This is a genomic window from Desulfitobacterium sp., from assembly GCF_035539115.1.
Taxonomy (GTDB): Bacteria; Bacillota; Desulfitobacteriia; order Desulfitobacteriales; family Desulfitobacteriaceae; genus Desulfitobacterium_A.
In genome coordinates, this window is sequence record NZ_DATLJA010000043.1 from 1 (window position 1) to 57,671 (window position 57,671).

The 57,671-nt window shown below is 41.5% G+C and carries 57 protein-coding genes, 5 tRNA genes, 4 pseudogenes and 2 riboswitches; of the genes and pseudogenes, 31 read left to right on the forward strand and 35 right to left on the reverse strand.

Going from position 1 to position 57,671, the window contains the following annotated elements; translation table 11 throughout:
- Nucleotides 1-145: 145 nt before the first annotated feature.
- Nucleotides 146-859, forward strand: a pseudogene (locus VM640_RS08045) (transposase); the annotation flags it as partial.
- A gap of 167 nt (nucleotides 860-1,026) precedes the next feature.
- Here VM640_RS08045 and VM640_RS08050 read toward each other — a convergent pair.
- The gene (locus VM640_RS08050; RefSeq protein ID WP_325391067.1) at nucleotides 1,027-2,724 is read right to left on the reverse strand and encodes an IS1634 family transposase; all 1,698 of its coding nucleotides are present in this window, start codon (nucleotides 2,722-2,724) and stop codon (nucleotides 1,027-1,029) included.
- A gap of 648 nt (nucleotides 2,725-3,372) precedes the next feature.
- Between VM640_RS08050 and VM640_RS08055 the strand changes: the two genes are divergently transcribed.
- From VM640_RS08055 to VM640_RS08070, 4 genes are read left to right on the forward strand one after another with little or no spacing between them, the layout of a single operon-like run.
- Nucleotides 3,373-3,768 carry a DsrE/DsrF/DrsH-like family protein gene (locus tag VM640_RS08055; RefSeq protein WP_325391069.1) on the forward strand — a complete coding sequence of 132 codons (396 nt, stop codon included), beginning with the start codon at nucleotides 3,373-3,375 and terminating at the stop codon, nucleotides 3,766-3,768.
- Between the two features lie 16 nt (nucleotides 3,769-3,784).
- On the forward strand, nucleotides 3,785-4,024 hold the full coding sequence (locus VM640_RS08060) for a sulfurtransferase TusA family protein (protein ID WP_325391071.1): 240 nt from the start codon (nucleotides 3,785-3,787) through the stop codon (nucleotides 4,022-4,024).
- 31 nt (nucleotides 4,025-4,055) lie between these two features.
- Nucleotides 4,056-5,195 (forward strand): NAD(P)/FAD-dependent oxidoreductase, encoded by a 1,140-nt coding sequence (locus tag VM640_RS08065; RefSeq protein WP_325391073.1) that lies wholly within the window; start codon nucleotides 4,056-4,058, stop codon nucleotides 5,193-5,195.
- 15 nt (nucleotides 5,196-5,210) lie between these two features.
- Complete coding sequence (locus VM640_RS08070) at nucleotides 5,211-5,807, forward strand: helical membrane plugin domain-containing protein (protein WP_325391076.1); 597 nt, start codon at nucleotides 5,211-5,213, stop codon at nucleotides 5,805-5,807.
- A 269-nt stretch (nucleotides 5,808-6,076) separates the two neighbouring features.
- Here the strand turns inward: VM640_RS08070 and VM640_RS08075 are convergent.
- The 19 genes and pseudogenes from VM640_RS08075 to VM640_RS08160 all read right to left on the reverse strand — a co-directional run.
- A pseudogene (locus tag VM640_RS08075) lies at nucleotides 6,077-6,598 on the reverse strand (alanine dehydrogenase); the annotation flags it as partial.
- 33 nt (nucleotides 6,599-6,631) lie between these two features.
- A pseudogene (locus VM640_RS08080) lies at nucleotides 6,632-7,704 on the reverse strand (transposase).
- A gap of 130 nt (nucleotides 7,705-7,834) precedes the next feature.
- Nucleotides 7,835-8,422 carry a hypothetical protein gene (locus VM640_RS08085; protein WP_325391077.1) on the reverse strand — a complete coding sequence of 196 codons (588 nt, stop codon included), beginning with the start codon at nucleotides 8,420-8,422 and terminating at the stop codon, nucleotides 7,835-7,837.
- 240 nt (nucleotides 8,423-8,662) lie between these two features.
- A complete protein-coding gene (locus tag VM640_RS08090; protein ID WP_325391079.1) occupies nucleotides 8,663-9,901 on the reverse strand; it encodes a WD40/YVTN/BNR-like repeat-containing protein in 1,239 nt (412 codons plus the stop codon).
- Entirely contained in the window at nucleotides 9,886-10,290 is a 405-nt protein-coding gene (locus tag VM640_RS08095) for a hypothetical protein (protein WP_325391081.1), read from the reverse strand. The genes VM640_RS08090 and VM640_RS08095 overlap by 16 nt, the downstream gene beginning before the upstream one ends.
- A gap of 335 nt (nucleotides 10,291-10,625) precedes the next feature.
- Complete coding sequence (locus VM640_RS08100; RefSeq protein WP_325391082.1) at nucleotides 10,626-11,651, reverse strand: WD40/YVTN/BNR-like repeat-containing protein; 1,026 nt, start codon at nucleotides 11,649-11,651, stop codon at nucleotides 10,626-10,628.
- Nucleotides 11,648-11,833 (reverse strand): hypothetical protein, encoded by a 186-nt coding sequence (locus VM640_RS08105; RefSeq protein WP_325391084.1) that lies wholly within the window; start codon nucleotides 11,831-11,833, stop codon nucleotides 11,648-11,650. Before VM640_RS08105 ends, VM640_RS08100 begins: the two co-directional genes overlap by 4 nt.
- A 98-nt stretch (nucleotides 11,834-11,931) precedes the next feature.
- The gene (locus tag VM640_RS08110) at nucleotides 11,932-12,180 is read right to left on the reverse strand and encodes a hypothetical protein (protein ID WP_325391086.1); all 249 of its coding nucleotides are present in this window, start codon (nucleotides 12,178-12,180) and stop codon (nucleotides 11,932-11,934) included.
- 35 nt (nucleotides 12,181-12,215) lie between these two features.
- Nucleotides 12,216-12,686 carry a hypothetical protein gene (locus VM640_RS08115; protein ID WP_325391088.1) on the reverse strand — a complete coding sequence of 157 codons (471 nt, stop codon included), beginning with the start codon at nucleotides 12,684-12,686 and terminating at the stop codon, nucleotides 12,216-12,218.
- A gap of 56 nt (nucleotides 12,687-12,742) precedes the next feature.
- Nucleotides 12,743-13,612, reverse strand: coding sequence for a WD40/YVTN/BNR-like repeat-containing protein (locus VM640_RS08120; RefSeq protein WP_325391090.1), 870 nt, complete (start codon nucleotides 13,610-13,612; stop codon nucleotides 12,743-12,745).
- Complete coding sequence (locus tag VM640_RS08125) at nucleotides 13,584-14,606, reverse strand: hypothetical protein (RefSeq protein ID WP_325391091.1); 1,023 nt, start codon at nucleotides 14,604-14,606, stop codon at nucleotides 13,584-13,586. Before VM640_RS08125 ends, VM640_RS08120 begins: the two co-directional genes overlap by 29 nt.
- A 229-nt stretch (nucleotides 14,607-14,835) precedes the next feature.
- A complete protein-coding gene (locus VM640_RS17165) occupies nucleotides 14,836-15,069 on the reverse strand; it encodes a G5 domain-containing protein (protein WP_414647941.1) in 234 nt (77 codons plus the stop codon).
- Nucleotides 15,070-15,233: 164 nt separating this feature from the next.
- A complete protein-coding gene (locus VM640_RS08130; protein ID WP_325391093.1) occupies nucleotides 15,234-15,830 on the reverse strand; it encodes a DUF3231 family protein in 597 nt (198 codons plus the stop codon).
- Nucleotides 15,778-16,083, reverse strand: coding sequence for a hypothetical protein (locus VM640_RS08135; RefSeq protein ID WP_325391095.1), 306 nt, complete (start codon nucleotides 16,081-16,083; stop codon nucleotides 15,778-15,780). The genes VM640_RS08130 and VM640_RS08135 overlap by 53 nt, the downstream gene beginning before the upstream one ends.
- 14 nt (nucleotides 16,084-16,097) lie before the next feature.
- Nucleotides 16,098-16,283, reverse strand: a pseudogene (locus tag VM640_RS08140) (DUF1731 domain-containing protein); the annotation flags it as partial.
- Between the two features lie 17 nt (nucleotides 16,284-16,300).
- Nucleotides 16,301-16,843, reverse strand: a complete 543-nt coding sequence (locus tag VM640_RS08145; RefSeq protein ID WP_325391097.1) for a glycoside hydrolase family 113 — start codon at nucleotides 16,841-16,843, stop codon at nucleotides 16,301-16,303.
- Between the two features lie 242 nt (nucleotides 16,844-17,085).
- Entirely contained in the window at nucleotides 17,086-17,526 is a 441-nt protein-coding gene (locus VM640_RS08150) for a hypothetical protein (protein ID WP_325391099.1), read from the reverse strand.
- A 29-nt stretch (nucleotides 17,527-17,555) separates the two neighbouring features.
- Nucleotides 17,556-18,785, reverse strand: a complete 1,230-nt coding sequence (locus VM640_RS08155) for a DUF4362 domain-containing protein (RefSeq protein ID WP_325391101.1) — start codon at nucleotides 18,783-18,785, stop codon at nucleotides 17,556-17,558.
- 270 nt (nucleotides 18,786-19,055) lie between these two features.
- Nucleotides 19,056-19,304 carry a helix-turn-helix domain-containing protein gene (locus VM640_RS08160; protein ID WP_325391103.1) on the reverse strand — a complete coding sequence of 83 codons (249 nt, stop codon included), beginning with the start codon at nucleotides 19,302-19,304 and terminating at the stop codon, nucleotides 19,056-19,058.
- A 67-nt stretch (nucleotides 19,305-19,371) separates the two neighbouring features.
- Nucleotides 19,372-19,461: riboswitch (cyclic di-GMP riboswitch) on the reverse strand.
- 846 nt (nucleotides 19,462-20,307) lie between these two features.
- Nucleotides 20,308-20,401, forward strand: a riboswitch (cyclic di-GMP riboswitch).
- A gap of 474 nt (nucleotides 20,402-20,875) precedes the next feature.
- Here VM640_RS08160 and VM640_RS08165 point away from each other — a divergent pair.
- From VM640_RS08165 to VM640_RS08180, 4 genes are all read left to right on the forward strand, one after another.
- On the forward strand, nucleotides 20,876-21,304 hold the full coding sequence (locus VM640_RS08165; protein WP_325391105.1) for a sigma-70 family RNA polymerase sigma factor: 429 nt from the start codon (nucleotides 20,876-20,878) through the stop codon (nucleotides 21,302-21,304).
- A complete protein-coding gene (locus VM640_RS08170) occupies nucleotides 21,297-21,539 on the forward strand; it encodes a helix-turn-helix domain-containing protein (protein WP_325391106.1) in 243 nt (80 codons plus the stop codon). The genes VM640_RS08165 and VM640_RS08170 overlap by 8 nt, the downstream gene beginning before the upstream one ends.
- A gap of 543 nt (nucleotides 21,540-22,082) precedes the next feature.
- A complete protein-coding gene (locus VM640_RS08175; RefSeq protein ID WP_325391107.1) occupies nucleotides 22,083-22,304 on the forward strand; it encodes a helix-turn-helix domain-containing protein in 222 nt (73 codons plus the stop codon).
- A gap of 109 nt (nucleotides 22,305-22,413) precedes the next feature.
- Complete coding sequence (locus tag VM640_RS08180; RefSeq protein ID WP_325391109.1) at nucleotides 22,414-23,724, forward strand: site-specific integrase; 1,311 nt, start codon at nucleotides 22,414-22,416, stop codon at nucleotides 23,722-23,724.
- 51 nt (nucleotides 23,725-23,775) lie between these two features.
- Here the strand turns inward: VM640_RS08180 and VM640_RS08185 are convergent.
- The 14 genes from VM640_RS08185 to dnaA form a co-directional block, all read right to left on the reverse strand.
- Nucleotides 23,776-23,869: transfer RNA gene (locus VM640_RS08185), tRNA-Ser, on the reverse strand.
- A 490-nt stretch (nucleotides 23,870-24,359) separates the two neighbouring features.
- Nucleotides 24,360-24,806 (reverse strand): tRNA adenosine(34) deaminase TadA, encoded by a 447-nt coding sequence (gene tadA / locus VM640_RS08190; RefSeq protein WP_325391111.1) that lies wholly within the window; start codon nucleotides 24,804-24,806, stop codon nucleotides 24,360-24,362.
- A 14-nt stretch (nucleotides 24,807-24,820) separates the two neighbouring features.
- Nucleotides 24,821-24,899: transfer RNA gene (locus tag VM640_RS08195), tRNA-Arg, on the reverse strand.
- Nucleotides 24,900-24,921: 22 nt separating this feature from the next.
- A tRNA-Arg gene (locus VM640_RS08200) sits at nucleotides 24,922-24,998 on the reverse strand.
- Nucleotides 24,999-25,004: 6 nt separating this feature from the next.
- Nucleotides 25,005-25,093 (reverse strand) — tRNA-Ser (locus tag VM640_RS08205).
- A gap of 151 nt (nucleotides 25,094-25,244) precedes the next feature.
- A complete protein-coding gene (gene serS / locus VM640_RS08210; RefSeq protein ID WP_325391113.1) occupies nucleotides 25,245-26,510 on the reverse strand; it encodes a serine--tRNA ligase in 1,266 nt (421 codons plus the stop codon).
- A 24-nt stretch (nucleotides 26,511-26,534) separates the two neighbouring features.
- Nucleotides 26,535-27,122 (reverse strand): pyridoxal 5'-phosphate synthase glutaminase subunit PdxT, encoded by a 588-nt coding sequence (pdxT, locus tag VM640_RS08215; protein ID WP_325391115.1) that lies wholly within the window; start codon nucleotides 27,120-27,122, stop codon nucleotides 26,535-26,537.
- Between the two features lie 4 nt (nucleotides 27,123-27,126).
- Nucleotides 27,127-28,011 (reverse strand): pyridoxal 5'-phosphate synthase lyase subunit PdxS, encoded by an 885-nt coding sequence (gene pdxS / locus VM640_RS08220; protein ID WP_325391117.1) that lies wholly within the window; start codon nucleotides 28,009-28,011, stop codon nucleotides 27,127-27,129.
- Nucleotides 28,012-28,126: 115 nt separating this feature from the next.
- Nucleotides 28,127-30,604: a DNA gyrase subunit A gene (gene gyrA, locus VM640_RS08225; protein WP_325391119.1), complete on the reverse strand. Its 2,478-nt coding sequence runs from the start codon at nucleotides 30,602-30,604 to the stop codon at nucleotides 28,127-28,129.
- A 14-nt stretch (nucleotides 30,605-30,618) separates the two neighbouring features.
- Nucleotides 30,619-32,550 carry a DNA topoisomerase (ATP-hydrolyzing) subunit B gene (gene gyrB, locus VM640_RS08230; RefSeq protein WP_325391121.1) on the reverse strand — a complete coding sequence of 644 codons (1,932 nt, stop codon included), beginning with the start codon at nucleotides 32,548-32,550 and terminating at the stop codon, nucleotides 30,619-30,621.
- 165 nt (nucleotides 32,551-32,715) lie between these two features.
- Nucleotides 32,716-32,973, reverse strand: a complete 258-nt coding sequence (gene remB, locus VM640_RS08235; RefSeq protein ID WP_325391123.1) for an extracellular matrix regulator RemB — start codon at nucleotides 32,971-32,973, stop codon at nucleotides 32,716-32,718.
- Nucleotides 32,973-34,067: a DNA replication/repair protein RecF gene (recF, locus tag VM640_RS08240; RefSeq protein ID WP_325391125.1), complete on the reverse strand. Its 1,095-nt coding sequence runs from the start codon at nucleotides 34,065-34,067 to the stop codon at nucleotides 32,973-32,975. Before recF ends, remB begins: the two co-directional genes overlap by 1 nt.
- 5 nt (nucleotides 34,068-34,072) lie before the next feature.
- Nucleotides 34,073-35,176, reverse strand: coding sequence for a DNA polymerase III subunit beta (dnaN, locus tag VM640_RS08245; protein WP_325391127.1), 1,104 nt, complete (start codon nucleotides 35,174-35,176; stop codon nucleotides 34,073-34,075).
- Between the two features lie 235 nt (nucleotides 35,177-35,411).
- Complete coding sequence (gene dnaA, locus VM640_RS08250; protein ID WP_325391331.1) at nucleotides 35,412-36,761, reverse strand: chromosomal replication initiator protein DnaA; 1,350 nt, start codon at nucleotides 36,759-36,761, stop codon at nucleotides 35,412-35,414.
- 339 nt (nucleotides 36,762-37,100) lie between these two features.
- Here dnaA and rpmH point away from each other — a divergent pair, with 339 nt between their 5' ends.
- The 12 genes from rpmH (at nucleotide 37,101) to VM640_RS08310 (ending at nucleotide 47,345) form a co-directional block, all read left to right on the forward strand.
- Nucleotides 37,101-37,235 (forward strand): 50S ribosomal protein L34, encoded by a 135-nt coding sequence (rpmH, locus tag VM640_RS08255; RefSeq protein ID WP_325391129.1) that lies wholly within the window; start codon nucleotides 37,101-37,103, stop codon nucleotides 37,233-37,235.
- A 122-nt stretch (nucleotides 37,236-37,357) separates the two neighbouring features.
- On the forward strand, nucleotides 37,358-37,687 hold the full coding sequence (gene rnpA, locus VM640_RS08260; protein ID WP_325391131.1) for a ribonuclease P protein component: 330 nt from the start codon (nucleotides 37,358-37,360) through the stop codon (nucleotides 37,685-37,687).
- Nucleotides 37,688-37,713: 26 nt separating this feature from the next.
- On the forward strand, nucleotides 37,714-37,923 hold the full coding sequence (gene yidD / locus VM640_RS08265) for a membrane protein insertion efficiency factor YidD (RefSeq protein ID WP_325391333.1): 210 nt from the start codon (nucleotides 37,714-37,716) through the stop codon (nucleotides 37,921-37,923).
- Nucleotides 37,924-37,934: 11 nt separating this feature from the next.
- Nucleotides 37,935-38,615 carry a YidC/Oxa1 family membrane protein insertase gene (locus VM640_RS08270; RefSeq protein WP_325391133.1) on the forward strand — a complete coding sequence of 227 codons (681 nt, stop codon included), beginning with the start codon at nucleotides 37,935-37,937 and terminating at the stop codon, nucleotides 38,613-38,615.
- 27 nt (nucleotides 38,616-38,642) lie between these two features.
- Nucleotides 38,643-39,281, forward strand: coding sequence for an RNA-binding cell elongation regulator Jag/EloR (gene jag / locus VM640_RS08275; protein WP_325391135.1), 639 nt, complete (start codon nucleotides 38,643-38,645; stop codon nucleotides 39,279-39,281).
- A gap of 386 nt (nucleotides 39,282-39,667) precedes the next feature.
- Nucleotides 39,668-41,029, forward strand: coding sequence for a tRNA uridine-5-carboxymethylaminomethyl(34) synthesis GTPase MnmE (gene mnmE / locus VM640_RS08280; protein WP_325391137.1), 1,362 nt, complete (start codon nucleotides 39,668-39,670; stop codon nucleotides 41,027-41,029).
- 8 nt (nucleotides 41,030-41,037) lie between these two features.
- Complete coding sequence (mnmG, locus tag VM640_RS08285; protein WP_325391139.1) at nucleotides 41,038-42,951, forward strand: tRNA uridine-5-carboxymethylaminomethyl(34) synthesis enzyme MnmG; 1,914 nt, start codon at nucleotides 41,038-41,040, stop codon at nucleotides 42,949-42,951.
- Nucleotides 42,941-43,657 (forward strand): 16S rRNA (guanine(527)-N(7))-methyltransferase RsmG, encoded by a 717-nt coding sequence (gene rsmG, locus VM640_RS08290; protein WP_325391335.1) that lies wholly within the window; start codon nucleotides 42,941-42,943, stop codon nucleotides 43,655-43,657. The genes mnmG and rsmG overlap by 11 nt, the downstream gene beginning before the upstream one ends.
- 177 nt (nucleotides 43,658-43,834) lie before the next feature.
- Nucleotides 43,835-44,596 (forward strand): ParA family protein, encoded by a 762-nt coding sequence (locus VM640_RS08295; protein WP_325391337.1) that lies wholly within the window; start codon nucleotides 43,835-43,837, stop codon nucleotides 44,594-44,596.
- Nucleotides 44,589-45,437 carry a ParB/RepB/Spo0J family partition protein gene (locus VM640_RS08300; RefSeq protein ID WP_325391141.1) on the forward strand — a complete coding sequence of 283 codons (849 nt, stop codon included), beginning with the start codon at nucleotides 44,589-44,591 and terminating at the stop codon, nucleotides 45,435-45,437. Before VM640_RS08295 ends, VM640_RS08300 begins: the two co-directional genes overlap by 8 nt.
- Nucleotides 45,438-46,099: 662 nt before the next feature.
- Nucleotides 46,100-46,804 carry a DUF554 domain-containing protein gene (locus VM640_RS08305; RefSeq protein WP_325391143.1) on the forward strand — a complete coding sequence of 235 codons (705 nt, stop codon included), beginning with the start codon at nucleotides 46,100-46,102 and terminating at the stop codon, nucleotides 46,802-46,804.
- Between the two features lie 37 nt (nucleotides 46,805-46,841).
- Nucleotides 46,842-47,345: a DUF4446 family protein gene (locus VM640_RS08310; RefSeq protein ID WP_325391145.1), complete on the forward strand. Its 504-nt coding sequence runs from the start codon at nucleotides 46,842-46,844 to the stop codon at nucleotides 47,343-47,345.
- 52 nt (nucleotides 47,346-47,397) lie between these two features.
- On the opposite strand, the gene yyaC is transcribed toward VM640_RS08310, so the two are convergent.
- On the reverse strand, nucleotides 47,398-47,967 hold the full coding sequence (gene yyaC, locus VM640_RS08315; protein ID WP_325391147.1) for a spore protease YyaC: 570 nt from the start codon (nucleotides 47,965-47,967) through the stop codon (nucleotides 47,398-47,400).
- Between the two features lie 108 nt (nucleotides 47,968-48,075).
- Here yyaC and VM640_RS08320 point away from each other — a divergent pair, with 108 nt between their 5' ends.
- The 10 genes from VM640_RS08320 (at nucleotide 48,076) to VM640_RS08365 (ending at nucleotide 57,385) form a co-directional block, all read left to right on the forward strand.
- Complete coding sequence (locus VM640_RS08320) at nucleotides 48,076-49,107, forward strand: YkvI family membrane protein (RefSeq protein ID WP_325391149.1); 1,032 nt, start codon at nucleotides 48,076-48,078, stop codon at nucleotides 49,105-49,107.
- 43 nt (nucleotides 49,108-49,150) lie between these two features.
- Nucleotides 49,151-49,279, forward strand: coding sequence for a hypothetical protein (locus VM640_RS08325; RefSeq protein WP_325391151.1), 129 nt, complete (start codon nucleotides 49,151-49,153; stop codon nucleotides 49,277-49,279).
- A gap of 261 nt (nucleotides 49,280-49,540) precedes the next feature.
- A complete protein-coding gene (gene selB, locus VM640_RS08330) occupies nucleotides 49,541-51,439 on the forward strand; it encodes a selenocysteine-specific translation elongation factor (protein ID WP_325391153.1) in 1,899 nt (632 codons plus the stop codon).
- Nucleotides 51,440-51,579: 140 nt separating this feature from the next.
- A complete protein-coding gene (locus VM640_RS08335; RefSeq protein WP_325391155.1) occupies nucleotides 51,580-52,758 on the forward strand; it encodes an ABC transporter substrate-binding protein in 1,179 nt (392 codons plus the stop codon).
- 137 nt (nucleotides 52,759-52,895) lie between these two features.
- A complete protein-coding gene (locus VM640_RS08340; RefSeq protein WP_325391157.1) occupies nucleotides 52,896-53,783 on the forward strand; it encodes a branched-chain amino acid ABC transporter permease in 888 nt (295 codons plus the stop codon).
- 9 nt (nucleotides 53,784-53,792) lie between these two features.
- On the forward strand, nucleotides 53,793-54,749 hold the full coding sequence (locus VM640_RS08345) for a branched-chain amino acid ABC transporter permease (RefSeq protein WP_325391339.1): 957 nt from the start codon (nucleotides 53,793-53,795) through the stop codon (nucleotides 54,747-54,749).
- Entirely contained in the window at nucleotides 54,727-55,494 is a 768-nt protein-coding gene (locus VM640_RS08350; RefSeq protein WP_325391159.1) for an ABC transporter ATP-binding protein, read from the forward strand. The genes VM640_RS08345 and VM640_RS08350 overlap by 23 nt, the downstream gene beginning before the upstream one ends.
- Complete coding sequence (locus tag VM640_RS08355; protein WP_325391160.1) at nucleotides 55,494-56,198, forward strand: ABC transporter ATP-binding protein; 705 nt, start codon at nucleotides 55,494-55,496, stop codon at nucleotides 56,196-56,198. The genes VM640_RS08350 and VM640_RS08355 overlap by 1 nt, the downstream gene beginning before the upstream one ends.
- 377 nt (nucleotides 56,199-56,575) lie before the next feature.
- Complete coding sequence (locus VM640_RS08360; protein ID WP_325391162.1) at nucleotides 56,576-57,202, forward strand: CBS domain-containing protein; 627 nt, start codon at nucleotides 56,576-56,578, stop codon at nucleotides 57,200-57,202.
- Nucleotides 57,203-57,287: 85 nt separating this feature from the next.
- A tRNA-Sec gene (locus VM640_RS08365) sits at nucleotides 57,288-57,385 on the forward strand.
- Nucleotides 57,386-57,671 lie beyond the last annotated feature (286 nt).

Below are 57,671 nucleotides of genomic sequence, written 5' to 3' on the forward strand. Positions count from 1 at the left end.
ATTAAACTGGCAAACAGACGTACTTAAATTCTGACGTTTTAGTTGGCTTTAAAACCCTCGTGGGATGTGACTTAGATAAGAACTAGAGATATTGACAAAAACCTCCTCAAAAAAGGATATAAACGTCCCATGGTCCAAAAATGTTCAAGCGGTAATGAACTATGCAGAAGAGAAGGGCTGGTACTACATTTTTAAATTGCCGAAAAAGGCGACGGTGAAAAAAGCGATTGCCTATCTCCAGCAGCATTCCGGCTTTTGGGAAACCCTTGCGGAAAAAGAAGAGGAAATACGTTTTGCTACCGAAGATGACCGCTGGGCAGCTGCAGACATTCCTATTCTGCTGAACAACTGGACAAAGGCCAGGCGTTGTGTTATTTACCGGGAATCGCATGAAACAGAGCATTCACCGGATGGACAACTGGCTATGATGCTCACCACCTACTCATATCAGGCTATCGTCACCAACACGGAAGAGAAGCCATTACCGCTTTTTCGCTCTTACAACCAACGTGCCAATATTGAAAATCGTATTGATGAAATTAAGGAAGGGTATGCCATCGAACAGAACAGCCTACATTCGATGATGACGAACCTGCTATTTAGCTGGATTAAGGTAATAGCTTATAACGTGGTGGTCTGGTTTAAACAAGCATTCCTTCCGGAATCACTACAACGATGCGAGGTGAAAACCATCCGTCGGGTGGTACTAAAAGTTCCCGGAAATGTTGTTGGTTCAGGCCGCTACCAGCATATTCGGTTGGCCCCTTCTCCATTGCTGGAAGCTATTGTTACGGTGATACAGCAACGAGCTAGAGAATTTGCTAAGCGAATAACCCCGAAAATTCCAGAGGCTGCTTAATCACGATCAACCAATTTGAGGGTTCAATTATCCTCTAATACAGAGGCTTATTAAAGTTACCCAAAAAGAAGGAGGTCGGAATGGTATTTTGAAACATAGTGCAGTTTGAGAGGAAGGTTCAGGTACATAAACCCATTTATTGGCATTAATCAAGTTATCCACAGGCACTAAGTTATCCACATTCCGAATTCATGTTTAATAATCTCGTAATCTGTTCGAAAACCAAAAGTCTCATGCAGCGCATCTGTAAAATTAGTTCTTGTGTAAGTCGGTATATATCCCTCGTTCTTGATCTCATAGAAATTCATTTCTCTCAATCCATTGATGACTTCATTGCATGTAAACTTATTTCCTAGTTTCTTTTCCAATAATCGATAAATGATGAGGGAGATAAAGCAGGTAGTAAAATGTGCTTTAATTCTATCTTCGCGACTTAAGTACACAGGGCGGGCTTTAAACTCGCTTTTCATGATCCGGAAACATTCTTCAATCTCCCAGCGCCGCTGGTTAATTCGGATGATTTCCTGAGCACTACCTTCGAGGTTCGTGCAAACGGCATAAAATCCGTCATAGGCTTCTTCGGCAACGATGGTTTCGTTATTTAAGGCATAGAGTTCATTGTCGGCTATTTCGCCATCAGACGTACAGCTGGTTTTCTTGATAAAACGTTTATAGTCGTTCTGATTGCTTTTTGAAATTTTAGTCGGATTCGAATCAAGTAATTTCTGAGCACGTTCGATTTGTGAATTGCGAATTTGACGTTGATAGTTTTTATACTTGATGGAGTAAGTGACAATAAGTTTTTGTTCTAGGCCGTTTTCTTTAATCCAGCGTTCTTTGAAGAAGCATTTGTCTTTATAGGTTTCCTCGTCAAGCTGGGCGATATCATAAGTTTTATCATGATCTGCAAGATGCCAGTCTTTTGAATCAAGAGACCATTCTTTTAAATGCTTTTTTAGTTTTTTAATCGATTGGGTCGTGATAAATGCGCGTTCGCCTTCGTTGTTGAACCTTCTGTTCTTTTCAGAAGCCAGTCCGGCATCTGTACAGACAACAAATTTGGAAAGTTTGAAATCGGAAAGTATTTTTTGCTCTAAGGGTTTAAGCGTAATCTGTTCATTCGTGTTGCCGCTGTTGAGATTAAAAGCAAGAGGAATACCGTCTCCATCCATGAACAGACCCATTTGGATGATAGGGTTCGGCCGGTGTTCTTTTGAAGCGCCATACTGTTTAAGGCCTTCTTCTTGCTCGATTTCAAAGAAATAATTGGTACAGTCATAATAGAGAATACCCGTGTTTCTCTTTGAAATTTTGAGGCTGTTGCTATAAAGAGAAGACTGAATGAAGTCCATTTCTTTGGAAATGACTTCAAGTGCTCTGTAGACATGCTGCAATTCAAAGCCAGTTTGTTCAATGAACTTTGAGGAATGCTGGTAGGTAGCAAGTTTAGAAGAAGGAAAAAGGATCCGTCCGTAAAGGAGCCGTGACAGTATAGCATTCAGATCAAAAGAGAACTTATACTTTTTTGATATCTCAGCGGAAACCTTATGAAGATTGAGTTCGTGATAGATCTGCTGGAGAAAAAGATAACCACCGTTGAAGAAGTGTTGTTGATCTTTGGAGATTAATTTAGATGGCGAGTATTTAACAATGACTTCTCGCGATTGCTCTTTCTCTTTTTTGTTAAGGTCTTCTATGTATGATTTAGCCCATTCAATAGGGTCTTGCCCATTTAGTTTTTGCTGTAATTCAGCAAGCGTCCCTAACTTTTCAACAACTTTTGTGGAACGCTTACCGTTCTCGTAAACAGATTGTATGACATAAAGCGAAGTAGCATTTTTAGACTTGGATATACTAAGTCTCATAGCAGCAAACTCCTCCAATCCCTTATATTATAACACATTACGCAATATTACGCACTAATTATTGGAGAGAATTTGACATTTTTCCAATAAAAAAAGCCCTGTTTTCAAGGCTTGTAGAGGTTTCTATATTAAAGCAAGTGTCAAAGACCCGTGCTTTAACTGTTTTTCGTTGCATTGTTGCACCTCCAAATTGTTGGTTGTACGTACGTACGAACTTTAACATAATATTTTGCCTTTGTCAAGAATTGCATAGAATGTATGGCGCTGATCGGAAAATTGCAATGAATGATTGACAAACAGCAATTAGCGAATTATAATAAAAAAAAATACTGATACGGGGTATATGTAGTAATTTAATGCAACAGTAAGCATATGATATATTTTCATTTCAAATGCGATTGTAAGCATTTGCGAAAAACAAAACTTTTATAATAAATAAAAAATCACTGGAAAATTAATGATAAATTTTACTGTAAAAATCGAAAATATTTTCTATAAAAACAGAAAAACAACCGATTAGTTTTTATCTATTATATTTAATATGCTTATTTCAAAATCTGATGCGAAAGGTGGTGAGAAGTCTCCAAAAACCAAGAAAAACATGTTGAAAAGATTCACAAAACCAAACTAAAAAGGAGAGAAGATAAAATGGAACAACCAAAATTAACTGTTATCCTTGTTTCCGGAGAAATGGAAAAATTACATGCAGGTTGCTTGGTGAGTTCGGTAGCTGCCGTGTCCGGCATGGAAGTGAACATTTTTGTAACAATGGATGCACTTAAAGCTTTCCGCAAAGATGTAATTGAATCCAAAAACTTTAAAACCGGCGAAATTGGACAAGAGATGCTCAACAAGAACATTGAACTTTATTATCAGTTGTTAGAAAATGCAAAAGATATGGGCACCTGTAATGTATACGGTTGTGCTATGGCAATGGACTTAATGGAATGGAAGAAAGAAGATTTAGTAGATCTGTTTGATGATATTATCGGTGTTACTGCTTTCCTTGGCAAAGCTGCAGGCAGTCAAATCGTTGTAATGTAAAAAGGAGGGTAATAATATGTCTGAAGTACAAATTACAAAAACTATTGATGCTCGTGGTGCATTTTGCCCAGGACCATTGATGGAGTTAGTAAAAACAATTAAAAGAGGTAATGTCGGCGAAGTATACGAATTGTTATCCAGTGACAGTGGTTCGGCTAAAGATGTTCCGGAATGGGTTAACAAGATGGGGCATGCGCTTGTTGACAGTAAGCAAGACGGGGATTTTTGGCGTATAACTGTTAAAAAAATGAAGTAATTTATTTTCGTACAGGGGGGAAACCTGATTGATGGCCAAACGAATTATCGTTTTAGGGAGTGGCGTGGCTGGTAGCATGGTGGCCAATCGCTTGGCAAAATCCATGCAAAAGGAAATATATAGTGGCGAAGTAGAAGTATTGGTTATTGGTAACAAAAAACAACACGTTTATCAACCTGGTTTTTTGTTTATGTCCTTTAATGAAGGCACATTAGAACAATTTTCCAGGGAACAAAAACATCTTTTACATCCAAAGGTTAAGTTCATACTTGAAGAAGCAACAAAAATTGATACAGCCAACAACACTGTTACTACCACTAAGCAGTCCTATAATTATGATTTTCTGGTGATTGCAACGGGGTCGTTTCCGGACTTTAATTCAGTTCCCGGGCTGGCTGAGGGTTCACATAATTTCTATACGCCTGAAGGTGCTGCGAAGTTACGTGATGAACTCTTCAAATTTAAAGGTGGTACAATCTTAATGACCATTGACGTTCCGCACAAGTGCCCTGTTGCTCCGCTTGAATGGATTTTTATGGCAGATGAACTGTTCAGAGATTTAGGAATTCGCGATAAGGTAACACTTAAATATACTTATCCTATTGGTCGTATTCATTCTCTGGAACCTGTGGCCGAATGGGCAGAGGCTGAATTTGAAAAACGCGGCATCGAGTCTGAAGTTTTCTTTAATCTTGAAGAAGTTGATCCAAACAAAAATTTGGCATACAACATGGATGGAACCGGGCATCCTTATGATTTGCTTATTTCCATACCGGCGCATGTCGGAGCAAAAGTGGTTAGGGATTCCGGTGTTGGAGATGAAGACGGATTTATTCCCACTGATCGTTACAGCTTAAAAATGGTTGGTCAAGACAATGTTTATGTTCTGGGTGATGCAACTAATCTTCCAGTAAGCAAAGCGGGTTCTACTGCACATTATCAGGTGGATGTCGTTGTTAGAAATATTATTAGCCAGATGAAAGGATTCCCTGCTTCTCATCGTTACAGCGGTAAAGCGTTTTGCTTTATTGAATCAGGTTTGAATGAGGCAACCTACATTTGGTTTGATTATAAGACACCGCCCCAACCTATGCCATCTTCTGAAATGTTGCACTGGTTTAAGCTTTCTTACAATGAACTGTACTGGTTATCCGCTCGGGGGATATTGTAAAGGGGGTGGTGAACCATGTCTCAACCCGCACAAAATGTTGCATACTCCGTTCAAAATGAATCTGAAGCAGCGGGAAAAACCGGTCAGCTGTTAGGCCTTATCAATGCCGGCATTGATTCAATGGATGCTTCGGTAGTGCAAAACCTGGTCAGTACCCTGGTTCAAATCGGTGAAGTTGCCGATGAATTAAATACGCCGGAAATGATTGATCTTTTGCGAGAGGTTCAAAAGGGCGGTAAAAACCTCCAGTCTTTGATTGCTGAAGTAAATAAACTGCAGGAATCAGGCGCTTTTGATGTTTTATTTGAATTAGTAGGAATGGTGAAATCTGTAAAAGATTCTTCTACCGCAGGTGTTGTTACTGATATTCTGAAACAGGTCGTGGAATTGGTTTCGATGCTGGATCAAGTACTGGCTTTAGGTGGCGGCGAGCTTTTACTGGGTATGATGAATTCTTTGAATGAAGCCATAGAAGAAAACAAAGACAAACAACCCAAAAGTATGTTTGCTATCATACGGCAGTTGAATTCAGATCCTGATATCAAGAAGAGTATGAATGTGCTGGTTTCATTCCTGAAAAAGTTTTCAAATCATTTGAGTCTGGAAAAGTAATGGATGCGCTTAGCGGAACGGGATCCGGGTTGTCAATAGGTTATTAATATTGCGCTCAGTTAGAGTGTACCACCTTTAAGTCTTATGGTGTGCGGGTTGGTAGTGAGCTCAGGGGGAAAACCGTTGCACGATTCTTTCCCCTGAACAATCCGATGGAAAAAGAACCGAATTTCCTGGGTATTTATCATTGTTTGAAGAAGAATACGGTAGGAATGAACAAACCGGTGCAGGTAGAGCGATCTTCTGCACCGGTTTGTTGTTATAAATCCTTAAACGGAATGGTGCGGAACCTCTGTGACTTCTTCTAATGGAGTGTAACCAAGGTTGAGCGCTTCGGCAACGGCTTTATAGGTCAGTTTACCGTGAATAACATTAACCCCGCGCGCGAGCCCAAGATCCGTTCTGATTGCTTCAGCGTAGCCCAAGTTGGCAATCTTAAGTCCATACGGCAACGTGGCATTCGTCAAGGCAAACGTTGATGTACGGGCTACGGCCCCGGGTATATTGGCCACACTATAGTGTACCACGCCATACTTCTCATAGGTTGGTTCAGCATGAGTGGTTACACGATCAACAGTTTCGATGCTGCCCCCTTGGTCAATCGCAACGTCAACGATCACAGAGCCCGGTTTCATCGCCTTAACCATTTCATCAGTAACAAGCTTGGGAGCTTTAGCACCGGGAATTAGAACTGCTCCCACCAGCAAATCGGCTTCAACCACAGCCTGCTTAATGTTGTAACTATTGGACATTAATGTTTTAATCCGGGAGCCAAAAATGTCGTCTAAATAGGGCTTGCTAACCGAATCCCTTTTTTCATTCGATCAAGCAAATAACCCAATATCTGTAACGAGAAAATACCTCTTCAAAAATTGGACAAAAAGAACCCTGAGCTTACGCTCCAAGTTCATGACAAAGAATTGCATGCTAATCATGCACTCTGCCGTTTCCTTTAATTTAGCGTAAATGCGATCAAGCCCATATTTCCTTTTACCTTCGCCGAACTTGCCTTCAACGGCATTGCGCATCCTGGCATCCATTCGTTCAAGGGTTTTCTCTACTTTTTTCAGGATATCTCCCGAAGGCCTTCCCAGTTTGGGACCGCTGAGCCGGATGTTGTGTTTTTTGCAATATGCCAGATTATCGCGGTTACGGTATATCCGGTCGGCCAGTACGGCCTCGGGATAGCATCCATTGCGGGCCTTGTAGCGCTCTACGCTATCTATCAGCGTTTCTGCTTCATTAAACGCGTCCCAAGACAATTTTTCTATGCGGCAGAATCCTTTCTCGATGCTTATGGCTACTTTGGCTCCGAATTCTACTTTGGCACTGGCTTTGCCGCGTACAATCGGCCGGACATGATCCTGATAGAGATTGACTATTCGATCCGGGATCTGATGTCGTTTCGTCTTGTACATCATTTCCTGCTACTCAATCACGGTTCGAATCGTTTCCAATAACTTGACTTGTCTACGGCTTAAGGCTCCAAGTCCTGAGGGATTTTCAACAAGGCAATGCGCTCGTTAATTTGAGCCATGCGTTCTTTTTTAAAGCGTTTTCGGAATTTCACCAAGGCGACCGGAGTAAAAGGCCGAGTCAATTGAAACTCTTTGAGGCCGATGAACCATTGGAGGTAAGGATTTTCCGTGATCTGCTGTACCGTTTCACGGTCAGTATAGCCACAGCGGGTTTGGATGATTAACGTACCGAGCGCCATGCGGACAGGTTTGGCGATATTGCCACGGTCACTCGGAAACATGTGGGCATATTCCTTTTCATATTCATCCCAGGGGATTGTATTAGCTAGTTGAACCCAACGATTTTCAGGATCCAGTTTTCCCGAAAAAGGCAGGATAAAATCATCGATGGTTAGCTGTGGGCTCGGTTTACGGTACATCGTTTAACCTCCAAGTGCACGGTTTTTTAACCTAAATTCATATTTCCATGCACTAAAGATTCGACGAAAATGCTCGAAAACCCTTGTAGAATCAGGTTTTCCCCGGATTTTTAGCCCCCTTTAGCAAACCCTAATTAAGAGCGTCAATTACCTCGCTCAATAGCTTAAGTTGACCGTTACTTAACGTCCACACTGATTCGGCATTGGCTACAGAGTTCGCATTAGCACCGACGGAAATCCTCTGCATGCCATATAACTCGTAGATTCCGTCCTTGTTAACATCCTCTGGTTCTAAAATTCCGAAGCCATCAACTAGTACCATTGGATCCTTTAATAATTCACCTTTTTCATTGTAAATACCAAGCCTTTCGTAGTCCGCCAATCCTTTATGAATGTCAATTGTCGCTATGTACCCGGTGTTTTTATCCGTAACTTTCAAAACTAACCCCGGAAGGCATTGGGTCTCAAGCAACAGTCCCTGATTTAACTCTTTCTGGGGGATGATGGACCTCACTTGGTCATTTTCATCGGTCAGAAGACCGTACTGATACACGCCACCACTCCCTCCGGTGGCAAATGAAACCAAGATGTCATTTCCATCACCGTTAATGTCAACCCGTCTGCTGTCGCAAACAAACGTGTTATCTTCCACAGGCAGACCTTCCGGGGCAAACTTCATCCCTGGCAGAAAGGCTGGCGACGGTTGTTTATCCGTCACTGTAGAAATTTGTGTCTTTCCGGCGGGTTCCGCATTATCAACCTGCCCTGGTTTGTCTATATTATTCCGGACAATATCCGTTTGAGCAGAATCACTCTCTCTTACAGCGGTAACTATACCGGCAGTTCCTAGGAAGATAGCGGCAACTCCCCCGATTATAACCGCCCATGTTCAACGTTTGTTCATCTGCCATCCCTCCATTTCTGCATCAGTAAACGCTATCGTTCCGGATGATCTACGTTAATGTGCCAGCAAATCCACCTGAGTCCAGGTTTGACCGCCATCGCCGGTATGGTAATAGTTCTCGTGATCATCCACCAACCACCCGTGTTCGGCGTCCGCAAAGACAACGCCTGCCGGGTTGATATTCTCCAGGTCATGCAGTGTCCACGCTTGACCGCCGTTGGAAGTAGACAACAATACCGGCGGCGAGTCTAACGTCCTTTTTGCGATCGCCCACACCGTATCTCCGGAAACCATGTCAAAACCCACGGCCAAATAGTCCAGGGGAACCATGCGCCAGGTCTGCCCAGCGTCAGTGGTGGCGTAGAAATGATGGTCCATCGTCTTCCAGCCAACATTAGAATTGATAAACTGGAAATTCGCGGAGTCTGAGTCCTTGTCATCAACCACTTGGAGCGTTCTTCCCCCGTCATGGGTCACAAAAAGATGGCCCCAACCGCTGCCAACGAATCCGGTGTTATCATCCACAAAGGATAGCCAGGCGTAAAGGTTTTTCTGTTCTTTACTCCTATTGACTGTCTGCCAGGTGAGCCCGCCGTCCGTTGTCCGGTAGATAGTCCGTTGAATGTCCGTACCACTAAAACTCTCCGTTATGACCCAGCCGTGTTGCTGGTCTGGAAAGCTGAGATCAATAATACGTCCGCCACCTGGAACGGACCCTATATGAAGCCACATATGCCCCCCATCTGTTGTTCGAAGAATAGCCCCCGGTTCGACAAGCGTGCCTGCGGAAACCCCATCATAAGAGTTGAAAAACCGGGTTAGAGTGAACAAAGACGGCCACACTCCGGGATAGATTTGTTTCCAGGTGCTGCCTCCGTCCTGAGTAGTCAGTAAGGCATTGCGGTAAACAGCATAACCGCGTTTGGAATCCAGAAAATGCAGTTCTCTCAGGGGAGCGTCCCTATAATCTCCTAAGCCTTTCCACGTATGACCACCGTCCATCGTGATATAGGTGAACCCCCTAGTTTCCGCTAACCAGCCCACTTTAGCATTCAAAAAGTCCAAGCCCGCAATATACCCACTTCCGGGCAGTCCGTTTTTGGGCTCGGAAGCATAAAATCCGATCGTGGTAACTTCTGTCCAATGTCGTCCCCCATCCATAGTCCGGTACAGGGATTTTCCCTGGGCACCTGTTCCGGGTTGAGTACCCATAAGCAGAAAGCCCTGTGCGGGCGAAATGAAACTGAAGTAACAGGAACCTTCAAATTCATTTTTCGCTATCTGTGCGGGCACGTCCAGGCGTGACCAAGTCCTGCCACCATCCGTAGTGGACCAGAAAACCACGACTGAGGGAATTGTGCCGCTCCCTGGATTGTTTGGATCAGGAATAAAAGCCCCTTCTCCCGTCCCCATAAGCCATCCGTGTTCTTCATCCACAAACTGCGCCTGCTCCAACCTGATTCCGGAAACGGCGGGAATACTTGCATCGCGCCAGGTGCTTCCCCCGTCTTCTGTGATCTTGAGACTGTTTCCGGTAAAAAGGCTCCCGCTTTCCGAGTTGGTAAACAGCCAACCGTAGTTTGTTGAAACGAAACCAATATCCCAGACCGTACTGTCCACGGATGACACTTTGCTCCAAGTATTGCCCCCATCGTTGGTTGCCAAAATCGTGTGACCGGCAACAACCCAGCCGTGTGCAGGATCTACAAAGGTCTCGGAACCAATAGAATCAGTTGCCTGCGGATCGAGTTTAACGATAGCTCTCACTGTATTCACATTGCCAGTTGTACCAGTCGCCGAAAAACGGGCAGTGGAAGGTGGAGAAGCAGGGGGTTTGTTCTGAAGTCCGTGCCCCGAGAAGAAGCCAAACACCAGTAGTCCCATTACTACTAGCGCCAATTTGATTCTTTTTCCGGCCATAAATATTCATACTCCTCATTTACAGATACCCAAAGTAATAATGCCATACTTGAAACGCATTACGGTTTCTCCTTTCCGATAGACTATACCTTTGCGGCTATGATGTTAGATTTACTTCAACCCAATTATGACCGCTATCAATAGTCTTATATAATTTCCAAGTATCTTTAGACGATTTATCGCTTGCAGGAACAAATATCGTTACAAAACCGACACTTGGGCTGATTAAGGTCAAATTATCAATTCCTGAAAACTCTATATTAGGAGTGATCTTACTCCAATGCTTTCCACTATCTATTGTTGCTTGGATTCCATTTCCATCAATGACCCAACCATCTTCTAAACTCGCAAAGTCCGAAGCGAATGGGCCTGAAACAGTTAAGGGCATAGATGGGTTCCAACTCTTCCCTCCATCTAGCGTACTATAAAAGGCCACTTTCGTTTGATTGTCACCCTCCCCGTGATAAGTCACACTAAAAATACCTTCGCTGTTTGAGAAAAACTTGGGCGGAGATGTGTTGGGATAAGCATTAAGCTTTTTTATCTTTGGGGGTTGAGGAATATTTTGTGGTTTCCAGGTCTGACCCTCATCATTTGTTTCATAAAACCATATAGCATCAGACCAGCCGATTCCTCCAGTTGACCAACCATTTTGGGAATCAATAAAACTAATTCCGGATTTGTGACCGGCAAACGGCAGTGATCCTGGAGTTTGGTGATTGGATTCAGTTTTGCTGATTTCCGACCAATTTTTCCCGCCATCTTCTGTAACATATAATTCAACATCAGAGCTTCCCAAGGAACCACCTTGCGTATTGGCAAACAGCCAGCCATGTTTTTCGTTAATGAAGTCTAATGAAATAATCCCTGATACATTGCTTAAACGAGTGACATCCCAGTTGCATCCCCCATCGTCTGTATGAAGTACAATTGTATAAGGTTCGTCAAGTGAGCCAACAGCGATCCAACCAGTGTTGGGAGTGATGAAATCTATAACCACGCCATTTAGAAATCCTCCAAACGATAATTTAAGAGTAGTTATTTGGCTCCAAGTTTTTCCACCGTCAAAAGTACGTAGAAGCCCATTTGAAAAAATCTCAAAACCCAAATTCTCATTTATCATTTTGACGTATTTGATACCGTTTTCATTTTTATAATCCTTATTGGACTCCTGTAAGGCTTAGTTTGTGCTGCTGCGGGAGTTTTTTGAATTGAATTACTTGACTTAGTAAACATAAGGGCAAAAGCAAAAAAAATTATAGCTATAGTTGAAAATCCTAAACCAACCACAAATTTTTTTCTCACAGCTTATCTCCTTACTTTCGCCCCAAATAGGTTCACATCGTTAGTCAGGTTGATATCGACGTGTATGGATTTTTGGTACATGAGAATTACAACTATAGCTACCGTAAATACTCCATGCTCCGAAGGATTTTTATGGCATCATTTGGGTTATCCCGCCAGTCTAGCTGATACCACTCAGAATCATTCACCTTCCAAAAGATTTCTGTTGTTGGGTGGTTTGCGCCAAGATAAAGGAAATATAATTTCCCGGGGGAATCCGAAAGAGCCAGTCCGTTTACTCCAATGGTTTTGATGATCTCGGAGGCATAATTTCTGGCACTATCCTCTTTATTGTCCATTCGAGCCACAACAAAGTAACTCCACTGGCCTTTTTCCCATGAGATTAACCTTTCAAAATCACGGTCCTCAATGTATTCCTTACTTTCAATTCCATTAGGAAGGTTTTGCTTTCATTGATAATCTGCTCTACTATCGGTGGTCCTTGATGGTTCTCAATGTTACCGGAAAGTGTACCGGCATATATACCACCTTTAGCTCCTGGTTGCCCCTCGTCGATTTCTATCCCAAACTTATTTTTACTTACGTCGAGATTATCAAGATTAAGAAGCCACTCCATTCTCTGGTCAGGAGTTGGAGGAAGATAAGCGGGCAGATAAACTGGGAAATTACTGGTTTCTAACAACGTTTTAGCAATAGGTCTAAATGGTGCGGCAATTTTGGCAAGTGATAAAATTGTTAGTTTTGCTGAGCTATTTTTGACTTGGTCCGATTTATTACCTGAACAACCAGCAGCGCCAATGACCGAAAATATGATTATTGGAAATAACCATTTCCATTTATTGAATTTACCCATGGCGATCGGAAAACCTCTTTCACACTTGTTAAATATGTATTTAAATGACGTCCGCTTTACTTCCAACTCTGACCGCCATCGTTTGTCCTCAGTAGGAGATTATCCGAGTTGCCGTTCCGGCTAAATAGCAACAGCCAGCCTTGCTGCGAGTTGATGAAATCTACCTGGCCGACGAAACGGCCGGACAGCGCCGTTTGCAGCGTAGAATCAATGTGTAGAGGCTGCCAGGTGCGACCGCCGTCTTTCGTAAAGTAGACCTGGTCATTGGTGATTTGCCAACCAAACATGGCATCTTCGAACACTGGGAAAAATCCTTCTTTGATGGGCGTGGTGCCTCGAACAGACCATGTCTGGCCGCCATCCTGGCTGGCATAGAGGACCGCATTGTTCTGGAAAATTACGGTGACAAGGCCGTTTTCGCCGAAAAACTCAGGCTTCGAGACGGAATCCGTCTCTTTCTCATTGGCTGCTGACAGGGGCAGCTTAACCTGGGACCAGGTTTTGCCGCTATCCGTACTTTTATAGAGCCAGACGAAACCGGGACCACCCAGACTTCCCGCCGCCCTTTGCCCGCCGCTAAGCCAGAGAGTGCCATCCTTTTGGGCCGTTAACTGACCGCCAAACGGGAGGCTTCCATTTTGATCAGTAGCAGCCATACGCTGCCACGTTTTCCCACCGTCATCGGTAGCGAACATTTCACCGCCAAGCTGGCCCATGCCAGCGGTCATGTCTTCGAACCAACCGTGCCAAGCATCGGCGAAAGCGATTAAAATGTTGCCGTCGCCGTATTTGACGGGGACAATTGCCAATTGGGACCATGTTTGACCGCCATCTTTGGTGCCGTAAATAGTTACGCTTTTTTCCGTCTGCAACTCAAAAGCCCAGCCGTTTTGCACATCAACAAAATAACCCGTGTCGATTGGCACAGGATTGTCTCCATGTATCCGGGGAGTCACGCCGATCAGCAATTGTCAAACTTTTCTGCGCCCAGACCATACGCCCCCCGCCGCTAACCATGAGCAGCTGACCTTGGGGTGAAACAGAAAGCCAGTCCCGATACGCCAACCCTGTGGTTAGGAGTTTGGCCTGCGCATCACCAAACCGGAGACTCATCAGGCCCAACCCGTCAGCCGCTAGGGAAGCAGAATGAAGTGGATCTACCCAATATAATAGTCCTTTGCCATTTGGCCACCAGGCGGCAATCTCAATTCCGGCCCCAGGGGCCGTTGTCTCCTTAACCGCCTGACCGGTACTTAAAGTCAGTGTGTATAGAGCTTCACTACGGCTTTCCGGTTTATTTTTATCATAAGGGAGCATAACGCTGTAAGCGATGGATTTGCCGTCCGGCGACCAATAAGGGGAGGAAACTGAACCCTTCACCTCAAGCTGCGGTGTCCCATCCACCGGTACCAGCCATAAACCATCCGTTCCACTTGCCGCTAAAACATCAGACGTAGGCGACCAGGAAAAACTTTGTCCCTGAACTTGGTGGGCTTGTTCTCCGTCCCGGCGGACAAGCCAATTTTGGCCGCTATTGCCAGTCGGACTGTTCGTGGAAATAAACGCAATCCATTCGCCATCATGTGACCAGGCCGGATGTTGGGCCTTGCCTGAGTTCGTAAGTTGCCTCACTTCGCCGGTTTTCCCGTCGAGGACGTATAACAAACCCTGCCAAACAAAAGCCAAGTCACCCCTATTCTTAAATGCTGCCGTATTTAGGTCCATAGAACTCAGCAAAGCAGATTTTTCTTGAGATTCATTAGTATTAGTTGTCGAACTGCTGTTGGGAGGGTCTGTTGACGTTCGAGACTCACTTACATTTTGTGATGGTTGGACAACAGAAACCGAACCGGCGGCGAAATTACCTGTGGATATTTGAGCGATATTTTTAGTTGAACCGCATCCACTCAAAACTAACAATAAGCTGGTTGTTACCAAACAAGTCAAGAACTTTCTCAATCTTTTCACTTCCTTGTTCTCTGCACCAAGTCTTTGCGCCATCCTGGATTTAATAATCAGTGGTCTGATGAGACAAACCAAACTGAGAATCCTTTTCGCTGAATACCATTCACTATTCCCCATGTTTTTACAATATACCTTTTTTCAAAATACATATTTACAAAATACCGAAGAAATAGTTACAAAATGCTTAATTCTTAGTAGCAATCCTTACATCACATAAACTTAAGGACCCTGACACTGCCGTCTCCCCCAAATTGGCAGGGTCTATTTCAATTTTGGGAGTGAGCGCATAATAGCTGGAGCTAAGAACTTCGGTTTTAATCAACTTGCCGTTTAAGAGAACTGTCCTGGTCGTGGTGACCTTATACCCTTGCACTCCCTCCTGTTTCACCCATTCCTGGCCAGGGGGAAAGGGAATTATCCGTAACCCTCTGTTCGTATTATAGGTGGAGGAACTGAGTTCATTTTACCTTCCCCCCTGATAGAGTGTTCGAATCACGAACCCGCTTCAACCAAAGAGTACACTTTATCAACAGAAAAACGTCCTCCTATGTCAAATTTACTTGGAGGACGTATTGTTAACCTCTATTGAATTAATTTGCGGTCAGCAGTTTCAGGTGGCCTTTCTAGCCAGTTATGTTCAATCATTATGTCAGTCCCATCTTTGGCGAATCCTAGAAGCTCAGCTATAAGACGACTAAATGTTGCTATAACATCTTTTCTCGCACTATTTGTTAAAGCAAAACCGTAACCTAAAATTGTATAGGCTAATACTACTGTATAGTGAAAGAGGATTAACCTATCACTAAATGGGGATTGTTTTGAAGTAGTTACTTCATAGTCAAAAGTTTTCGGTGTGGGTAAATCCTCTCCTTCGAGAATGTCGCCAAGAACTTCAATTTGCAATAAACCTTTTGCTAACAGTACATCGCTAGCTCTTTGGTGGATATCCCGTGACGTATTTATGCATTCAGAGAAAAAATCACGGATGTCTGTACGGGTTGCTAAGCTATAAGCTTGACAATAATGCTGCAAAACGTATTCATTCATAAGTCTTGTATAAGTTAATTGAAAAGAGTCAGCGTATAATTCTTCGGCATTAATATCCACATCTTTCTCGCCGAAAGCCTCAGGAATGGGATAATTTACCTTCTTTCCAATGAGTGATTCTATAGGATTCATCGGGCAAAAGCCTTAGCTTATAAATGCTACTCTGGGTATGTATTTCTAAATAGTTCGATACTTGAATAATGTTCGTAATTCGGCTGAGGTTAGTCCTCTTACCTAGTCCATCTTCAAAATACAAAAGTTTCCCCTTGGAGCCAACTTCAATGTCTTGAAGCCAAACTATTCTTCCCCATCTATGAAGAGACGCAGGTACTTCAGGCAAAACGATGTCGTAAACACCCTCAATAATAGCAACATCGTTGTTCATATATACCCATCTCCTTAAGGTTTTTTAAAAACATCCGTTAGTGCAGACTCTAAGCTGGGAAAGCGGAACTTAAAATCAGCATTAAGAGCTTTTTTCGGCACCACCCGTTGACCATGTAATAACATTTCCGCCATTTGTCCTAATGCCATTTTCAATAAGAATTCGGGAACCGGTAACCATGACGGCCTCTTTATCACTTTCCATTGATTACCTGTCCCTAACGGGTATCTTTGTCTGTTAACTCAAAATAGGCCGCAACTGAGATAAAGTCAACCTTGCCAAGTACAGGATTGTTAAGCTTTTTAGCATATGTATCATTCTGGTTATCTTTCTGAGTGTCCCACTCGGCGGTATACCACCAGTTTGTTTTATAAGTTATTTGGCCTTTAAAATTTGCTCTAACAAAATCAGCGACGTTAATCCAATTATCATATTGGTTCTCAAACTGATCGAAGTTTGAACCAATACATAAAGCGTAGACTTTGTATGGCTTGGCAACATCATGGATCATCGGAGTAAGTACTGTTTGCTTCCAATTCCAGAACCACTCGTTTAAATCAGTCGGTTTTAATTGTGTCTCATACTGCTCACCATTATGGATAAAGGGATATGGCTCTACAATGACATTGATTCCCTTGTATCTCAATTTCTTTATAAGCTCAATTGCTTTCTTTTCGCTGGCCGGATTAATAGCCATAGTATTTGACGATAAGGTAGGAATGTCAATTTCAACAGGGACATTTACCGTGTTTAACCCCAACCAGCTGACATCAGATAATGTTGTTCAATAGAATAATCTACTGAGAGGTTACCGGATTTTATCTTCTCACCCCATGGAGTAATGATCCGGTTTTTGGCGTACTGATGTTCAACATCGACTATATTAATTAACACTAATTTCACAAAGAGCGTCATCAATATTAAAGAACACAGCAATATAAGCTTTTTCTTATTACGTTTAAAGAAAGTAAGAAACATTATAGCGTCCTCTTAAATTAAGTTTTATGCCGTTTCTTCTTTTTGAACTATATACCACCCGTTATCTTTGATTTGGGCAATGAAAATTATCTGTACGTCTTTTGCTCCACCGATGAGTTTATGATCTGCATCGTAAATGAAAGCAGAATAAGTCATATAGACGCTAACCTTATCTCCCTGCTTCTTTTGCGAAATTTCCTTTAGGCTGAAATCAATATTAAGGGGTTTCTTAATCCCCCGCTGCTCTATCCGGTATGCTTTGTAAATGTTTGTTCTATTAAATACGTCTTGAGCCATGTATTTGGCCATTTCATCTGTATAGCCCTGATCGGTGAGAAACGCATCTTTGACTATGTAATAGATGTCGACATATTTGACATCTTTAGAAGCGCCAGTGCTACAGGCCGTTCGAGTCATTAGCAAAACCACGGTCAGCCCTATCCGCCAAATTCTTATTTTCTTCATCTTAATTTTGACCCCTCAACCCGGAATAGTTATTTCAAAGCTAATTCCTGTACTATATTCTTCATTGCCGTCATATCGCCGTTCAGAGAAGATTCATCCGTATCAATTGATATTCCGAATGCTAAATTGCTATTACTTATTGGCAACACAACATATATCTCGGTCCATCTCCTTTGTTCAGCGGAAGCCGCCGGTGTATCCCTATCCAGGATATACATTTTACCTTTACCCAGTCCGGATGTTATATCCTCTGTCTGGACTATGGAACTGTGATTTGGAAGGCTACTGTTGTTACCATAGTAGCCAATCATTTCGATTTGGCCAACAACTTTGCCTTTCTTTAGAATTTGACCGTCTTTATCTCCATTAAGATTTATGTCCCAGCCGGTTGGTAAGCCGTTTATCCTTAATCCAATTTGGTTTGTAATAGTGCTTATTTTGAACCAATAAAAGATTTGGTGATTTCCGTTGTAACCCCAGTTTACTTCTAGTTGAAATAAAAACTCACCGTCTTCTTTGGGCACGTATATAGAGCTGTTATCAACCGGATAGCCTATAAGCTCTTTATTTTTACCTACTAACTGTACCTTATAGGATGGTTTATCTAGACCAGGTACATCTGCGGCCTTGAAATCGATGCGTGACCCCATCATTACAACGTGAGCCGGTAATGACAAGGCATCGTCCATTTCCACACCAAAATTCGAGTTGCCAATCAGGACATCAGGTTTTGAAGTGTAATTAGCAGTACTTCTAACCCAATTGATTTTTATGGAGCCGCTGGTGATGTCCAACTTTGGATATTTCGAGATATAGCCCGGTTGATCAGCGGTTATATCATCCATCGGCATTGGAGGGAGTATCTTTGTTGCCGTCAATAGTAATTGTCTGCCGCTTGAATCGACTAAGTAATAACTTGGAGGGCTCTGGGTATCATCTTTAGTAATCTTCGTATAGCTACTATAAGTAATCCCTTTTATTGGGCCAGCAAATTTATCCAGAGAATTGTCTGTGCTCATAGTTATTGTTTTGCCGTCATAGTCTAAAACCTTGATAATTGGATCACCCTCGGTAGTGTAGGTGGTTATTTTCAGTTTGGATGCAGTACCTTTATCAACAGCTATCATGAAATTCTCTAACTTCTCCAGATTTGTCACTTGGCCGTGAACGTCTACCACATCGCCATTAGCAATGGCTTGTTGTGGGGTATATAATTTTAAAGCTTGTTTACTGGAGCAGCCCGTAAGGAAAAACACCATAATTATAACTGTAGCGGTTCATTCAATATGAGTAATTCATGTTCCATTAGCCGTTTATGTTTTTTCGATAACCTGACAGCCTCGTGAAATAACCCCACCTTAAACCAATTAATTAATTTTGCTTCTTCGAGGTTTACATTACAGGTGTCAAGTGTCAAGTGTCAGGTACCATTTTATTTCATCTCCTATCCTCACTAATTTCGCCCTCAATTATTAAAAAGAAATAGGGAGTTAATTTGATAACCCCCTATCGCAGAAAAATAGCCTTATTTACTCTTTGTCCAAATGCTCTTTTATCAGCCTATCCAAATCATTTGTTTCCCATATAACATTTGGCTTATACCGCCGGATAGCTTCTAATATCCATAAAGACAAATCTGAGCAGGCATCATCATAACCTAATTTATAGCTATATTTCTTTAATAAGGGCGACAAACGATTAATAAGTTTCTCGGGGGCTTCTGAGTCTCCATTTTGCGCTTCAATAATGAGTTCCTTTAAACTTTTGTTTTCGTTCAATTTTTTCACCTCTTTTCTGTTATCAAATAATAAAACTGCCAACTATCATTTAGGCAGTTCACATAAATGTAGCGGTCAGGCTGTCATAATGCCATTCGGCACCTTAGACCCTATAACTTTGCGCCCCTACCTTTAGGTAAGTTAGCCCATGTATTTAGTTTTTGCATTATTTATCCTCTCAATAGAAAAAGACAACCCTATGTCCCTTTTGCAACAAAATAAGTATGAATAAATTGTAAATATTGGAACTTTGTATAATCACATCACAATTGCCTCAACAAATGCCTCTCAAATTCCAAGGAGAAAAATAGCCCCATTTTGTAAACATAAGCGCTAATAAAATTTTCTAAATTACCGTTCACTTAGCATAATAGAAATCATAACCACCGGCCGTGCCGGTGGTTTGCACAGGCCCCCTTAGGGCCTACTACCAGCTGAGCCTATAGGCTCAGCGAAAATATCCTTCCAGCCATGCCAGTAGGTTCATCAAAATCTTTCGCTCGCATGACTCACCCTACTGCTATTGAAATAGCAATATCTTTTCATCTATGTTAAGTGCTAATTCGTTGGTTGGTATTTTCGGGGGTTCCTCGCTTCGCTCGGATAAGGAAACTGGGCAAAGCTAAAGCTTTTTAGGACCACTGGCACAGCCGGTGGTATTCTTAGACAAAGAAAGCCGCGAATACAACAATTGCTGTATTCGCGGCTTTTTATGTATGTATAGAAATATCTATTTAAGCATTTTGCAGCAATAACGGAAACCAATGAAAATATTATTGTTGCAGTTTGTCCATTTAAGTTGTCTTTAATATCGGGATGGAAATTTATGGTTAAATATTTGTTGCTGTTTACCGACAAGGTACGACACATGTAAATAATTAATTAGCGTATAATGGTATTAATTGGAATTTTAAACAAAATGACTTCTTATGTACGACTTCCTTCAAAGGAGTGATGAATCAAATTTCTAATATCACCATAACAAAAGATAGGAAATTGAATAACGCGATAAGGGCAAAGCTGTTAAAAGACAGCGACGCAAAGCCGAGGGTCTAAGGTACTATTTGTAGTAGTGCTATGACAGCCTGGTTACCGAACGGATCTCAGATGCGATATAACCCTGCCCTTTTAGGCAGGGTTATATATTTTTCGCGATTCATAACTTTAAAAGCTATGATTGGGGCTTTTTCGGCAACATGTATTTTGCACTTTGCCCACAGAAGAAGGAGTGCAAAAGAGGATTATGATAAAGATTGCTCTAAGAGGCCCGAAATAAAGACATTCTTCATGGCATTCGTAATATTCAATACATAGAACAGTTCATTGGAAATTCGGACATAAAAAAGCCCGCAATTTGCTATTGCCAAATTGCGGGCTTTTTTGGCTGTTTAAATAAATCTTCACTTACCTCTTTTCAATTGGGGTTGATATGGACAAGCCTCCACAAAGGGTTATTAAAAAATAAATTTCAAATTTTTGTCTGGAAGTTTGCCAAAATCCGTTTTTCAAACGGGATAGTTATTGAAAGGGAAAAGAACACCGCCTTGCGGGTACGGAAGGAGGTGAACTCTATGGAGCTATCTTCTTCCCAAAGGAAAACCATCAGGCACCAGTTTGACAGCTTCTGCAAAAAGGTTTTGCGTGAAGAATACCGTGATTGTGTGCGTGAAACCCAGCGGCGCTTGCAACATGAAATATCTTTTTCAGAACTGTCCCCACAGGAAATGGATCAGCTATACGTTATGGACGAATATTCCACCGACAGCCACCATTTCAGCGTGTTGGGACACGACATTGCGGTAAAGGACGATCTGATCAACGCAGCCTTGGCCGCTCTGCCGGAGAAAAAACGTGACATTATCCTGCTGTCCTATTTTCTCAACATGACAGATCAGGAAATTGGAGAAACGCTGAACATAATACGTCGCACAATCCAATACCAACGGACCATCTCACTCAAACAACTCAAAAAACTATTGGAGGGAAAAGCTGATGCATAAGCATAAATTTCGGAATACAGGCTTGCTTCCTTTCCCCGTCATCAGGTTAGCGGCTGACGGCAATGTTGACGCTATCAATGCCGTGCTGAAGCATTATGAGGGTTATATAGCTGCCTTGTCTACCAAGCGGTTCTATGATGAATACGGCAATCCTCATTTGTGCGTAGACGAGGGACTCAAGCGCAGACTGGAAACCAAGCTCATTACCAAGATCCTTACCTTCAAGATAGCATAACCCATAGCCTGTGCGGGAGCGTGTCCCTTTCCACGCCCCCGTTTACGGGCTGTTCGTGTTGCCGATCTGTAAAAGTCCATCGACTGACGATGAGCTTTTACAGGCCGACAAACATGGTCGGCCCCTGGTCCTTGAAAATTGAATATACGGTATTTCAGGTACATTCCCCATGCTGCTCCAAAAGAGTAAGCGACAAAAGGTTCGGCGCCACGACAGCCTATGCAAGAGCGATAAACGATGCCTTAAATCTGGCTGTGGCAGGCCGGTACGCGACAACAGGCATGGGTATAATGATCCTTCCTCACGGCCCCCTAAAGACTTGGGGGGAGTTTCTGCGGTATGCGCTACTCTGGCAAAGGGCGGTACAGGCGGAGCTATGATGCCGGAGCCACCGGCAGCCTGGAGTATTCCCGCACCGGGGACGCGTGGCAAATACGGTGGAATTAACATTAGAAACCATAGGCTGGCTTTTGCTTTTTTAAGCTGGAGCCAGCCTATTCTTGTGATGTTAATGCAAATAATGAATTTCTGGAGGTGAATCAAGTGGAAGTCAACACTAATGAAGTCTACCGTTTGATATTCAAGGAATACCCCGATGTCCTTGATGTAAAGCAGGTCAGCAAGCTGTTAGGAATAAGCACAAAGACTGTCTATAAGCTCATAAACAATGGAACCCTCCCATGCCTAAAGGTGGGGCGTGAATTTCGAATACTAAAGGTTGCAGTTATGAAATACATGAGGGCTTTTGGAATCCCTGAAATATAAAAAAACGATCAATAAAAGTGCAACACATATAGACGTGATAGATTTTTCTTACTAAACTGTAAGTGTCAATGGTAGGTGAAATCTATCTGTATGAATGGAGGATTATATTATGATCGCAGATCGCCTACAAACCGATGATGTTATTGAAGTTGCAGGCCACCTTGAAGAAAAGCGCGGCATCTATCAAATGGCGCTGAGCTGGGTAGACAACGATGGTAATCGCAATCGTAAGAGCATTTCGACTCACTTACCAGTAAAAGGCAACAAAAAACGGGCTGAAACAATGCTCCAGAAAACTCGGCAGGAGTATGAAGAAATGCTCATGCAAGCTCAACAGCAAGAGGCTCTCTTGCAGCAAGAAAAAGACGAACAGCCAGAAAATCAAGAGGAAGATTCAAAAATATTGTTTGCCGACTTTATGGAACAGTGGCTCGACGTGATTAGGCCCGAAATCAAGCTTACCACCTATGGCGGCTATTGCATGAATGTAAAATCCGCGATTGCTCCTTATTTCCGTGAAAAGGGTATTTACCTGCAAGACTTGACGGCTTCGGATATCAATGACTTTTATGCTGAACAGCTCAAGCGCGTAAAGGCAACTTCGGTTCACAAGTATCATGCCAATATCAGCAAGGCACTCAAATATGCGGTCGAAAAAGATTTTATACCCTATTCTGTTATGGGTAAAGTCAAAAGGCCCAAAAAGGAACGCTTTGTTGGAAAATTCCTCAAGCAATCCGAAGTTGTTGCACTTTTTAAAGCAGTACAGGGCCACAAACTGGAATTAGGAGTCATCTTAGGTGCATTTTATGGGTTGCGACGTGGTGAGATTGTAGGGTTGAAGTGGGAGGCTATTGACTTTGAAGCCAATACGATCACCGTCGAGCATACCGTAACGATGGCAACAATTGACGGGAAAAGAATTGTAGTGGCAGCCGACACAACGAAGTCAAAGTCCAGTTATCGTACCTTGCCACTTGTGCCACAATTCCGAGCAAAGTTACTGGCTGTGTGGGAGGAACAGCAGTATTATAAAAAGCTCTGCGGAAAATCCTACAACAAAGTCGAAGGTGTTTATATCTACGTGGATCAGCTTGGCAATCGTATAAAGCCCGATTACCTGACGCGCGAGTTTCCTGATTTTATGGTTGAAAATGAATTTCGCAAGATGCGCTTCCACGACCTTCGACATTCGTGCGCCAGCTTGCTGTTAGCCTGCAGAGTCCCGCTAAAGCAAATTCAAGAATGGCTTGGACATAGTGATTTTGCAATTACGGCCAATACATACGCCCATTTGGAGTTTAACTCAAAATTGGCGTCGGCCAGTGCCATGACATGGATTGACAAGACTTCCCTCGCTCAGTTACCGCCTGAACCAATAGCGCCGCAACTACAGTTGCCTGAGCCAATACTAACGTAAAATTAAATAAGCTGTCAGCTCATAACCTAATGAGCTGACAGCCTTAAAGACTGGCGGAGGCGGTGAGATTCGAACTCACGAGCCGGTTTTAAGCCGACCGAACGATTTCGAGTCGTTTCCGTTATGACCGCTTCGGTACGCCTCCGTATAACAAAGTATATGATCTTCCTCTAAAGGCTACTCGGAAAAATGTCAGACCTTTAGAGCAGACATAGCAAGCATTAAGTTGTTCCTTCTCCGCACGAACACCCATTTTACAAGGGTTTGCGGGTCTTACCTATCCAATTATATCACCGCATTTCGAGACCGGCTCCTTAAGCCTCTCGGACAACCCTCCGAATTATTAATTATTTTAACACCCCGGATAGAACTCGGATAGAACAGCTCAAAAATCCATGTTTATTTGAACTCCGGGGGCAGTAAAAACCGCATAAATACAAGGTTTTCGACTACATGTCTTCCACGTTACTCACTCGATTTCGAGTCGTTCTCGTTATGACCACTTCGATACTCCTCCGTAGGAAAAAACACTATTTCTCAAGAAAATATTATTTGAAGAATCTGCTAAATCAAGTCTTTTCAATAAAGCAGAAGAAATGACTACTTGATTCCGAGTAAACCAATTAGAATCTATACTACCGCCGCTTATGAAAGAAATCCTTTAATATTACAGAACATTCTTCTTCAAGAACACCTGCAACAACTTCAACACGGTGATTCCAACGATTAACGTCGAGAACATTCATGACCGATCCCACTGCACCACCTTTAAGATCAGCAGCCCCATAGACCAGGGTCTTCAGACGTGCTTGAACTAAAGCACCTGCGCACATCGGACAAGGTTCTAACGTCACATAAAGTGTTGCTTCAGATAAACGCCAAGCACCTAATTTCTCAGTAGCCCTCTGCACGGCCAAAACCTCAGCGTGGGCTGTCGGATCATGCTTTAATTCCTTCTCATTATGAGTAAGAGCAAGGATTTTATTATCTTGAACTATAACCGCGCCAATCGGAACTTCGCCTAAATCATAAGCAATTTTGGCCTGTTCCAGTGCTAAGCGCATCCAATCTTGATGACTCATATTACCTCAATTAGTGGTGGCCCCGGGAGGACTCGAACCCCCGCAAGACAGGGTTTAGGAAACCCCCGCTCTATCCACCTGAGCTACGAGGCCAAAATGCTATTTCCTTATAAAATGGTGCGCTCGGAGGGATTCGAACCCCCGGCCTTCTGATTCGTAGTCAGACGCTCTATCCAGCTGAGCCACGAGCGCATGAAATGGCGGAGGGGGTGGGATTCGAACCCACGGCCCCTTTCGGAGTCACTGGTTTTCAAGACCAGCTCCTTAAACCGCTCGGACACCCCTCCAAATCGATACGTTTGATAGTATATCACATTTCTTGTGAACTGTAAATGTCAAGCCTTAACTAAATAAGAAAGAGCTGCAAAATGTATTTTGTATTTTGGCAGCTCTTTCCAAGAAATATTTAATTGTTAAAAATCTCTAAATACCTTGCACTTAGCCGATAATCTCTACACCCATATATGGTTGCAAAGCCTTTGGTACACGAACACGTCCATCTTTTTTCTGATAATTTTCTAGAATTGCTGCGACGGTACGCCCAATAGCTAAGCCACTCCCATTTAATGTATGTACATATTCTGGCTTCGCCTTAAGTTCCCGTCGAAAACGAATATTTGCCCGTCGCGCTTGGAAATCTTCAAAATTACTGCAGGAAGATATTTCCCGATACATGTTAAAACTTGGAAGCCAAACTTCTAAATCATACGTCTTAGCAGAGCTAAAGCCCAAGTCTCCAGTCGAAAGGGCCATAACGCGATAAGGAAGTTCCAGCTCTTGAAGAATAGCTTCAGCATCCCGCGTTAACTTTTCCAGTTCCTCATAGGAATTCTCGGGGAAAGCAAACTTCACTAGCTCGACCTTATTAAATTGATGCTGGCGAATCAGACCACGCGTATCCCGGCCAGCTGAACCAGCTTCAGAGCGAAAACAAGCACTATATGCGCAATGATAAATGGGAAGCTTTTCAGCCTCGAGAATCTCATCACGATATAAGTTGGTCACCGGCACTTCGGCAGTAGGAATCAAGAAATAGTCTGTACCGGAAACCTTGAACGCATCCTCTTCAAATTTAGGAAGTTGTCCTGTCGCGATCATCGAGTTCCGATTCACCATATAGGGTGGAAGAATCTCGGTATAACCCTTGGCCGTATGTCGATCAAGCATAAAGCTGATTAAGGATCGCTCGAGTTTAGCCCCTAACCCTTTATAAAAAGTGAAACGTGCTCCCGTAACCTTAGCCGCCCGGGAAAAATCCAAAATATCTAGACTTTCCCCAATATCATAGTGAGCCAATGGCTGAAAATCAAACTTTCGAGGGTTCCCCCAAGAACGCACTTGAATATTTGCATTTTCGTCCGGACCGACAGGAACGGACTCATGCGGAATGTTCGGAATTTCATACATAACCGCTTGCATTTTTTGCTCAAGATCGGTCAGTTGTTGTTCTAACCCCTTTATTTTTTGCCCAACTTCACGCATCTCAAGAATCAGAGATTCAGCATCTTCCCCGCTTTTTTTACGACGCCCGACCTCTTCAGAGACAGTATTGCGCTGTGCCTTCAAATTTTCAACTTCGAAAAGCAACTTTCGGTATTTTTCCTCGTGTTCGAGGAAATCATCTAATTTTAAGGATGAATTACGATTTTTGAGAGCTTCCTTTACAATCTCAGGATTAGTTCGTACAAACTTAAGATCTAACAACTGAAACCCTCCCTCGTCCAGCCATTACTTGGCCATTTGCTCATCAACAATCGAGAGAAAATAGTGATGAACTCTTCGGTCTTCCGTTAATTCGGGATGAAAAGCGCTCGCAAGCATATTCCCTTGCCGAGCAAAAACAATTTTACCCTCGTATTCTGCTAAGATTCCAACATTCGGAGCCACTTCTTTAAGGTACGGAGCTCGAATAAAAACGGCTCTTACCGGATCCTGGCCTAGTGCGGGCACCTCTAAATCGGTCTCAAAGCTTGCAACCTGACGTCCAAAAGCATTTCGTTGAACCGTGACATCCATTAAACCTAAGCGATATTGGTCACTGTCTTCAATATTTTTACTTAACACAATCATTCCTGCACAGGTGCCAAAGATCGGTAAGTTTTTCGCCGCTAATTCCTTGATTCGTTCTCCGAGTCCATCCACTTGGAGAAGCTTTCCCATTGTCGTACTTTCCCCGCCTGGAATAATAAGTCCGTTAATATCTTCTAAATCGCTTGATTTGCGAACTTCCGTGACCTCACAACCCAAGCTCTCTAAAGCCTGCCGATGCTCACGAAAAGCACCTTGCAAGGCTAATACACCAATCTTTCTCGCCATTGAATTACCAGCCTCGCTCCTGCATGCGTTCACTGTCTTTGAGTGTAGAAATTTCAATTCCCGACATCGCTTCTCCCAGATCTTTAGAAATTTCTGCCAGCATTTTAGGGTCGTTATAATTTGTTGTCGCTAAAACGATTGCCCTAGCCCTTTTTACTGGATCACCCGATTTAAAGATTCCCGAACCAACAAAAATACCATCCACACCCAGTTGCATCATCAACGCAGCATCAGCTGGTGTAGCAATTCCACCGGCAGCAAAATTAACGACTGGTAGTTTGCCATGTTCAGCTACATAGACAACTAAGTCATAAGGAGCACCCATATTTTTGGCAGCAGTCATTAACTCTTCTTTAGGCATCGTTGATAAAGTCCGAATTTCACTCATCACAGTACGCATATGACGAACTGCTTCAACAACGTTACCGGTTCCAGGTTCACCTTTAGTACGAATCATAGCAGCCCCCTCGCCAATGCGGCGAAGCGCTTCACCCAGATTTCTAGCTCCACAGACGAATGGAACTTTAAAGTCATTCTTATTAATATGATACATATCATCGGCTGGTGTCAGGACTTCACTCTCATCGATGTAATCAGCACCCATCGCCTCAAGGATTTGGGCCTCGACGAAATGACCAATCCGGGCTTTCGCCATAACTGGGATCGTTACCGAATCCATAATCCGTTGAATAATTGTCGGATCTGCCATTCTAGCAACTCCACCTGCAGCTCTGATATCTGAAGGCACTCTTTCAAGAGCCATGACGGCGCAAGCTCCGGCTTCTTCCGCTATTTTTGCTTGTTCGGGTGTAGTTACATCCATAATAACTCCACCTTTAAGCATTTCTGCTAATCCTGTCTTAACTTTCCACGAGGCAATTTCTTCCATGATAATTCTCCTCCAGACCATTTACGCGTCTTTAATTGTTTGTTTGAAATACTAGCACTTTAATCATTTCTTGTCAATTTTACTCATATCTATGAATAAAATCAAGAATTTTCGTTTATTCTTCCTCTTCGCCATCAATTAAGTCATCATTATCTTCATCTTCTTTATAGAGCACTTTAGCGATAGCGACAACTCTACTTTCACCTGTTCGCATGGCCATTACACCTTGGGCTGAACGACCTTGCTTGGAAATTCCGGATACTTCTTGGCGGATAACAATCCCATCCTCGGTAATAATCATCAACTGATCTTCTGGCTTAACTATTTTGATGCCAATAAGGGGTCCTGTTTTCTGATTCAATTTCATTGCGATTATTCCCTTACCACCACGTCCTTGAACCCTGTATTCTGAGAGATTCGTTCTTTTCGAAAAACCATTTTCCGTCATCGTCAGAAGTTCTGCATCCTCATAAATGACATCCATGCCAACGACTTCATCATTTTCCTCAAGATTAATTCCCTTAACACCGCGAGCTGTACGCCCCATTTTCCGTACATCCGAGCATTTAAAACGTATCGATTGTCCATTCTTCGTAGCCATGAGCATATGCTCGTGTTCCTTGTTAAGACGAACCCCAATGAGTTCATCTCCTTCATTCAAGGTCAAAGCAATTAAACCATCCTTGCGGGAAGAATCATATTCTTTGAGAGCGGACTTTTTAACTATACCGTTTTTGGTAGCTGTGATTAGACAGAAATCCTCTGAGTATGTTTTAATCGATAGGACAGCCGTAATTTCTTCCTCTTGAGAATTAATATTTAAGATATTTACAATCGCGATACCTTTAGCCGTGCGACTCGCTTCTGGAATCTCATAAGCCTTAAGACGATATACCTTTCCCTTAGAGGTAAAGAAGAGAATATAATGATGGGTTGTGGTTGTGAAGAGATGTTCTACAAAATCCTCTTCCCGAGTTGCCATACCATGGACTCCTTTGCCTCCACGTCTCTGGCTCTTATACGTGTTTAAGGGTAGACGTTTGATATACCCTCGGTGAGTTACAGTGATGACAACATCTTCTTCGGCAATTAAGTCCTCAATTTGCATATTACTTAAATCAACTGAAATCTGAGTCCGCCGTTCATCACCAAATTTATCTTTAATTTCGGTCATTTCCGTCTTAATAATTTCATCAACCATTTTTTCTGAGGCCAAAACGGCACGCAAATAAGCAATCGTTTGCAAGAGTTCTTGTAATTGATTTTCAATTTTTTCGCGCTCTAATCCAGTTAAGCGTTTCAAACGCATATCGACAATGGCTTGTGACTGCTTTTCACTTAACCCAAACCGCGCCATCAAATTATTTTTAGCATCTGCTTCATCCGCAGAAGTCCTGATAATTTGAATTACTTCATCGATATGATCTAAAGCGATTCTTAAGCCTTCGAGAATATGTGCTTCTGCTTCTGCTTTATTTAATTCGAATCTCGTTCTCCGCGTGATAACATTTCTTTGATGCTCAATAAAATAATGGATCATTTTTTTAAGCGTTAAAAGTTTTGGCCGACCATCCACTAAGGCTAACATGTTCATCCCAAATGATTCTTCAAGTTGAGTATGTTTGTAGAGTTGATTAAGAATGACTTGCGGATTAACATCCCTCCGGAGTTCAATCACAATCCGCATACCTGTACGATCTGATTCATCCCTTAAATCAGTAATTCCTTCGATTTTCTTCTCCCTAACAAGCTCCGCAATTTTCTCAACAAGTCTCGATTTATTGACCATAAATGGAATTTCCGTGACTAAAATTCGCATCTTCCCGGACTTTTCCATATGTTCGATATGCGCTTTTGCTCGGGTCTTAAATATTCCTCTCCCCGTTGTATAGGCCGCATAAATTCCTTCCGTACCCATAATCGTTGCACCCGTTGGGAGATCCGGACCTTTAATAAATTCCATTAATCCTTCAATCGTAATATCGGGATTATCGATTTGGGCAATGGTCCCATCAATGACTTCCGTCAAATTATGGGGAGGAATATTCGTCGCCATTCCGACGGCGATTCCTGAAGAACCATTGACCAGGAGGTTAGGAAACTTCGCAGGCAGTACTGAGGGTTCATCCTGTTTTTCATCATAATTTGGAGTAAAGTCTACAGTATCTTTATCAATATCGGCAAGCATATAGGTCGCCATTTTGGCCATTCTACACTCGGTATAACGCATCGCAGCCGCAGAATCACCATCAATGGATCCGAAATTTCCATGTCCATCAACTAAAGGATAACGACTGGAGAAATCTTGAGCTAATCGAACAACCGCATCATAAATTGAGGCATCACCATGGGGGTGAAACTTACCCATGCAGTCCCCGACGAGTCTGGCTGATTTACTATACGGTTTATTTGGGGTCATTCCCAATTCATGAAGCGTATAAAGAATTCTCCGATGAACCGGCTTGAGGCCATCCCTAACATCAGGTAAGGCCCGACTGGCAATAACACTCATGGAATAGTCAATAAATGACTTTTTAAGCTCATCCGAAATCTCAACTGGAAGAACTCTTCCCCCTTGCATTTCCATTGACATTAACAGGCACTCCTTTAAATATCTAAATTACGTACGTCTTTGGCATACTTTATAATAAACTCACGACGAGGTTCTACTTTATCCCCCATTAAAATCGTAAAAAGTTCATCAGCTAGCATGGCATCGTCCATCGTGACCTGTAAAATCGTTCGTTTTGCGGGATCCATTGTGGTTTCCCAAAGTTGCTCTGGATTCATTTCTCCTAAACCTTTATATCTCTGAATAACAGCTTTTTCCCGGCCCACCCGATCTAAGGTTTTACTCAATTCATCATCGGTATATTGATAAGAGACATCTCTTCCTTTTTTAACTTGAAAAAGGGGAGGTTGAGCAATATAGACATAATTATTATCAAGCAGGGGCTTCATATAACGATAGAAGAAGGTTAGCAGGAGTATCCTAATATGAGCTCCATCGACATCGGCATCGGTCATAATAATCAGTTTATGATAGCGTGCCTTGGTAATATCAAAGTCATCCGAAATTCCCGTTCCCATCGCTGTAATCATCGCACGAATTTCTGTATTGCCTAAAATCCGATCGAGACGAGCCTTTTCAACATTAAGAATCTTTCCCCGCAATGGAAGAATAGCTTGGAAACGCCGATCACGTCCTTGCTTTGCCGAACCACCTGCACTATCACCCTCAACCAGGTACATTTCGCAGAGATCAGGCTCTTTCCAGGAACAGTCAGCTAGTTTTCCTGGTAAGGCGCTGACTTCCAAAACACTCTTTCTTCGGGTGAGTTCCCGCGCCTTACGGGCAGCTTCACGCGCGCGCGAAGCTTGAAGTGATTTCTCTATTAATTTTTTACCGATTGCGGGGTTTTCCCCCAGAAAAGTATTGAGCCCCTCACCAGTTGCTGAATCTACAATTGAACGAATTTCCGAATTTCCCAATTTTGTCTTAGTTTGACCTTCAAACTGAGGATCAGGAACTTTAACAGAAATAATTGCCGTCAACCCTTCACGGATATCATCCCCAGTTAAATTCGACTCGTTGCTTTTAATAATATTATTTTTTCGGGCATAATCGTTGATCACTCGGGTTAAAGCTGCCTTAAATCCAGCTTCATGAGTTCCACCTTCTTGGGTATTAATATTATTCGCATAAGAAAAAAGATTTTCTGAGTATCCGTCATTATATTGCAAGCCAATTTCAAGTTCTACATTATCCTTGTACACTTCAAAATAGATCGGTTCCGGAAACAAAACGTCTTTGTTCTTGTTTAAATATCTGACAAAATCAACAATACCACCCGTATGATAAAAAACTTCTTGTTCTTCCGTTCTCTCATCGAGTAAAGTTATCGAAACTTTTTTATTCAAAAAAGAAAGTTCGCGTAACCGATGAGCCAAAATATCAAATTGAAACGTAGTTTCTTCAAATATCTCCGGATCAGGAGCAAAAGTAATCTGTGTCCCCCTCTCCTCCGTTTTTCCGGTAATCGTCAATTCTGTCATGGTTTTTCCACGCATATATTCTTGGTGATAAATACTTCCATCTTTTTTTACGTCAACATATAACCACTCAGACAGGGCATTAACAACACTTAGACCGACCCCATGCAATCCCCCGGAGACCTTATAGGCACTATTATTAAATTTTCCGCCAGCATGAAGCACTGTCAAAGCAACTTCAACAGCAGGCTTTCCCGTTTTGGGATGAATATCAACAGGAATACCCCGTCCATTATCTTGAACACAAATACTATTATCTTTACGAATAAACACATTAATCGTATCGCAATATCCAGCTAAGGCCTCATCAATACTATTATCAACAATCTCATAAACTAAATGATGAAGTCCCCGACTACTCGTTGAACCAATATACATACCAGGACGCTTTCGAACAGCTTCTAAGCCTTCTAGAACTACAATTTGTTCAGCGTTATAATCAAGACTCTCTGGCACTTTTTCTTGAAAATCGGAATCTTCTTGCAAAGCCGTTCCCTCCCAAATAATACCTTACCTGTTAAGCTTTAACCTTTTCATTATACGATGAAATAACGTTTCCTTCAATTCGAAATGACAATAATCTTAACTGCTCATAAAAAGGGAAAAACCTCGCTTGCAAAAAAGGAGGTTCTATCTCATTATTTTCATCATCTATTCTTCCTGCTCGACAACGGTTATAGAACGTTTTAGAAGAGTTGTTGAAGAAATAGGAGAAAGATAATTTCCCTCAGTTGTGATGATTAAAGACTTTTCTTTACCCTTATCAGAAATGTAATAAATCTTTTCATTTTGCTTCATGCTATTTAAAAAACTTTCAGAAGCTGTATTTTTCATTGCTGTTTCCAAATCTAAAATAGCAATAACTTTTTGCTGATTAACTAAAACATCTCCACCTAAATGTAAAAACATCAGTATATCCTCCCTATATGTCCTTTTTCTACTCGGAATAGTGACACTATTTCAGTAGTTGATAGCTTTTCAGCACTGGTCATCGTAATTAAAGCTTGCCGGATCGGTTTAATAAATTCTAATAAATATTCTCTCCGAAAAATATCCAGTTCAGACAGGACATCATCTAAAAGTAGAAGTGGATATTCTCCTTTTTCCTGAAAGATCACTTCAAGCTCCGCCAATTTTAAACTTAAAACAATGGAACGCTGCTGTCCTTGTGAGGCATAAATTCTCGCCGATTTTCCATTAAGCTGAAAATCAAGGTCATCTCGGTGAGGACCGACTAAAATCATTTGCCTTTCTATTTCCAGCTTCATTTTTTCTTCCAGCATTTGAGGAAATTCACGTAAGGCCTTTTCTGTATCTTGGTATCCCAAGGCTAAATAGTTTAAACCTAACTCTTCCTCACCGGATGAGAGTTGAGTATAGATTTCTTGGCTCTTTTTTGCAAGTATTTGTGTAAAATTCCAACGATTGCGAATGATTTTAGAACCTAGATCAAGCACTTGTTCATTCCATAATTCAATATTTGAAACTTTTGAAGCTTGATATGGGCTTTTTAATAAGGCGGCCTTCTGATGAATTACTTTATTATAATCATTGAGTAGATGTACATGCCGCACATATAACTGAGTAATGTGGAGATCCAAAAATCTACGTCGTTCGGCAGGGCCACCTTTAACCATTATCAAATCATCGGGGGAAAAGAACACAACATTAACAGTTCCTACATAATCTGATAATTTTTTACACGAAACATTATTTATTTTTACAATTTTATGTTTGTCTAAGTAATGACTTTCCAAGCTTAATTGTCGTTGATAGGCTAAAAAATCTCCAAATATGTGAAATGCATTCTCTCCCCAGCAAATCATTTCCTGTTCTCTATGAGCCCGATAGGATTTTCCGGTTAAAAGATAATAAATTCCTTCTAAGACATTTGTTTTTCCTTGTCCGTTTTGTCCCTGTAAAACATTTACGCCTGGGGAAAATTGGATTTTTTCATTTTTGTAATTTCTAAAATTATGCAAGTTTAAGTTTTGAATTTCCATTTTATTTATGAAGTACGTACAGGAAGCACAAGATTGATATAATTTGGATCATCAACGGGCCGGATAACACCTGGCCCATAGGGTCCGGATAGTTCAATGAGGATTTGTTCACTATCAATGACTTTTAAAACATCCAGTAAAAACTTGGCATTAAAAGCAACCTTAACTTCTGTTCCCTCCATCTGAATATCCATTTGCTCAGATATCTTTCCAATTTCAGACGCCTGATCAATCCATAATTTTTCTTTTTCTATGGTAAGACGAACAATATTTGCATGGTTACTATCCCGTGCCAGTAAGGATGCTCTTTCGACGGCATCCGTAAATGCCCTTGATGAGAGGTAAACTTTGGATTGACAACTTTGAGGAATAACTTGTTTATAATTGGGAAATTGACCATCAATGAGACGTGACAATAAATGGACCGAACCAAATTGGAAGGATACTTGAGATTGATTAAACCGGATCGTTAGAACTTCGTCATCATCCTTAAGAAGACGATAAATTTCTGACAACGTTTTGGCAGGTATTACACCGTAGAATTTTAGACTTTCGGGATTTTCTATTTCCGCAATTCGATAGGCAAGCCGGTGTGTATCGGTCGCGACTAAACGAATAATGGAATCTTCAATCTGTAATAGAGTTCCAGTAAATACAGGACGATTTTCTTCCAGTGCACAAGCATAAACAGTTTGACGAATCATTGTTTTAAAGAGTGATATTGGTAAATTAAAAGAAACTGCATCATAAAGGTCAGGAAGTAAAGGGAATTCTTCTGGATCGAAGCCTTTTAATACTATATCTGATTCATAATAGTGAATATTAATAGCGTCATCTTGCTGTTCCATCTCAATGGTTGCATCGGGAAGTTTGCGAACAATTTCTGAAAATAGACGGGCAGGGAGAACGACCGTTCCTTCTCTTTCGATTTGAGCAGCTACGACACAACGAATTCCAATTTCCATATCAGTTGCTTCAAAAACTAAGACATTATTTTCGGCTTTAATTAAAATACCCTGTAATATGGGAAGGGTGCTTTTACTGGATACTGCTTTTTGAACCGTATTTACACCAGTAAGTAAGGCATCTTTTGAGCAGAAAATTTTCATAATAACCTCCTTATGATTAAACCAGGAATAAGTTAACCGAAACAATAATAAGATATTAATCTAGTCGTTATAGTATTATGCCTTGTCTCTTTGTGGATATATAGTTGAAACCCTAAAGAACTAAGGGAAAAGAAATGGTTAAAAACATGTGAATAACTATTGATAACTTATCCACATGTCCACAAAATGAAATTTATGACGCTTTATTTCAAATAAAAAATACTCTATCCGCAAGTTATAAGGATTGTATTTTTTGAATGATTTCATTAATCCTTTTATCTAAAAGAGGATCTGTATGACGAGCCTTAGTTATTTTATCATGGGCATGGATAACAGTAGTATGATCTCGACCTCCGAATTCATCTCCAATTTTGGGGAGGGAACAATCTGTCAATTCTCGGGAAAGATACATAGCTATTTGACGGGGAAAGGCGATAGCACGCGTTCTCTTTTTAGCTTTAAATTCTCCTAAAGATAGGTGAAAATATTCAGCAGCAGCGTGCTGAATCATCTCGATCGTGATCTGCTTAGGAGTATTTACGGGAATGATATCTTTTAAAGCCTCGGCAGCTATCTCGATTGTAATTGGTCTCTCAGACAAGGAGGCATAGGCCATGACTCGAATGAGAGCCCCTTCAAGTTCTCTAATATTGGATTGGATTTTATCGGCTATATAAACCATAACATCGTTGCCTACTTGAAGATTTTCTAACTTGGCTTTTTTTCGTAAAATAGCAATCCGTGTTTCTAAATTTGGTGCTTGGATATCTGTAATCAGGCCCCATTCAAAACGTGAACGGAGGCGGTCTTCTAACGTGGGAATTTCTTTAGGTGGACGGTCAGATGAGATAATGATCTGTTTATCTGCTTCATAGAGAGCATTGAACGTATGGAAGAATTCCTCTTGAGTCCCTTCTTTACCCGCTAAAAACTGAATATCATCAATTAAAAGAATATCAACCTTGCGATAATGATTGCGAAATTCAACTGGATTTTTATCTCGTATAGACTCGATTAACTCATTGGTAAATTTTTCACTGGATACATAAAGGACACGTGTATTGGGGGAGCGTTCTAAAACATAATTTCCGATGGCATGCATCAGATGAGTTTTTCCTAGACCAACGCCTCCATAAATAAAAAGTGGATTATACGATTGAGCAGGAGATTCAGCAACAGCAAGAGCAGCTGCATGTGCGAAACGGTTACTATTCCCAATAACAAACGTATCAAAGGTGTATTTGGAGATTAGAAAATTGGGGGTGGCTTCTTTGTTTGCAGGAAGAGAGGATTGAGCAGGAATATTTGATTTGCTAAAAGTCTCCTTTTTTGAGCCAATAACAAAACGTAAATTCATTGACTGATTAAATATAGTCTGAACTGTTGAACGAATTAAAGGGGTATAGCGACTTTCCAGCCAATCTTTCGCAAATTCATTAGGAACACCTATGATTAAGGTATCTCCTTCAATGGCGAGCAAGCAGGTTGAACTAAGCCAAGTATCAAAGCTTGGCTTAGAAAGTTCATTTTCAAGTTTAGCAAGTGTATCTTGCCACATTTTTTGAAGCGGTGGGCGGGGTGGCATGGATGGACCTCCTTTTAAAAGAAAATAATAATTACGGCAAAAAAAAGTTATACACAAACTTATGCACATTTGTGGATAACTTAACATAATTGCATCTATTGATATAGAAAACCTTGGAAAATTATCAAAATATGAAGTTGTAAAATTATCATACCAAGTTTTGCATAGGTTATCAACAGGAAGTTCACCAAGAAATGAGAATTATACACAGTGAATAACTTTGTATTCTATTTTGTTATCCACAATCTTTTCTTATGTTCACCTTGACATGATAAAAATAACTAGAGTATAATCTTTAAGATATCTGTAAATGTCCTTTGGCATAAAGGAGGTGCTTCAGTGAAAAGAACATATCAACCGAAAAATCGCCGTCATAAGAGAGTGCACGGTTTTTTAAGTCGGATGAGCACTACTACCGGAAGAAATGTTATTAAAAGACGTCGCTTAAAAGGGCGGAAAAAATTATCTGCTTAAGGCCGCATTATGTGGCCTTTTTCTTCATTTCTTGAAGTTCTATTAAACTCAGGTAAGGCTTTCAGTTTAAATTATTGGTTAAAAGGGTAAAATATTAATTACCGTTCAATAATGGAGGAACTATGCTCGCGAGAAATTTGCGGTTAAGACATAAGAAAGATTATAAGACGGTTTTTGCTCAGGGTAAGAGTTTCTCCAACCGCTACGTCGTATTCTATATTATGGAGGGGACGTCAAAATACGGGTTTATTGCTTCTAAAAAAGTGGGAAATGCTGTCCAGAGAAATCGAGCGAAAAGATTGATGCGTGAAGTGATTCGAAGAAATTTGTCTCAATTAAAACCTAATCTCGAAATTATTTGTATTGCACGGGCGAACCTAAAAGGAGTTTCTTATGGGGAAGTCGAAAACAGTTGTTTAAATACGCTAAAAAAAGCAAGGGTAATAAATTAGATTTTTGGGATAAAGAGTAAGTGTGTATTATGAAGAAAATATTGATTGGAACAATTCGTTTTTACCAAAAATTTATTTCTCCATTGAAACCACCATCATGCCGTTTCTATCCAACATGTTCGGAATATGCGATTCAAGCATTAAAAAAATATGGGGTAGTTAAAGGGGGATGGAAATCCATTGTCCGGATTTCTAAGTGTCATCCTTTCCACCCTGGGGGCCATGATCCAGTGTAAGGAGGGTTTTTGTGAATATTTTTGTTCAGTGGATGACTGATTTGTTGAAGTGGTTATATAGTTTGACCATTCTCGCCGGTATACCTAGTTATGGAATCGCGATTATCCTCCTAACTATTATTATTAAGATGTTGATCTATCCTTTAACTTGGAAACAGATGGCTTCAATGCGCAAAACTGTTGATATACAGCCTAAACTTCAAGCTGTTCAGAAGAAGTATAAAAATGATCCCCAAACTATGAATGCAAAAATTATGGAGCTCTATAAAGAAAATAATGTAAATCCAGCGGGTGGGTGTTTACCCATGGTGATCCAACTGCCTATTTTTTGGGCTCTTTATAGTGCATTATTCAATTTTAATAATTATATTGCCGATCCTAGCCAAGCACATTTTCTATGGTTAGACTTAACTTTGAAAGATCCCTTTTATATTCTAGCAGTCTTGGCAGCAGCCACAACTTTTCTCCAAACTAAGGTTACTAGTCCTAGTTCTGCTTCCGCGGGTGCTAATGATGCGGCGGCTTCCACACAAAAAACGATGTTATATATTATGCCGTTATTTATGGGGTATATCACATCGACAGTGCCATCTGGACTCGGTGTATATTGGGTTGTCATGAATATTGTTTCTATACTCCAACAGCTGTACATTAATCATAAATTAGATATGGGAAAACAAAAAGCTGCATAAGGTGGAGGAACGTTAGGGAGGATTTTTATGATAATAGCTGAGAAAACAGGGAAAACTGTGGAAGACGCTATTGAAGCTTGTCTTACGGAATTAGGCGTTAAGCGTGAAAATGTGACAATCAATGTTTTAGAAGAACCCACAAAAAAAAGACTTTTTGGTTTATTAGGGACCCGTTCAGCAAAAGTTAAAGTATCTTATGAAGATAATCCAGGTATTCTGGCGTGTCAATTCTTAGAAAAGATCTGTTCAACAATAGGCGTTCAAGCAGAACTTAGTCCTGTTGAAAAAGATAATCAATGGTTTGTAAATATTGCAGGTTCAGAACTGGGAATTCTGATCGGGCGTCGCGGTGATACGTTAGAGGCTTTACAGTTTCTCACGAACTTAGCAATTTCGAAAAAATTATCACAAAAGATTAGGATCATCGTTGACGTTGAGGGATATCGGCAAAGACGTGAAGAAACCTTAGTTCGTTTAGCCAAGCGGTTAGCTGAAAAAGTTAAAACGACGGGCAATCGGGTTGTATTGGAACCAATGAATCCCCATGAACGCAGGATTATACATACCGCGCTTCAAGATGATACACTAATTTCCACTTTTAGCGAAGGAGATGAACCCAATCGTCGGGTTACCATCTCTCTTAAAAGGACAAAAGAAATTTCTTGAGGGGCTTAGCCCCTTTTTTTTATCCTACGATGCAAGTATTTTTGTTAGGCAGGATAAGGCGACTAGAGCCATCGCTTTGGCGCTGGCTAAGTCTTCTTTATCCTACGATGCATGTGTTATGTTCGGCAGGATAAGGCAACTAGAGCCATCGCTTTGGCGCTGGCTAAGTCTTCTTTATCCTACGATGCATGTGTTATGTTCGGCAGGATAAGGCAACTAGAGCCATCGCTTTGGCGCTGGCTAAGTCTTCTTTATCCTACGATGCATGTGTTTATGTTCGGCAGGATAAGGCAACTAAGACCATTTCCGGCGTTGACACTTGAAACTGGTCAAGTTTTCTTTATCCTACGATGAATGACTTAATTTATTTATTAGGAGCGATTTGAGTGGATGACACAATTGTTGCCTTGGCGACTGCTTTGGGTGAAGCGAGTATTCATGTTATAAGAATAAGTGGACCTCAGGCTTCAAAAATTATAAATATGTGTTTTTCACCTAAAAATAAGGAGCGTTGGGATCGTCAAGAAAACTATACCTTATACTTGGGGAAATTCCGAGATGAAGATACGATTATCGATGAGGTCTTGATTAGCAGAATGCTTGCTCCGAGTTCCTTCACGGGCGAAGATGTGATCGAGATTAGTTGTCATGGCGGTTTGTTTGTTGCTCGGAGAGTTTTAGAAACTTGTTTAAAAAAAGGAGCTCGTTTAGCTGAGGCTGGAGAATTCACCAAGAGGGCTTTTTTTAATGGTAAATTAGATCTTGTTCAAGCAGAGGCCATTATTGATTTGATATCAGCGAAAAACGAAAGTTCTGCTGATTTAGCGCTTGCTCAATTGGAAGGCGGTTTGTCGTCAAAAGTTATAGAATTGCGTGAAAATGTATTGGAAACTTTAGCCTTTATTGAAGCGGGAATAGATTTTCCGGAGGACGATGTTGAGGAATTAGATCGAGAGGCTTTAAGTTTGCGTTTAGAACGAGGAATTAAACTAGCTGAGGATTTACTTCAAGGGAGCAAGACGGGGAAAATCTTGCACGATGGGCTGTTAACGGTGATTGTTGGTCAACCCAATGTCGGAAAATCCAGTTTGTTAAATGCTTTAATGCGAGAAGAGCGCGCTATTGTTACAGATATACCGGGCACCACACGAGATGAGATACGTGAGTTTGTCAATATTGGTGGCATTCTTTTGCAACTTGTCGATACCGCAGGAATTAGGGAAAGCCGAGATTTGGTTGAAAGAATGGGGATTGAGCGGACCTGGAAGGCAATAGAAAAGGCTGAGCTCATTCTTCTCATTATTCAGGCGGGAGAAAATTTATCTTCTGAAGAGCAGAAAATTATTGATCTTTATTCTGATCGGGTTATTGTTTTAATGAATAAAGTTGATATTTTAACCGATATACCACACATAACTCGTCTTAGAAATGAGGTCTGGCTGCCGTTCTCTGTTCAGAGAGAGGTCGGATTTGATCGCTTAGAAGAAGAAATTAGGAAACGCGTTTATCAAGGATCTAGTAAACAATTGAAGGAACCGTTGTTATCAAATATTCGTCAAATCTCTGCCCTAAGAAGTGGCTTAGGGAGTCTGAAAAATGCACGTGCCAGTTTGGAAGCGGGAATACCCTGGGATATACTTTCAATTGATGTGCGTGAGGCTTTAGCGGATTTGTCAGAAATTTCGGGACAAAATGTTCAGGAGTCTCTTCTTGAGGAAATTTTCACAAGATTTTGTATTGGAAAGTAGGTTAAGTCGTGGAATATCAGGCAGGAAGCTATGATGTGATAGTTGTGGGTGCGGGTCATGCCGGGTGTGAAGCAGCTTTAGCAGCTGCGCGCTTGGAGTGTGAGACCTTACTTATTACCTTAAATTTAGATTCAATTGCTCATATGCCTTGTAACCCGTCTTTGGGTGGTCCGGCCAAGGGGCACTTGGTGCGCGAAATAGACGCATTGGGTGGGCAAATGGGTATTGTAGGAGATGAGACATCTCTGCAAGTCCGGATGCTCAATACAGGAAAAGGGCCAGCGGTTCATGCTTTAAGAGTTCAATCGGATAAGCAAGCCTATGCCCATCGAATGAGAGATGTTCTTTTGGCTCATCCTCGGCTGACTATTATCCAGGCTCTTGTTGAAAATATCAAGGTAGAAGCGGGTCAACTCAAGGGGGTGGTGACTCGGACGGGAGCCTATTTTAAAGCAAAGAATGTCGTACTCACGAGTGGGACTTATCTTCGGGGTAGAATTATTATCGGTCCAGCAATGTATGAAGGTGGACCTAATGGTCAGCAAACGGCTGTGAATTTGCCCCAAAGTCTGAAAGATCTAGGATTAGAACTCGGGCGTTTTAAAACGGGTACCCCACCAAGAATTCATCGTCGTTCTGTTGATTTCACGAAGTTTAAAATCCAGCCCGGGGATGAGATTCCATGGAGATATTCTTTTATGCCAACCGAAAGTGTTTTTTGGGGAAGAGATACGAAAAAACAAGTACCGTGTTGGCTAGGATATACCACAACTCATACTCATGAAATTATTAGAGAAAACTTATATCGCGCTCCTCTTTACTCTGGGGAAATCGAGGGCATTGGACCGCGATATTGCCCTTCAATCGAAGACAAAGTCGTGCGATTTGCTGATCGTCCTGCTCATCAGATCTTTTTAGAGCCCGAAGGTTGGGAAAGTGACGAAATTTATATCGCGGGCCTTTCCACAAGTATGCCAGAGGATGTTCAGTATGAAATTTTACGAAGTATTCCAGGACTGGAGAAAGTAAAGCTTTTGCGACCGGGGTATGCTATTGAGTATGATTATGTTAAACCTCATCAGCTCTCTTTAAGTTTGGAGGTTCGGAAAATTCCCGGTCTTTTTACAGCCGGACAACTTAATGGAACCTCTGGCTATGAAGAGGCAGCAGCCCAAGGGCTATTAGCGGGTATTAATGCTGCCTTAAGGGCAAAGGAAAAGGATCCTTTTATCGTTCGTCGGTCTGAAGGTTATTTAGGAGTACTTGTGGATGATCTTGTTAATAAAGGTGTCAAAGAACCCTATCGTTTAATGACATCTCGAGCGGAATATCGTTTGATTCTGAGACAGGATAATGCGGACTTGCGCTTAACTGAGCGGGGTAGGCAAATTGGATTAGTGAATGATGAGCGTTGGCAGCGATTTACCCAAAAACGCGAGGATCTTGATAAAGTGAAAGAGCTATGGCATGAAACTGTTTTCTCACCGCTGAATCAAGAATTTCAAGAAGTTTTAAGTTCAGTACATTCAACTCCTGTTAAAGGGGGACTTAGCGCCCAAGAATTAATTCGGCGGCCAGAAATATCGGTTCATGAGCTTAAGAAATTGATCAGTGGACTAGCAGATTATGAAGAAGAAGTTCTCCAAGAAGCAGAGATAGAAACTAAATATGCTGGCTATATTGACAAACAGTGGGCAGAGATTGAACGGTTTGCCAAGATGGAAGAGCGTCTCCTCCCTCGGAATATCCAATATGAAGAGATTATGGGATTATCTACCGAAGGAAGACAACGTTTGCAAGAAGTCTATCCTATTAATCTCGGTCAAGCTTCGCGAATTAGCGGTGTAACACCAGCTGATATTTCAGTTTTGATGGTTTTCTTAGAGCAGAAACGGCGGGGAATGAAAAATGATGCTTCCTGAACACATATCCCTTTTGAGTGAACTTGTTATTTCGAAAATCGGCATAAATCTTACTGAAAACCAACTAAATCAGTTTTCTTTGTTTGGTGATCTATTAGTTGAGTGGAACGAAAAAGTTAATTTAACGAGCATTACCGAGCCGGAAGAGATTATAGTTAAGCATTTTCTGGATTCTTTAACTCTTACTCAATGGGTGCAGGGAGATAAAGTAGCTGATATCGGGACGGGGGCCGGTTTTCCGGGTGTACCTCTCAAAATATTTCATGAACATAAATCTTTTTATCTCGTAGACTCGTTGGCAAAGCGGTTAGATTTTTTAAAGGAAGCTATTCTGAAACTCGGTTTAGAGCAGGTTGAGACTCTTCATTTCCGAGCGGAAGACTTTGGAAGAGACAATCACTATCGAGGGCGCTTTGATACGGTCGTCTCCCGTGCTCTGGCACGTTTACCCGTTTTACTAGAATACGCTATTCCTTTATTGAGCGTAGGTGGGGTTTTCTTAGCGGCTAAAGGGAGTCAGGCCGAGGAAGAAGTGAAGGAATCAACTAACGCTCTCGCTGTGCTCGGTGCACAGGTTAAGGACGTGAAAAAGTTCAATCTTGGTTTAGGAGCAGACCATCGTTCCATTATTATCATCGAAAAGACGAAGGAAACACCTAGCCAATATCCTCGGAAAGCGGGTACTCCGGCTAAAAAGCCACTTTAGAAAAGTTAAGCTTAACTCGGAATTTAAAAATGATTTTTATAAGCACGATCAGTCAAGGCTTGACCAATCGTGCTTTTGTTGCGAAAAAACTAGTTTTATGAGTTGTGATTTGATACTATAGAAGTTAAGGTATTTCCGTAGATGAAATCTATGGATACGGTGAGAGGGGGGATATTTTTGACCCGAATAATTACTATAGCTAATCAAAAGGGTGGGGTTGCGAAGACCACTACTGCTGTTAATCTAAGTGCATGTTTAGCTGAACAGGGCAAAAAGGTTTTGCTTCTTGATCTAGACCCTCAAGGGAATGCGACTAGCGGTTATGGCATTAATAAGGATAAATTAAAATATTGTATTTATGATGTTTTAATTAATGATGTGCCCTTACAGAAGGTTATATTGAAAACTGAGGTTAATAATTTATGGATTGCTCCAGCCAGAATCGAGTTGGCAGGTGCCGAAATTGAGCTCGTCAATTTGGATGAGCGTGATAAAAGGTTAGCTCATGCACTTAATGATGTCCGCGAAGATTATGAATTTGTGATTATTGATTGTCCACCGTCTTTAGGATTGCTGACTTTGAATGCACTCGGTGCTGCAAGTGATATTTTGATTCCTATTCAGTGTGAATATTATGCGCTTGAGGGTTTGACTCTTTTAATGAGCACACTCGAACGCGTTAAGAAAGGCTTGAATCCCACCCTAAATACCTTAGGAGTTCTGCTAACGATGTTTGATGCGCGCACTAATCTTTCAATCCAAGTTGTTGATGAGGTCAAAAAGTATTTCCGAAATAAAGTTTTCCGAACGATTGTGCCAAGAAATGTACGATTAAGTGAGGCCCCAAGTCATGGCAAACCTATTGTCCTTTATGATCCTAAATCTCGAGGCGCGGAAGTTTATCGAGATTTAGCAGAGGAGGTACTAGAACGTGTCTAAGAAGGCCTTAGGTAGAGGACTGAGTGCACTGATTTCGGAAGATCCGATACTTGCTGATTCTGGGATTCGTAGAATTAGTATGTCTAGTATTTCTCCGAACCCAGATCAGCCACGCAAAGATTTTGACCCTGAAACTTTACAAGAACTCTCTGCTTCTATAAAGACGCATGGTTTATTGCAACCCATTCTCGTCAAACCGGTCGGTGATAACTATATTATTGTGGCTGGTGAACGGCGTTTCCGGGCAGCACAGCTTCTTGAGATGGAGCAAATCCCTTGTTTAGTTCATGAATGTAGTGATCAAGAAATGGCGGAACGTGCTCTAGTTGAAAACATCCAAAGATCAGATTTGTCGCCTGTCGAAGAAGGTCTGGCTTATGCTCGGTTAATCCAAGAATATGGATTGACTCAAGAACAAATTGCTGAACGTGTGGGTAAAGGGAGAACAACGATAGCCAATCTTTTGAGAGTCATTCAACTACCAGAACGGATCTTACAGCTAATTAGAGAAGAAAAATTATCTTTAGGTCATGCCAAGGTATTGCTGGGAATTAAAGATAGTTCTCTTCAAGTATTACTCGCAGAAAAAGCTGCACGTGAAAATATATCAGTTCGTGAGTTGGAAGCGCTGCTCATTAAGATGACAGATTCACCCAAGATTGCACCTGTTAAAAATAAACATACTAATCTTTTGGCACCTGTTGAGGATAAATTGAGAACTTCCTTTCAAACTAAAGTAAGACTCAAAGGTGATTCACACCGTGGCAAGATTGAAATTGAGTTTTATTCAGAAGAGGAACTCAATCGCCTCCTTGAATTATGGAATATCCAAATCGAATAGTTCTCTGAGCATTTTATCTTAGCATTTGAATGTTCCATCTGGATTAGTTATAGATGTTCCACGTGGAACATCTATTGTTTTTGACCCTCTCCTCTTTACAGGCTAGATGTGTATCAGGCTTTTCAATGAATAATATTATCCATAATGCTGATGATTAAAGAACTTTATTCGAATTAGCTTATTTCAGAATTTTAATTAGCAAGGATATTTTCGATGATAAAGCGGAATCAGGCAGCGAAATCATTTGTATAATAAACTAATATCAAAAAGGATTAAATTACTAAATATAAATTTTTATGATTTTTAGAGCTGTTTCTAATAAACTTAAGAGCTAAGTTCATTAACAATAAATATTGCTATAATGAATGAACAATTAAGATGTTCTTTAAGATGTTCCACGTGGAACAGTGTTCTTGCATCATGTATATATTTCCAATAACTATATTTGAAGACAAATAGATTAAAATAACCTATAATTTTATTCAAGAATTTAATTGATTTCAACTAACCTACTACTTTCGGAATTTAGTTGAAATTATTATACTGCTAGCTATCAATGCTTCCTGCCCTTTAAAAAGGACTCGATAATCAAATACAATCTAGGGTTATATACGCTGAAATGTTCCACGTGGAACTTCAAACCAGAGAAGGTAGGTAGAGATGTGTTAGGGACCATAGTAAATTCGATGGCCATTTTGGTTGGAGGATTGTTGGGGATTTTATTTGGAAAAGCCCTTCCTGAAAAGATGAAAATGACTGTAATACAAGGACTGGGCCTAGCGATTATGCTTATTGGGGTAAGTATGGCACTCCAAACAAAGAATACCTTAGTTGTTATTGCTAGCTTAGTGATCGGAGGTGTGATTGGAGAATGGATCGATATTGAGCTGAGACTCAACCAATTCGGGCAATGGCTAGAGAAAACTTTAGCAAAGGGAAACCAAAAAGAAGGTAACTTTACCAAGGCCTTCGTATCTTCAAGTCTTATCTTTTGTGTCGGGGCAATGGCGATCATGGGTTCTTTAGAAAGTGGATTAAAGGGTGTTCATGATATCTTATATGCTAAAGCCATGCTAGACGGTATTTCATCGATCGTGTTTGCTTCTTCGATGGGGATTGGAGTAATTGCGTCAGTTATCCCAGTCTTTCTTTATCAGGGAGGGATTACCTTATCGGCCGGACTTCTTCAAGGCGTATTATCTGCTCCTGTTATCACTGAAATGAGTGCTACTGGCGGTTTACTCATTATCGGAATCGGATTAACAATTCTCGAAATTAAAGAGATTAAAGTGGGAAATCTATTACCGAGTATTTTTGTTGCTATACCTTTAACATTAATTTTTAACTATTATCATTTAGGTGGCTGATTTAGGGTAGATATGAACTTGACGTAGGAGGATAAAAATGATTGATTTTATGAATGGTATGCCAATTTATGGGTGGGCTATTCTGGGTATCGCCATATTAGCGATTATTCCCTATTTCTTTATTTATTCGTTACGAAGACGCTTACAAAGGTTTGAAAAAGCACATATCGCTATGCAAACGTTTATGAGTGGTAAAACATTAGACCAACTCCTCGAAAAATATCTGCAAGAAGTTGAGAATACAGGCAATCAACTGAAAAAACAAGATATGCGTCTCGTGAAAGTTGAAGAAAAAGTTCGCAAATCTGTTGACCGTGCGGAGTTAATTCGGTTCAATGCGTTTGATAATATGGGAAGTGACCTGAGTTTTGCCCTTGCTCTCATAAATCAAGAGGGTGATGGAGTTGTTCTTTCTTCGATCAATAGCCGGGAAGAGTCACGTGTGTATGCGAAACCAGTTGCGGCAGGAAAATCCACATATCATTTATCGGATGAGGAGAAACAAGCGCTTGAGAAGGCCCAAGATACTTTACACATATAAATAAGGACTTTGCAGTGAATATGGCTTAAAAAAGTTTAAAAGATAAATAAAATCAAGAAATGTAAGAACGTATATATGCTTTTGACAATAAATCACTCATTGCTTCGGCCATCTTCCAAACTAAATGCAGACGCGTATTTTGAAGGACCATGTATTCCATAAAACCGCCAACATTAACGATACCTGTTAAATGGGCCTCCCCTACCGAGGGGAGGTCTTTATGTACACCTGCACCGGGTTTCAAAGGGCCCTTAGCTAAAGTAATATGTCCGACAGAATCCATTTTACCGAGACACGCATCGATAGCCAGAATATAAGGATTATGATAAGAATGTTGGATATACTCTAGGTTTTCAGTGAGGTTAGTTGCATGCACAGGTTGTTCAAGTGTACCTAGAACAGTCAATTGAGGGAGACCAAGTCGGTTGAGATACGTGCCGGTTAATGGTCCAAGCGAATCTCCTGTTGAGCGGTCTGTGCCAATACATAAAATAATAGGAGGTCGTTGATGGGAAGCAGAAAAGAGATCAGCCAATTTATCTACGAGATGACTCGTTGCTAATTTATCATCAAAATGAGCTTTGATTTTCTGCTGTTCTGTAAACGCTGAAAGAAGGCTCATTGCCTACCTCCTACTAAAATTTTATATTTAATTAAATTATTGCCATTTGACCCCTTGTTTATGCATCATAAATAAGGAAAAGCCATATTCATGAGCAGGGGGGATTTGATGAAGTGGAAAGTAGCGTTTCAGGTCGCTGCAACCTATGTGGGAGCAATTATGGGTGCAGGGTTCGCCTCAGGCCAAGAAATTCAGCAGTTCTTTGCCAACTTTGGGTATAGGGGGTTAGCAGGGATAATTTTGAGTGCCTGTCTCTTTTCAGCCTTTGGCTGGATTATGCTTGATCTTCAGGAAAGGTGGAAAGTATCCACGTATACCGACTTTTTCAGCTTATTAATGGGCGAAAAATGGAGCCCCTGGATTGATATGTTGATAAGTATCTTACTCTTCGTAGGAATGATAGCAATGATGTCAGGCGCGGGTGCTTTATTTAATCAATACTTCGGTTTAAGTGCTTGGACGGGGATTCTCCTGACGGCGTGTGTTATATTTTTATCTGTATGGTTCAAGGGAGAGGGTGTACTTTGGATCAATACAGTCCTAATCCCCCTTAAGTTCCTCTTCTGCCTAGGGATAGCTATACTTGCTATATTATTAGGCACTCAAGGGGATGGGGAAGGGGTCGTATATTCCTCTAATCCACTGATTCAGAACTGGATTTTCTCAGCAATTCTCTATGTTTCCTTTAACTTAACGCTGGCTTTGGTGGTTTTCGCATCTCTTGGAAAGGAAGTTCAAAAACCAGGGGCAAGACTCGGAGCGCTATTAGGTGGGGGAGCATTAGGGCTATTCGCTGGGGTTATCGGAGCAGCATTACTTCGTTTTCCAGAAGTTAAAGCCTTAGAAATTCCGATGGTCGCTGTCGCAGGTAAACTTGGGAGATGGCCTGCTTTTCTCTATGTATTTGTTTTATGGCTGGCGATGATAACGGCAGCTATTGGAAATGCCTTCAGCTTAGTGACCCGAATCGTTGCTGCAGGAAAAATTAATTATCGCCTAACCTCTTTGGGTTTGCTCCTTTTAGCCTTTCCTTTAGCCGGAGTTAGGTTCTCGATTATCGTTAAATTTGTATATCCCTTGTTTGGCTATATTGGTCTACTCCTTTTGCCACTCCTGTTTATAAGGTGGCGAAAACATTAATAGGGAGGGGGCAAAAGGAGCACCCTGCTGTTTTACCTGACGCGTGCCTTTTTTATATGGTCTGGAGCGGATAAATAGCATGGTCGGGACAAGGCCAATTCTCAAAGACGAACGTTTGCTTGTAAATATAAAGATATATGACCAAACGGTCATCAGTAAAGATCGAATCTAAAGGGATAAGCTCTTGCTGGTTCGCAAGATTTTGGATAAGATATCCACAGGAGAGTGATTCAACGCATGAATTGTTATTAGATACCCGGAATTTAGGCAATATAACGCAGCTAAAGGATAGAACGAGCTCAATATTGCTATACTTATGCCTTATTACCTTGACTGATACGGTTACGAAGCAACGAGATTGCACATTAAAAAGTTAACAGAAGCCCAGTTTTCTTCGTAAAATCTGGCAAAATAAAGGACAAGGGGAACACTTATGGATGATAGACATTATTTATTAGGAACGGCAGGGCATGTCGATCATGGCAAAACAGAACTTATCCGTGTATTGACAGGAATTGAGACTGATCGACTTAAAGAGGAAAAGCAAAGAGGAATTTCCATTGAATTGGGGTTTGCTTCTTTAACCCTACCTAGTGGAAGGCAAGTAGGAATCATTGATGTTCCCGGCCATGAACGCTTTATTAGGCAGATGCTGGCTGGAGCGACCGGAATGGATGGAGTACTCCTTGTTATTGCGGCGGATGAGGGGATTATGCCCCAAACTCGTGAACATTTGGATATTCTAACCTTGCTTGGAGTATCCCGGGGGATTGTGGTTATTAACAAGATCGACCTCGTGGATGACGAATGGCTTGAACTGATCCAGGCGGAGATTAATGAGGGCTTAACTGGTACACTTTTTGCCAATGCTCCAGTCTATTTAGTTTCTGCTCATACAGGCGAAGGAATCCCAGAACTGAAAACAGGTATCGATCAATTGCTAACGGATGCAGAGAGTAAAATTGCCAGTGGGCCTATTCGACTCCCTCTCGACCGTGTTTTTAGTATTCAAGGTTTTGGAACCGTCGTTACTGGTACTCTCCATAATGGGACAATTCGTTTAGGACAGGAATTGGCAATAGAACCGGGCTATAAATTAGCCAAAGTGCGGTCACTTCAAGTTCATAATGAAAAGGTTGAAAGCGCTTTTGCAGGCCAAAGGGTAGCGGTAAATTTAGCTGGAGTTAATGTCTATAACGTTGAAAAAGGTGCTGTGCTTACTACACCTGGAGCTTATCCGGTCGGAAACATCCTCGATTTAAAACTTAGAAATTTAGCATCCATGGATAAATCCATTACCCAACGGCAAAGAGTACGTTTTCATATTGGAACTGTGGAGGCGCTGGGAAGAGTGCATCTTTTAGAACACGAAGAACTTCTCCCTGGACAGGAGGGATATGCTCAGATCCTACTCGAGGAGCCTGTTGTAGCCGTTGCCGGAGATCGCTTTGTGATTCGATTTTATTCACCAGCTTTTACAATTGGTGGGGGTAAAATTCTGGGTATCGCAGAATATAAGAAAAAAAGATTTAAGGAAACTGTTTTAGCTCAATTGAAGATTAAAGATCAGGGTGATCCACTGGTTTTACTTGAACGGGAATTACATGAACCACACACAGTGCAAGAATTATCGGGGTCTTTTCATTGGGAACAAAGTGAGATCCAAAGTGGATTGCAACAACTGAAAGATTCAGGCCAAATTGAAATTTGGAAAGAAGAAAACAGTCCTCTTTTTTGGGCCCATGAGGCGGCAGAGCACTGGCGCGACCAATTAAATCAAATTGTTCAATCCTATCAAAAGGAATTTCCTTTGCGAGGAGGGATCAGCCGCGAAGAATTAAAGGTAAAACTAGGAGTTAAATGGACGCAACGACGCTGGCAAAATGTCTTGGAACTTGGTGCTGAACATCGGTTTTATCGTCTAACCGGAAGTAAGGTTAGCTCCATTGAGGACCTTCAATTACCCGAATCGTTGACCCCGAAACTTAATTGTCTCAAGAATAGATGGCAAATTGCAGGCCTAATGCCTCCCGAGCTCGAAGCGGGGGCTCAGGAATGTGGAATCAATAAAGGAGAGAGCTTAGAATTCGCCAGCTACTTGGTGGAACAAGGGGAATGGGTTACGATCACAGGACTGTACTTTAATCGTGAGGTTTTGAGGCAAGCGCAGGTTGCTTTGGTAGATTTAATTACACAGAATAAGGAAGTTGCAGTCGTTGATGTACGAGAGTTGTGGGGAATTTCTCGTAAATACGCTGTTCCGCTCCTTGAATATTTTGATCAACAAAAGCTGACGAAACGGCAAGGCGATAAGCGGGTACTCAATCGATAAATATGTATACTGTATCTACTGTATCTATTTATACTAAGACAGTTATAGTTATTGACAGTTTGATATATAAAATATAAAATGAACTAAAATTAGGATTTTCATTAGTTTCGATTGAAAAATGATCGGGAGGGGAAAAGCAGATGAAGAAGATATTTACTTTAGCAACCGTAGCAGTTTTGAGCTTATCCTTAATTGCAGGATGCGGAACATCAGGTGGAACAAGTTCAAACGGAGCGAGCAGTAGTGGAGAAATCAAAGTTGGCGGTCTCTTTGAGAAGACAGGTGGGGCGGCTCAGTACGGAACTGCAGGTTTGAATGGTGCACTCCTGGCGATTGAACAACAAAATGCCAATGGTGGAGTATTAGGCGGCAAACAAATTAAATTGATTGAGGCCGATAATAAATCTGAACCGGGTGAATCCACAGCCCAAGCTTCACGGCTAATTACGTCAGAGAAAGTGGTTGCCATGCTTGGACCTATGACCACGAAAACCCTTAAAGCCATCATCCCGGTTGTTACCCAATATAAGGTTCCCTTGGTAACTCCTTCGGGAACGGATGCAGCGTTAACGGTTACGGATGGAAAACTGAACCAATGGATTTTTAGAGCTTGCTTTATCGATGATTTCCAAGGAAATGTTGGAGCAACTTTTGCGGCAGATACCCTTAGAGCTAAGAAAGCCGCAATTGTAATTGATACCAATGGAGATTATGCTAAAGGATTAGCGAAAGCGTTTGAAGATACCTTTGTTAAAGCAGGTGGACAGATCGTAGCAAAAGAAAATTATGTCGCTGGGGATAAGGCCTTTCAACCAATTTTGGGACGAATCAAAGCTCAAAATCCGGATGTGATCTATGTACCGGGTTATTATAACGAAGTAGGTTTGATTGTCAAACAAGCTCGTGAACTGAGTATCACTGTTCCTATGTTAGGTGGAGATGGTTGGAATGGAGACGAAACTACGAAAATTGCTGGAGCAAACTATATGACCAATGTTTATTACTCTGACCATGTAGCTATGGACGATCCAAGTTTGGTTGAATTCGCTAAACAGTATCAAGCAAAATACAATGAGACACCTACCGGTTTTTCCGCTTTAGGATATGATGCAGCTAAGATGATGATCAAAGCCATTGAAACTGCAGGTAGTACGGATCCTGAAAAAGTCCGTACAGCCTTAGAAGGTTTAAAAGGCCTGAAGGGAGTTACTGGAGATATCACAGTAGATGCAGCAACACACAATCCAAGTAAGAGTGCTGTAGTCCTTCATTATCAAGATGGCAAGTGGGCGTTTGCGAGTAGAGTTAATCCTAAATAAATTAAATTTTATTAGTTATTAGCCCAAGTAACTTTTAATTTATTAGTCCTTGGATTTGGGTTAAAACGGAGGGGGCATTGCCCCCTCCTATTACTGTTCTTGAATGAAGTTAAGATTTTTAAGAGAGGAGTGAGAACATGGTTAGTTTTCAACAATTTATTCAGCTTTTAGTGCAAGGAGTTTCGTTAGGAAGTATCTATGCCTTAATGGCTCTGGGCTATACGATGGTTTATGGAATTATTCAATTGATTAATTTTGCACACGGGGATGTTCTCATGATCGGGGCTTATATTGGTTGGTTTACGATCACAAAATTGCATTGGTCTTTTCTTCCCGCCCTTTTAATAGCAATGCTCGGTTCAGCAATTTTAGGAGTACTAATTGAACGCATTGCCTATAAACCATTGCGCAATGCCTCAAGAATCGCTGTACTCATTACAGCAATTGGTGTTTCTTTATTTCTTGAATATGGAGGGATGCTCCTCTTTGGTCCTCAAGTCCGAACGTATCCTCCAGTTTTGCCGGAGACTATTTATAATATAGCAGGAATTTCTTTCAAATATGGTGATGTTGTAATGCTCGTTACTTCGGTTTCTCTGATGGTTCTTCTACAGGTGGTAGTGAGATATACTAAGGTTGGCAAAGCAATGCGTGCCGTCTCCCTGGATAAAGATGCGGCACTATTAATGGGGATCGACGTCAATAATACTATCTCAGCAACGTTTGCAATTGGTTCAGCCTTAGCAGCAGCTGCAGGGGTACTTTTTGGTGTCTACTTTAACCAGATTGATCCGTTAATGGGAGTTATGCCTGGTTTAAAAGCTTTCATCGCTGCGGTTCTGGGTGGAATTGGATTGATCCCAGGGGCAATGGCTGGAGGGCTGATTCTAGGACTGATTGAGACCCTAGTCTCAGGACTGGGAGGTTCGATGTGGCGAGATGCTGCTTCTTTCTTCATCCTTATTCTTGTGCTCATCATTAAACCCAATGGCCTCTTTGGTAAAAATGTACGAGAGAAAGTGTAGGTGATTGAGATGAAGCACTGGTTTCAACTAAAGAATATTATAATTCTTATCGGAGTCGTTCTAATCTATGGAATTGTTCAGCTTTTAAATCTGACTGAGATTATGCCTCCCTTTTTCCAGCTTAATTTTATTATGGCGTGCATCTCAATTATCCTGGCGGTTAGCCTTAATCTAATCAATGGAGTAACCGGGCAGTTTTCGATTGGACATGCCGGTTTTATGTCAATTGGGGCATATACCTCAGCTATTGTTACAGTTAAATTTAGTGGGCCTCTTTATATGGCCTTAATCGCAGGGGCACTAGCAGCAGCGGTCGCGGGTGTTTTGATTGGATTGCCAACACTGCGATTGAAGGGAGATTATCTAGCAATTGCGACCTTAGGTCTCGGTGAAATTGTGCGCGTTATTTTTATGAATATGGATTATACTGGTGGAGCGTCAGGCTTTTCCGTACCTAGTACAATTAATTGGACGTGGGCCTTTTGGTTAATGGTTATGTCTGTGTTGGCGATTCGTAACTTTACAGCATCAACCCATGGTCGTGCATGTATTTCAATTCGAGAAAATGAAATAGCGGCTGAAGCAATGGGAATCAATACAACCAAATATAAGGTGATCGCCTTTACAATTGGTGCGATGTTCGCGGGATTAGCGGGAGGAATTTATGCAAATTATATGTACCTAATTCATCCCTTAACCTTTAACTTCCTCAAATCGTTTGATATTCTAGTTATGGTTGTACTCGGCGGGTTAGGGAGTCTCACCGGAAGCATTTTGGGAGCAATTTTTATGACATTTATCTCTGCTGCCTTGTCGAGTCTTTCCGAATGGCGTTTGGTTATCACGGCAGTTTTGATGGTCGCTTTGATGATTTTCCGCCCTACGGGTCTAATGGGCACGAAAGAATTTAGCCTCAATTTCTTACGAAAGAAGGGTGAGAAAAATGCCTCTTCTAAAAGTAAATAATCTCTCGAAATCCTTTGGAGGTTTGAAAGCCGTCACGAATTTAAATATCAATATCGAGAGCGGTGAATTAGTCGGGTTGATTGGCCCTAACGGTGCTGGAAAAACCACGATCTTTAATCTTTTAACAGGAGTCTATGTGCCAAGCGAAGGGGAAATCCTCTTCGAAGAGAAAAATGTGTCCGGGTTAAAACCGTATCAGGTTACACATCTCGGGATGGCCCGTACATTTCAAAATATTCGGCTCTTTGGAGACCTGAATGTTATAGACAATGTTAAAATTGCCTTTCATCAGCACGCTAAGTACTCTAGCCTGAGCGCCATTTTCCGCTTTTCTTCATATTACAAGGGCGAGGCTGAGATGGAAGCGAAAGGAATGGAGTTACTCAAGATCTTTGGACTCGAAGATTATGCCCTAGAGATGGCCAAAAACTTACCTTATGGAGAACAACGCAGATTGGAAATCGCACGTGCCTTGGCTGCAAGCCCGAAATTATTACTTTTGGATGAACCGGCAGCAGGGATGAATCCGCAAGAAACCCATGAACTGACGGATTTGATTCGTTTCATCCGAGAAAAATTTCAGTTGACCGTTCTTTTAATTGAACATGATATGTCGCTTGTGATGGGAGTCTGCGAAAGAATTTATGTTTTGGATTATGGAACGATTATTGCTGAGGGGACACCTCAAGAAATTAAATCAAATCCTAAGGTTATCGAAGCTTACTTGGGAGAGGAGGTAGGCTAATGCTTGTTCTTCAAGATGTAAATGTTTACTATGGCGCAATCCACGCCCTTAAAGGAATTTCCATGGAAGTCAATGAAGGGGAGATTGTGACCCTGATCGGTTCCAATGGAGCAGGTAAAAGTACCAGTCTGAAGACAATTTCAGGACTTCTTCGACCAAAAGAGGGGAATATTAAATTTAACGGAATAGATTTAGCCCATGTACCACCTCAGAAAATTGTCTCCCTGGGGATTTCTCAAGTGCCCGAAGGTAGACGTGTCTTTACCAATATGTCCGTATTAGAAAATTTGGAGCTCGGTGCTTATCTCCGTAAGGAGAAATCTGAGATCAAAAAAGACATTGAAAAAGTATATTCACTTTTTCCACGTTTACTGGAACGAAAAGGGCAGCTAGCAGGAACATTATCGGGAGGAGAACAGCAAATGCTCGCGATGGGCAGAGCCCTAATGTCTCGACCGAAGTTAGTCCTCCTTGATGAGCCGTCGATGGGCTTAGCCCCCATTCTAGTCAAACAGATTTTCTCTATTATTCAAGAAATTAATAAAACAGGAACCACTGTTCTTCTTGTGGAGCAGAATGCTCATATGGCGCTTTCAATTGCGGACCGAGCTTATGTCTTGGAAACGGGAAAGATTGTTCTTTCTGGGAGTGCTAATGAACTGGAGAGTAGTGAGGAAGTTCGAAAGGCATACTTAGGAGGATAAAGAAAACTTGCTGTTGCCAAGCTTTGCGCAGGCGACAGCATAGTTGCCTTATCCTGCCGGACATAAATGCATGCATCGTAGGATAAAGAAAACTTGGCTTGTGCCAAGCTAATGCGAAGGCAGAAGCTATAGTTGCCTTATCCTGCCGGACATAAATGCATGCATCGTAGGATAAAGAAAACTTAGCTTGTGCCAAGCTAATGCGAAGGCAGAAGCTATAGTTGCCTTATCCTGCCGGCGTAAACAACATTCATCGTAGGATAAAAAGCAAAGAAAAGGATAATGGGTTAAAAGCTAGAATAAAGATTTCTAAGGAATTTATAATTTAGATTCCATAATAGTTTATCGATTGAGGCCAAGCGAAGGGGGAAATTCGATTGTATGTTAATCAATTTATGACCTCACAAGTTTTTACCGTAGGTCCTGAGGATAATGTTGCCAATACGATGACGCTGATGCGTGAGAAGAAAATCAATCGACTCCCAGTTGTCCAAAAAGGGAAACTCGTGGGTATCGTAACGGACGGAGATTTACGGGAAGTTTCTCCTTCTCCAGCTACAACGCTCAGCATCTTCGAACTGAATTATCTCGTCGCCAAAACTTTAATTCGGGATGTTGCAGTGAAGAAGGTTATCACATGTTCCCCAGATACAAAGATTGAGGACGCGGCCGTTTTAATGCGGGATCACGGAATCGGATCGTTACCGGTCTTAGATCAAGAGAAGTTAGTTGGAATTATTACGGAGACCGATATTTTTGATACTTTTTTGGATATCATGGGTTTTCGTAGTCCTGGACAACGAGTGGTTATTGAAACAAAAGATGGAGTCGGGGTTATGGTGGACCTTTCGACCATCATTAAGGATTATGACGTCGATATGACGAGTTTAGCGGTTTATCACCTCAAGAATAATAAGGTCCAAATATTGGTTCGTTTAAGTGGAGATCGAGTGAAGGAAGTTAAAGATGCGCTTTCAGAAAAAGGGTATGAATTAAGCAATTAAGAAATTGAGAAGAATCAGAGCAAACTGAATGCGCTAAGGTTTGCATCATCTCTAGAATTTGCTATAATATAAAGCGTGAAACGTTGGGGATGAGTGGTGGCTGGTGCTGCCCCCGGACTTCAAATCCGCGAGCCGGGACGTAGAACGTTCCGGGGTGTGTTCGATTCGCACGCATCCCCGCCAAACTAGAACTTAACAGGGTGTAAGTGGGCAGCACAGGCTGCTCTTTCTTTTTTTACTAACAGAAAGTATAAATTTCCGGCAGATAGTATAAGTGCAACCAGCGGCTTTCGTTATCCTACGATGCAAGAATTTATGTCCGGCAGGATAAGGCGACTAGAGCCATCGCTTTGCACTGGCTAAGTCTTCTATATCGCTAAGGCTCGACGAAAGCCGGGTTTTCTTTACCTACGGGTAATTTCCTGCGCAAACAAGGCACCCAAGTTTTCTTTAGGCGGGGAGGCGGAGC

What these genes read in the sequence shown, in the direction of transcription:
- VM640_RS08050 (WP_325391067.1), bottom strand. Translation starts at nt 2,724, where the DNA reads ATGAGACTTAGTATATCCAAGTCTAAAAATGCTACTTCGCTTTATGTC.
- VM640_RS08055 (WP_325391069.1), top strand. Translation starts at nt 3,373, where the DNA reads ATGGAACAACCAAAATTAACTGTTATCCTTGTTTCCGGAGAAATGGAA.
- VM640_RS08060 (WP_325391071.1), top strand. Translation starts at nt 3,785, where the DNA reads ATGTCTGAAGTACAAATTACAAAAACTATTGATGCTCGTGGTGCATTT.
- VM640_RS08065 (WP_325391073.1), top strand. Translation starts at nt 4,056, where the DNA reads ATGGCCAAACGAATTATCGTTTTAGGGAGTGGCGTGGCTGGTAGCATG.
- VM640_RS08070 (WP_325391076.1), top strand. Translation starts at nt 5,211, where the DNA reads ATGTCTCAACCCGCACAAAATGTTGCATACTCCGTTCAAAATGAATCT.
- VM640_RS08100 (WP_325391082.1), bottom strand. Translation starts at nt 11,651, where the DNA reads ATGATAAATGAGAATTTGGGTTTTGAGATTTTTTCAAATGGGCTTCTA.
- VM640_RS08115 (WP_325391088.1), bottom strand. Translation starts at nt 12,686, where the DNA reads ATGGGTAAATTCAATAAATGGAAATGGTTATTTCCAATAATCATATTT.
- VM640_RS08130 (WP_325391093.1), bottom strand. Translation starts at nt 15,830, where the DNA reads ATGAATCCTATAGAATCACTCATTGGAAAGAAGGTAAATTATCCCATT.
- VM640_RS08135 (WP_325391095.1), bottom strand. Translation starts at nt 16,083, where the DNA reads ATGAACAACGATGTTGCTATTATTGAGGGTGTTTACGACATCGTTTTG.
- VM640_RS08150 (WP_325391099.1), bottom strand. Translation starts at nt 17,526, where the DNA reads ATGAAGAAAATAAGAATTTGGCGGATAGGGCTGACCGTGGTTTTGCTA.
- VM640_RS08155 (WP_325391101.1), bottom strand. Translation starts at nt 18,785, where the DNA reads ATGGTGTTTTTCCTTACGGGCTGCTCCAGTAAACAAGCTTTAAAATTA.
- VM640_RS08165 (WP_325391105.1), top strand. Translation starts at nt 20,876, where the DNA reads ATGGAGCTATCTTCTTCCCAAAGGAAAACCATCAGGCACCAGTTTGAC.
- VM640_RS08170 (WP_325391106.1), top strand. Translation starts at nt 21,297, where the DNA reads ATGCATAAGCATAAATTTCGGAATACAGGCTTGCTTCCTTTCCCCGTC.
- VM640_RS08180 (WP_325391109.1), top strand. Translation starts at nt 22,414, where the DNA reads ATGATCGCAGATCGCCTACAAACCGATGATGTTATTGAAGTTGCAGGC.
- tadA (WP_325391111.1), bottom strand. Translation starts at nt 24,806, where the DNA reads ATGAGTCATCAAGATTGGATGCGCTTAGCACTGGAACAGGCCAAAATT.
- pdxT (WP_325391115.1), bottom strand. Translation starts at nt 27,122, where the DNA reads ATGGCGAGAAAGATTGGTGTATTAGCCTTGCAAGGTGCTTTTCGTGAG.
- pdxS (WP_325391117.1), bottom strand. Translation starts at nt 28,011, where the DNA reads ATGGAAGAAATTGCCTCGTGGAAAGTTAAGACAGGATTAGCAGAAATG.
- gyrA (WP_325391119.1), bottom strand. Translation starts at nt 30,604, where the DNA reads ATGTCAATGGAAATGCAAGGGGGAAGAGTTCTTCCAGTTGAGATTTCG.
- remB (WP_325391123.1), bottom strand. Translation starts at nt 32,973, where the DNA reads ATGTTTTTACATTTAGGTGGAGATGTTTTAGTTAATCAGCAAAAAGTT.
- recF (WP_325391125.1), bottom strand. Translation starts at nt 34,067, where the DNA reads ATGGAAATTCAAAACTTAAACTTGCATAATTTTAGAAATTACAAAAAT.
- dnaN (WP_325391127.1), bottom strand. Translation starts at nt 35,176, where the DNA reads ATGAAAATTTTCTGCTCAAAAGATGCCTTACTTACTGGTGTAAATACG.
- dnaA (WP_325391331.1), bottom strand. Translation starts at nt 36,761, where the DNA reads ATGCCACCCCGCCCACCGCTTCAAAAAATGTGGCAAGATACACTTGCT.
- rnpA (WP_325391131.1), top strand. Translation starts at nt 37,358, where the DNA reads ATGCTCGCGAGAAATTTGCGGTTAAGACATAAGAAAGATTATAAGACG.
- jag (WP_325391135.1), top strand. Translation starts at nt 38,643, where the DNA reads ATGATAATAGCTGAGAAAACAGGGAAAACTGTGGAAGACGCTATTGAA.
- rsmG (WP_325391335.1), top strand. Translation starts at nt 42,941, where the DNA reads ATGCTTCCTGAACACATATCCCTTTTGAGTGAACTTGTTATTTCGAAA.
- VM640_RS08310 (WP_325391145.1), top strand. Translation starts at nt 46,842, where the DNA reads ATGATTGATTTTATGAATGGTATGCCAATTTATGGGTGGGCTATTCTG.
- yyaC (WP_325391147.1), bottom strand. Translation starts at nt 47,967, where the DNA reads ATGAGCCTTCTTTCAGCGTTTACAGAACAGCAGAAAATCAAAGCTCAT.
- VM640_RS08320 (WP_325391149.1), top strand. Translation starts at nt 48,076, where the DNA reads ATGAAGTGGAAAGTAGCGTTTCAGGTCGCTGCAACCTATGTGGGAGCA.
- selB (WP_325391153.1), top strand. Translation starts at nt 49,541, where the DNA reads ATGGATGATAGACATTATTTATTAGGAACGGCAGGGCATGTCGATCAT.
- VM640_RS08335 (WP_325391155.1), top strand. Translation starts at nt 51,580, where the DNA reads ATGAAGAAGATATTTACTTTAGCAACCGTAGCAGTTTTGAGCTTATCC.
- VM640_RS08340 (WP_325391157.1), top strand. Translation starts at nt 52,896, where the DNA reads ATGGTTAGTTTTCAACAATTTATTCAGCTTTTAGTGCAAGGAGTTTCG.
- VM640_RS08345 (WP_325391339.1), top strand. Translation starts at nt 53,793, where the DNA reads ATGAAGCACTGGTTTCAACTAAAGAATATTATAATTCTTATCGGAGTC.
- VM640_RS08350 (WP_325391159.1), top strand. Translation starts at nt 54,727, where the DNA reads ATGCCTCTTCTAAAAGTAAATAATCTCTCGAAATCCTTTGGAGGTTTG.
- VM640_RS08355 (WP_325391160.1), top strand. Translation starts at nt 55,494, where the DNA reads ATGCTTGTTCTTCAAGATGTAAATGTTTACTATGGCGCAATCCACGCC.